Genomic DNA, 42,436 nt, shown 5'->3' with positions numbered 1-42,436 from the left:
AGTAATATGGTAACATATCTAATTATAAGCTTTGTGCGTACTTTATTTATGTCGCTAATTCTTCCTATTTTACTAATTGCTTTTGCAGTAACAAAACGCAGTACTATAAAGCCCAAAATACAAATTAAGCTGTTTATTAATTGATTTTGATGTGTATCTATAAATTCATTCATAATCCTAAGCTATCTCTAAAATGTAAATCTTTATTTCCGTTTTGTTGCCAATAGGCTGTTTGTATTCTTTTATTTAAAGTTGCAGTAGTTGTTAGTGTTTTTTTATCTGACCCAAAACCACTTTTATGTGTTTCTGTAAAACTTTCTATAGTGTGCGGAAAAGCTGTAGAGAACGTTATTGTTAAGTTGCGCTGCAAATCAGGATAATCTAAACTATAAATGCTTACATTATCTTTAGTGGTTTTAGTAACCTTTGCTGCATATGCTTTTAATTTTTTATGAGAAAACCTAATGTATGTAAAAGACGGAATAATTTGTAAATTTCCCGTTGGTAAACTATCTGGGTTAATTCTAATTTTTGCCCAAAGATCGTTCTCTAAAATATTTTTTTCAAGGGTGAAATTTTCATCTCCTTCGCTTTCAAAATAAGAAAAAGAAGAAACCTCAAATTTTTCTTTATTGTTTAGCTGAGAAAATACTTGTCCGCACCATTCTTGTACAGAATTTGTTATTTTTAATGAAGCAGAATTATCACCAACAGGATAAAAAGTGCTAGACATTACAGAATAGGGGTAAATACCAGTTAAAAATTTCTTGGTACTATTTAATTTTAAAACAGGAATGTTTGTATTACTAGGTAGATCTGCTTTTACCTGTTTTTTAGCGCTAAAAGGCTCTGTAACAAAAACCAAAACAGCAGAACCTTGTCTTAACTCGCCATACCTAGCTTGTTCTAAATTGTATGATGTTATTTCTGCCGTACCATTGTACCAATATTTTTTAAATTGGTTAGATACTGGCTTTGGCTTTTCTTTTTTTATAACTTTTTTAGGAGTAGTAACAGCTATATCTTGGTTGTGTACTTTTTCTTTACAGGCATTAGACATTAATAGCGTAATTGCTATTATACCTAGTTCAACTAATTTTTTCATAACAAATACATTTTAAGTAAAATTACTTAAAATGTTATGCATTAGCTATAGTTAGCAAAGTTTTATAAACTAAATGCGTAGGTAGGCCAACAACGTTAGGGTAGGAGCCAATAATTTCTTCAATAGCAATTAAGCCAATCCACTCTTGTATACCATAAGCTCCAGCTTTATCTAGTGGTTTGTAGTTTTCTACATAATACGTAATTTCCTCCAAGCTAAGCTCTTTAAATTTTACTTTTGTAATATGACTTTCTGTAATTTGCTTATTTTTAGATGTAAAACATACAGATGTAGCTACTTGGTGCCAAGAGTTAGATAGTTTTGTAAGCATAGCAATAGCATCTGCAGTGCTTTTGGGTTTGCCTAGCTGCTCATTATTGTGCCAAACAATAGTATCAGATGTTATTAAAATATCTTTCTCTTGGAGTGATTTTTTAAAAGGTTCTGCTTTTAAAGCAGCTAAATAATCTGTAATTTCTTCAGCATGTAAATGATTAGGAAAAACCTCTTCAATAGGTCTAACATCAACCTTAAAGTTAATATCTAATTCTTTAAAAAACTGATGCCTTCTTGGGGAACCAGAAGCTAAAATAATGTTATAATCTTTTAATTTTTCAGAAAGCATTTAGTCGTTTTTAGCGCTGTAATTATCATTCCATTTACCTTGTGCTTTTAAAACCTGCTCAATAACATCTCTAGCGCAGCCTTTACCGCCATTTTTTTGAGAAATATACTTGCTTACAGCTTTTATTTCAGGTATAGCATCTTGCGGACAAGTAGGCATGCCAACTAATTGCATAGGTGGCACGTCTGGCATATCATCACCCATATATAAAACATTTTTTGGGTCTATATTGTTGGTAGATAAATACTCTTTTATAGGTTCTATTTTTAAGTGAGCGCCTAAATAAATATCCTTTACGCCTAAACCTTTAAATCTAGTGCGTACACCTTCACTAGTGCCACCAGATATTATACAAACATTAAAACCTTTTTGTATAGCAGTTTTAAGGGCGTAACCATCTTTAACATTCATTTTACGTAGTAATTCTCCGTTTTCGGTAATCAGTACATTTCCGTCTGTAAAAACACCGTCTACATCAAAAACAAAAGTGGTAATATTATGTAAGTATTCTTTATAACTTTTTTCCATAAGTGTTGGTAATAGATTTGCTAATAACGCTATATATTTCTTTATGCGTATTGTTTGTTAATTGGGTTAAGTGACGTTGCATTGTACCTATGTCATTACGTTTTGCTGGTCCTGTTTGTGCATCGTAAGGAGATAGTTTGTGTAGTTTTGTAACGGTTTCTTGTATTAAGGGTGATAAAATTGAAAAAGGAACCTTGTTTTCTTCACAAATTTCTTGTCCAACTTGGTACATATGATTGCTAAAATTATTGACAAAAACGGCAGCTAAATGTATAGATTTTCTTTGTTCTGATGATATTTTATGCACACTGTTAGAAACACTTTCTGCTAGTTGAAGAAGTAATGTTTCATCAGCATTATTTTCTGCTTCAATACAAATAGGAATTTCTTTAAAATTTACAGTAGCACCTTTGCTAAACGTCTGTAGTGGATAAAAAGATCCTTTTCGGTTTTTATCATTTAAAGCAGCAATAGCAACACTGCCAGAGGTATGCACTACTAATTTATTTTCTAAGACTAATTGTGAAGATATATTGGAAATACTATCATCTGTGGTAGCAATAATATATATATCTGCATTAGGTAAATTGCTAATGTCAGTAGTTGTATTTATACTATTTTTTAAGGGGAGTAATGCTGTTTCTGTACGGTTGTATACCATTGCAATAGATACATTTTTTAGCTCACTAAATGCATTGTATAAGTGTGTACCAATATTTCCTAACCCTATAATAACTACCCTAATCATACTACAAAAGTACAGTTAATCTGCTTAAAACTATTATTCTTTACAACCAATTGTTACTGCGTGTGTGTGCCCTGCATTTGTACTTGCAGCTATGGTTATAGCATTATTAGTTTTTAAGGTTGCAAAATTTTCTGTTGTAATGGTAAGCATATGCTCGTGTCCTGTAGCGCCAATTAATGGGTATACTTTTGTGGTGCCGCTAATTATGTCTTGCGTAGGAATTTCTAAGGTGTGATTGTGATTGCCTGTAATAGTAATTTCAGCTCCATTTTCTATGCAATTTCCTTTTGGTCCCTCTTCTGTATCTGCGTCAGAATCATCATCACTAGAACAACTAAAATTTATAAGAACGGGAAGAATAATAAGAGCAAAACAAAGAAATTTTTTTAAGGGTGTAACGCTAATCATAATAATAGTTTTTTTGTCTTTTATTAATACTTTGTTGCTTAATTTTGTGACTAATGCATTCATAATTATTTGCTAATGTATTAAATAGAATTTGTAATATGAAAAAACTAGAGCTTACAACTAAAGAGAATGTATATGTATTGGTCTCTGCATTCTATGATAAAATACGAAAGGATGAAACTTTAGGTCCAATTTTTAACGGTATAATTACAGATTGGGACCATCATTTACAACACCTTACTAATTTTTGGAGCAATCAGTTATTTATAGAGCGGGGTACATACAAAGGTAACCCTATTGCTGTGCATAATAAAGTAGATAATTTTACAGGTAATACCATAAACGAAATGCATTTTGGTATTTGGCTTAATCATTGGTTTGCAACTTTAGATGAACTTTTTGAAGGCGATAATGTAAATATTGCTAAAAACAGGGCTCGTAATATGGGGTCTAACATTCATATTCATATTTTTAATGCTAGACCAAAGACTAGCTAATAAATAGTTAAATATTAGGGTTTCATTAACACATTTATTGTTGTTTTAGGTACAAAAAAACACAAAAAGGGCGTATTTTTGCAAACCAAATTCACATAGTATTATCCAAGATGGTAAATTTAATTAAGAAGTTCTTTTTCTCTACACGTTTAATGTCATTTCTCTTTATTGCTTTTGCAACAGCATTAGCTCTTGGGACATTTATAGAAAGCTGGTATAGCACAGATACAGCAAGAATTTGGATCTACAATACCACTTGGTTTGAGGCTATAATGGCCTTTTTTGTAATTAACTTTTTAGGAAACATTTCTAGATATAAATTATTGCGCAAAGAAAAATGGGCAGTATTGCTGTTACACCTTTCTTGGATATTTATAATAATTGGTGCATTTGTAACAAGATACATTAGTTTTGAGGGGATGATGCCTATACGTGAAGGCGAAACTGAAAATGTATTTTATTCTGATAAAACATACATTTCTACCATAGTTTATGGTGAAAAAGACGGAGTAAAAATGCAGAAAAAGCAAGAGTATCCTATTCTTGTAACAGCAGAGGGTTTAAAGTCTAGTTTGCCAATACACACAAATTTTGATAAAACAGAATACAGTATTAAATATGCTGGTTTTATTGATGGAGCTAAAGAAGGATTAATTATTGGTGAAGAAGGAAAAAACTTTTTAAAAATAGTAGAATCTAGTAGTGGTGGTCGTCATGATCATTATCTAGAAGAAGGAGTTGTACAAAGCATACATAATATTTTATTTGCTTTAAATAAACCAACCAAAGGTGCTATTAATATTACGGCAACAGACTCTAGTTACACTATACAATCTCCGTTTGAAGGTACTTTTATGCGAATGGCAGATAGGTTACAAGGTGGCGTTAAAAAAGATACGGTACAAAAACTGCAATTACGCTCTTTATATCAAATGGCAGATATGCAATTTGTAATGCCAGACTCTTTGGTTAAAGGTAAAAACGGAATTATACCTATACCAAAAGAGGAACGTACAAAAAATATGGCAGATGCCTTAATTTTAGATGTTACTGTAAATGGTAAAACTGTACGTAAAAAATTACTAGGGTCTAAAGGTATGTTGCAGTTTGCAGATCCTTTTAAAATTGGCGATTTAGAGTTTAGGATGGCTTATGGTTCTAAAATGTACGAATTGCCTTTTGCTATTAAGTTGAATGATTTTATAGCAGAAAAATATCCTGGTACAGAAAAAGGGTATGCGTCTTTTATGAGTAAGGTTACTATTGAAGATGAAAAGCCATTTGACTATGATATTTTTATGAATCATATATTAGATCACAAGGGATATCGTTTTTTTCAAGCAGGTTTTGATCCTGATGAAAAAGGGACAAAACTATCTGTTAATCACGACCAATGGGGAACTTGGATTACTTATATTGGTTATTTTATGTTATATGCAGGTTTAATGGGTATTATGTTTTTTGGAAAAACAAGATTTAAAGATTTAGCGGTTTCTTTGGACAAAATTAAAGCTAAAAAAGCAAAACTTACGTCTGTTTTAGTTTTAGGTGCTTTGTTGAGTTTAACTTCTCAAAGTGTAAATGCACAACAGCATAGTCCTGGCGATGGTCATAACCACGCAGCAGTACCTAGTCAAGAAGTTGTAGATTCTATTATTTTAGCAACTGCAGTATCTAAAGAACATGCAGAGGAGTTTGGTAAGCTAGTGATTCAAGATGAAGGTGGACGTATGAAGCCTTTAAACACATTTACATCAGAATTACTACGTAAATTAAGTTTAAAAGATAAATACTTAGGCTTAACATCAGATCAAGTGTTTTTATCTATGATGACTAACCAACAATTGTGGGCTAATGCACATATTATTGCTATTGATAAAAAAGGGTATAATGATAGTATACGTAAAGTTATAGGTGTGCCAGCTGGGCAACGATATGCAACTTTAATGGACTTTTTTGATGAAAAGCAAAGTTACAAGTTAGATCCGTTTTTGGTAGAAGCTACTGCAACTAATAATCCTAATAAATTTCAGCAAGATTATAAAGATGTTAACATTAGATTAGGGCTTTTAAACAGAGCTTTAAGTGGAGAAATTTTAAAGGTTTTTCCGCTATTAAATGTAGATAATAATAAATGGATATCTGCTTTAGAATATAGAAGTAACAATGGTCAGTTTCCTGTCCAAGAAGAATTGTACGATAATTTTATAAAAAATGCTATACCATATTATTTATTAGAATTGCAAAAAGCAAGAGAATCTGAAGATTATACAAAAGCTAATACAATGTTAGCTGGTTTAAAACAAAATCAAATAAACCACGGAAAAGAAGTATTACCGTCAGACAGAAAAATAAATATAGAAGTAATTTACAATAAGCTTAATATTTTTAATGTGCTATATAAGTCATACGCTGTTGTGGGCTTATTTTTATTTATTATTTTAATTTTTCAAATATTTAAAGATCGTAGTGTTTGGCGTGTAGCTGTTTACTTTTTTAAAGGGACAATTTGGTTGTTGTTTTTATGGCATACAGCAGGCTTAATATTACGTTGGTATATATCTGGACACGCACCGTGGAGTGATGCTTACGAGAGCATTATTTACGTAGCTTGGGCTACTTTAGGTATGGGCTTATTATTTGCACGTAAAAGTAATTTAACAATTGCAGCGGCTACTTTTGTTACTGCTATGTTATTGTGGATAGCACACCAAAACTGGGTAGATCCATCAATATCTAACCTAGTGCCAGTTTTAGATAGTTATTGGTTAATGATACACGTTGCGGTAATTGTGGGTAGTTATGGACCATTAACCGTTGGGATGATCCTAGGGGTTACATCATTAATACTAATTATACTAACAACCAAGAAAAACAAAGAGCGTATGGATCTTAACTTGAAAGAGTTAACCATAATTAATGAGCTTGTTTTAACAACAGGACTTGTTATGCTTACTATAGGTAACTTTTTAGGAGGTATGTGGGCTAACGAAAGTTGGGGACGTTATTGGGGTTGGGATCCAAAAGAAACTTGGGCATTAGTATCTATTATGATTTATGCTTTTGTTGTGCATATGAGAATTGTACCTGGTTTACGTAGTAAGTGGTTGTTTAACTTTGCAAGTATTGTTGCTTTTGCAAGTATTATGATGACGTATTTTGGAGTAAACTTTTACTTAGCAGGTTTGCATAGTTATGCTAGTGGAGCGCAAGTTATTACCCCTATGTTTATATGGTATACAGCAGCAGGTGTTGTGGTACTTGGTTTAATAAGTTACTGGAGATATAAAGTAAACTATTCTAAATAGTTTACTTTCCGCCATTGGCTTTTAGGTCTGCTATACATTGTGGATCTAACGTTGGTATTTGTCCTCCTGTAATAGAGTTTAAAAGTCCTTCCCCTGTTTCTGCAGTCCAGTACATTAAGCAATTATCTACATCACAATGCTTACCGTGTGCTATGTCTTGGTGGTCTGTTTGCATTTCAGATCCAACATTAACTAAACCAAGTAAGTGTCCAAATTCGTGATTTAAAACGGTAGTAGATAATACTGTTCTGCTTGGAGCTAGAGGTTTGTTACTAAAAGTTTTTACAGTGTTTTCAAAAATAGCAAAAGATGTGTTTTGGTAGGCAATTCCTAAAACAGAGCCATTTTCTGTATTTCCGGCATATTTTGCATCTAAATAAATACCAAAAACAGCAATTTTATCATTTGTATTATACTGAGTACGCAAGTTGTTTTCCATAGCAATAATATCATCAACCGTGTAAGCAGTTTTTGCGGGTACAGTAATTTCTTCAAGTCGAATTTCCCAACCTTTAGATTTATTTAATCGTTCTGTAACAAAAGATTTAAAATTTTCTACAGTTTCATCTGTAGGTTTATAATCTTTTACGTAGAATATTTCAAAAACAGTAGTTTTATATTTGTCATTAGCCAGTAAATCGTTTGCTGAGTCACCTACATTTTTTCTATTTCTGTCTTTCATTTCTTCAGTAATAACTTCGTTGTTATTATCAGTAGATGATGCGTCAGATTCGCTATCTGTAGAGCAAGCGCTAAATAAGCTAATTATTAAAAGGAAATAAACAGTTGTTTTAAGGTTCATTATGTTGTTATTTATTCAAATTATAATAGTGTTGTTAAATTTATATACGTCTAATAATGCCAAATAGTTTTGTTAGGTTGTTTAGGTTCTAAATTTGTAACTTTGGTAGAGCAACTAAATAACACTAAAACTAAAAAAATGAAGCAATCTAAAGCAGGGTTAAACACAATATGCACACATACAGGAGAGGTAGAAGATAAACAGTTTAAAGGCGCTGTATCTCCTTTATATATGAGTTCTTCCTATGCTTTTGAAGGCGTAGATGTTAAGCGTTACCCAAGGTATTTTAATACACCAAACCAAGAGGCTCTTTGCAGAAAGGTAGCAGCATTAGAACATACAGAAGCCGGATTAATTTTTGGAAGTGGAATGGCAGCTGTAAGTACATCTTTATTGGCTTTTTTGCACGCTGGAGACCACGTTGTACTACAAAAAACATTATATGGTGGCACGTATAACTTAATACAAGAAGAGTTTACTAAGTTTGGAATAGAATACTCTTTAACAGAGGGTTTAAAGGCTGAAGATTTTGAAGCTAAAATAAAAGAAAATACAAAGGTTGTTTATATTGAAACACCATCTAATCCTTTGCTTACGATTACAGATTTAAAGGCGGTTGCAAATTTGGCTAAAAAGCACAATTTAGTATCTATGATAGATAATACTTTTGCAAGTCCTGTAAACCAAAACCCAATAGATTTTGGAATAGATATAGTTATACACAGTGCTACAAAATATATGGGAGGACATTCTGATATTTGTGCAGGTGCTGTAGCATCTTCAGCAGAATATATAGATAAGATTTTTCAATTAGCAAAGAATTTTGGAGGTAGCTTAAGTGATTATACAGTTTGGTTGTTAGAACGTAGTATGAAAACGATGGGAATTAGAGTAAAAGCTCAGAATGAAAATGCACAAAAAATGGCAGAATATTTACATCAAAATAAAGATGTAGAAGTTGTGTATTATCCTGGTTTAGAGTCGCATCCAGACCACGAACTAGCAAAGTCACAAATGAAAGGTTTTGGAGGTATGTTATCTTTTGAGCTTAAGGACGACATAAATGCTATGAACTTTCAAAATGCATTAGAGCTTATAAAACCATCTATGAGTTTGGCAGGGGTAGAGAGTACTGTTTTGTCGCCAACGCAAACATCTCATTCTTTATTAAGTGCAGAAGAAAGAGAAAAACAAGGTATTAAGGATGGTTTAATTCGTTTTTCTGTTGGTATAGAAGAAGTAGAAGATTTAATAGCTGATATAGAACAAGCATTAGCTAAGGTAAAATAGATTAGAATAAAATGAAGTTAGATATATTAGTTTTTGGGGCGCACCCAGATGATGCAGAGCTGGGAGCAGGAGCTACAATAGCAAAGGAAATTGCAAATGGTAAAAAAGTTGGTATTGTAGATTTAACACGAGGTGAATTAGGTACTAGAGGAACAGCACAAACTAGAGATGAGGAGGCTACAGAAGCGGCTAAAATTTTAGGTGTTTCTGTTAGAGAAAATTTAGCTTTTAAAGATGGTTTTTTTGTAAATGATAAAGCGCACCAATTAGAAGTAATTAAAATGGTACGTAAATACCAGCCAGAAATTGTATTATGCAATGCTATTGATGATAGGCATATAGACCACGGTAAAGGGAGTAAACTTGTTAGTGATGCTTGTTTTTTAAGCGGGTTGTTAAAAATAGAAACAACAATAAATGGAGAAGCTCAGGAAAAATGGAGGCCTAAAAACGTTTATCATTATATACAGTGGAAAAATATAGAGCCAGATTTTGTGGTAGATGTTACAGGCTTTATAGATACCAAAGTAAAGTCTGTTTTAGCATACAAAACTCAGTTTTACGATACAAATAGTAATGCGCCACAAACACCTATTACGAGTCAGAATTTTTTACAAAGTGTAACTTATAGAGCTCAAGATTTAGGGCGTTTAATAGGGGTGGACCACGCAGAAGGTTTTACTGTAGAGCGCTTTGTAGCTGTAAATAGTTTGGATGACTTAATTTAAGGGATTAAATCTCTTCTTTTGGTAATTCAAAATAAAATGTACTACCAATACCTAAGGTGCTTTCTATCCAGATTGTGCCTTTGTTATTGGTGATCATTTCTTTACACAAAGGAAGTCCTAGTCCTGTACCTTTTTCATTATTGGTACCATAAGACACTGCTATTGCACTTTCGTTGGTAAATAGCTCTTCAATTAATTCTGGTTTAATTCCTATACCAGAATCTTTTACGCTAACAATCCAGGTGTTTTCAGTTTCTTTAGCGTTTAAAACTATGTTGCCATCTGTTTTAGTAAACTTTATAGCGTTACTAAGTAGATTGCGTATAACAACACTCGTTTGGTTTTTATCAGCCCAAACAATAGCGTTTGCAGGTATGTTATTTGTGATACTAATGTTTTTATTTTCAGCAAGCTCAGCTAATAAGTTAATATTGTTTTGAGTAAGGTTGTTTATTTTGGCTTTTGAAGGAGAAGTAGAGCCTCCGTTCATTTGTGTTCTACTCCAAGATAACAGATTTGTTAGCGTAAAAAATAAAGCATCAACATCACTCTTTAGTTTTGGTATAAAACGTATAAAATCTTCTGCTTCTACATCTTTAGAAACAAACATATCTAAAAGGCTTTGTAAAGCAGCAATAGGATTTCTAAGATCGTGACCAATAATAGAAAATAGTTTATCTTTTGTTTTATTTATGTTTTCTAATTCGTTCTCTCTCTTTTTTAATATTTCGGTTTGCTCTATAAGCTGGTTGTATAATTTTTTTCTAGTATTAGCTTGTATTTTTATAAGTAGTAAAATAAAACTTAATACAACTAAAGCTGCAATTGCTATATAAAGGTAATTTTGATGTTTGTCTATTTCTTTTTTAGCATCTGCCTCTGTATCTCTTTTTTGCCTTTCGTATTCTGTTCTTGTTTTAAATGCACCTAAGCTGTTGCTGTTTTCTCTTCTTAATATAGAATCAGAAGTTTTTTTAAACAATTCCAGACTTTCTAATGCTAAATCTGTTTTGTTATTTTGTTTGTGTATTTGGTAAAGTGTTTCGTAAGATTCCTCTAGTTCTTCTAGTAGTTTAAATCTTGTTCCTATTTCAATAGCTTTGTTAACGGCAGTTTCAGCTTTGTTCATCTGCTTTAGACTTAAGTAAGCTTTAGCTTTTGCGTTCTCTAAAGACATTACAGTTCTATCGTCTGTTAATTCTTTTAAAATATTTTCACTAATACCTAGCCATTTTAAAGCTAATTTTGGCTGTTTTTGTTCAATTAATATTCTTCCTTTATTTATATAGCAATAAGATAGCCATTCTTTTTCCCCTTTTTTTTCAAAAGTGGCAATACTATTATCTATATATTTAGTGGCTAAGTCTAATTCATTCACTCTAATGTAAATGTCAGACATATTGGCGTATGTTTCTGCAATGTATATAGGGTTGCCTATTTCTTTGTTTAGCTTGTCTACTTCTTTATATAAGGCAATACTTTGTTTGTAGTCTTTTTGGGAAGCATATAAACTAGCGGTGTTATCTTTTATGAAAGATAAAAGTACTTTTTCATCGTTTTCTAGAGCTAAATCTGCACCTTTTAAATAAGCTTTTAAAGCTTCTCCATTTTTTCCAATATATGCATATTCAGAACCAAGTTGATTAGATAAACTAATTTGACCATCTATATAATCAATTTTCTCTGCTATGTTTAAAGCTTCTGTAATTTGTTTTATGGCTAAATCAAAGTCTCCTTGGTAAGAGTTGTAGTATGCAAAATGAGATAAAGCATCTGTTTTACCTTTGCTGTAGTTTATAGTTTCACTTAGTTTGTATACTCTGTCTGATATAGCTTTTAAGCTATCTACGTTTTCATACCTGTAATAACTAGCTAAAGATGTAAGTAAATCTATGTAGTTTTGTTTGTCTTCTTTAGTTTTTAATTTTTCAGATGCATTTTCTACTAATGCTCTAATACTGTCTATTTTAGATTGTGAATTGGCAGATAGCACAGAAAAGCATACAAGTGTAAGTGTAATTATTTTTTTAAGTAAATTACTTTGTAAACTATTGTTCATGTGACAGTGAAAAATGTGTAAAAATGCCTAGCAATATATTGATAACGAACTAGTTTAACAAGTTTTTAAGTTAAAAAATATGGTATAACTAGTAATTGTAATCCTGTATTATGAATTTAAAAATTTTAGTATTAATTATAGTGTGTATTGATAATTGTCTTCTCCCTTTGGAACAGTAAAATAAAATATAGTTCCTTTTCCTAATTTACTTTTTGCCCATAAATTACCTCCATTATTTTCTACCATTTCTTTACTTAAAGAGATGCCTAAGCCTGTTCCTTTTTCATTATCAGTACCAAAGGTAGTATGACTTTGGTTTGGAGTAAATACTTTACTTAAGTCTTCTTCACTCATCCCTATGCCAGTATCTTTTATGGTAACTTCAATAAATTGATATTTTTCTTGTGCGTCTATTGTTATTTTTCCTCCTTTAGGAGTAAACTTAAGTGCATTGCTAATTATGTTTCTAATAACAATATCTATTTGGTTTGGATCAGAAAATATCATAGTATTTTCTGGAATTTCATTTACTAACGTAATAGATTTCTTTTTAGCAGTTTCGCCTAATAAATTTATGTTGTTCTCTGCTAAAGTATTTAATTCTGCTAATGTAGTATTGGTAGTTGCACCATTCATCTGTGTTTGTCCCCATGATAGTAAGTTGTTTAATGTAAAAGATATATGATCTACATCTTTTATAAGTTTAGGAACAAAGTCTCTAAACTCTGTTATGGCTAAATCGCCAGACTTCATCATTTTTAAAACATCTAATAATGCACCTATTGGGCCTCTTAAATCATGTGCAATAATAGAGAATAATTTATCTTTTGTTTCATTAATCTCTTGCAGTTCTTCTTCTCTGTTTTCTAAAACAACTTGCTTTAATTGCAACTCTGTATTAAGCTTTTTATGAGCTTTTCTACTTTTAGACATCATATAGGTTATAATACCCCATATTATTAAAATAGAGATGCCTATGTAAATAGCACTCCTAATTCTTGCATTCTCTAGTTTATCTACAACTTCTTTAGTTTCTTTTAGTTTATCTCTCTCAATTTTTGTTTGAAGCATTAATAAACTACGCTTGTTCTCTTTTCTGGATAAAGAATCTGTTACTTTTTTATATAGTTCATGAAAAAACAATGATTTTTCAAAGTCTTTTTTGTTTTTATTTATTTTATATAAGATGTCAGAAGCGCTTTCTATATTTTTAATAGAGTTAAGTTCTTTTGCGTCATTGTAAGCTGTAAGTGCGTATAATTCTGCTGTATCTGTATTTTTGTTGCCAAAATGTGCATATGCTAAACCACTCAGTAAATTTAGCCTGTCTCTGTTGTTTTTTATTTGGTCATATAAATGAAAGCTTTGGTCATACCAACGTATAGCCCATGTGTATTTTTTTTGTTTTAAGTAAATGTCTCCCTTTACTCTATAGGCCTTTGCTATCCATCTAATATTATTGTATTCTTCAAAAATGCTAATACTCTTATTAATGTTAAACATAGCATTATTAATGTTGCCTATTTCACTTTGTAAATAAGCATAATTACATAGCGTTTTTGCAGAGTAAAAATCATCCTTAATAATAAGGTTTAGTTTTATAGATTTTTCTAAGAATAATAATGCTTGTTTGTAATCTTTTTGAGCAGAGTAGAGGTTGGCAATATTTTCGTTCATTACAGAAAGCATTCTGTTGTTATTGCTTTTTTCGGCTAATTCTACTCCCTCTAAATATATTGCCAAAGAATTGGCGTAGTTACCAAAATAATAATAAGATTTTGCAAAATTATTCATTATAGACAATTGTAAATTACTGTCTGTTGTCTTTTTGCTTTCTTCTAGAGCTTTTATATATAATGTATTTGCTTTTTCACTATTACCGGCATCAGAATAGTAATTGGCTGTTTGTAAAAGAGCATTGCTTATACCGTAACTGTATTCTAATTCTTCGCTAAGTTTTAAAGACTCATTAGCTAAAATTAGTAAACTGTCAGAATTATAAAAACGAAGTCTTTCTGCTTTGTTTATTAAGGCATTTACATAAATTGTGTCTTTTTTAACCAAGTCACTACTAATAGTAGGAGTATTGACACCATTTGCTTTTGTAATACAGCAGAATAATAGTGTACAAAGTAAAGACAGTAGATAATACGGCCTTCTTATATTTAAACAATACACTTTATATTGTGATTCTATAACCATTAATTTTATTGCTATTCTGTATTTGTAACTAAAACGTGAATTTAATAGTAAGCATATGCATTGGCTAATTAATGTTGTGAAATAACATATTTTGTGTGTTTGAACTGCTTTTTTGTACTTGTTAACGACTGCCGAAAAATAATAAACAGGGGCTAAACTACGATAAATATTGATAATTAGTACGTTACAATCTATTTTTTAAATATATTAAAATATGATGCAAAATATTTTGATAGATAAAATAAAAAAAATTATCTTTGCATCCGCTTACAAATGGTGGATGTAGCTCAGCTGGTTAGAGTATCGGTTTGTGGTACCGAGGGTCGCCGGTTCGAACCCGGTCTTCCACCCAAAAGCAAAGCCTTATCAATTTTGATAAGGCTTTTTTGATTTTAATAGATGAATAATAAACAAGTAAACCCTTTACTAATTATTTAGTAAAGGGTTTACTTGTTTTAAAAAGCTAGGTTTTTAATCTATTCTGTAGGTTTATCTACAACTAGTTTGTTTGCTCTGTTAGCAATTTCCCATGCTGTGTAAAAAACTAATCTAGTTCTGTTCTCTAATAGATCGTAGTTAATCTTATCTGGAGTATCAGATGGTTGATGATAATCATCATGAGTACCGTTAAAATAGAAAATAATAGGAATGTTGTTTTTAGCAAAGTTGTAGTGATCACTTCTGTAGTAAAAACGGTTAGGATCATTTTCATCATTATAAGTATAATCTAAAACAACATTGGTGTATTTTTTATTTACTTCTTCAGATAAATTGTGTAATTCTGTACTTAATTTATCAGATCCAATAAGGTAAATATAGTTTCTGTCTCCTTCACGCTTAGGGTCAATTCTACCAACCATATCAATATTTAAATCAGCAACAGTATTTTCTAAAGGAAAAATTGGATCTACATCTGTATAGTGCTGAGAACCTAATAGACCTTTTTCTTCACCAGTAACGTGTAAAAATACAACAGAACGTTTTGGTCCGTTACCATCTAATTCTGCCTTTCTAAAAGCTTCAGCAATTTCTAGTAATGCAACAGTACCAGAACCATCATCATCAGCACCATTATTAACTTGTCCGTCTGCAGATACACCAATGTGGTCTAAGTGAGAAGATATAACAAGGTATTCATCTGGTTTCTCAGAACCTTTAATGTAAGCAACTACATTTTCAGACTTTACATCTTTATTGCCGCTTTTTAAATCTACATTTAAAGTAGTGTTAACAACTTTAGGTGTGTTATCTGTAGCAATGTTTTTAACAATGGCGTTTGCTAATTTAGAATTAACTAAAATTGTTGCAAACTTATTAGGTGTTGCAGGTTTAGGTGAAATTCTTTCTCTACCGCTTTTTTTCATTTGAGCAAAATATTGCTGGTATCTTGGGTAGTTGTTTTCGTCGTAAAAAATAATACCTACTGCACCTTTTTCTTTTGCAGTTTCAACTCTTTTTGCTAATGCTTCAGAAGGGTTGTTCCAAGAAGATTTTTCTTTAGAACCAGACAATACATAAGTACCATCATCATTTTTAGGTTCTCCTACTTTAGCTACAATAATTTTATCTGTAACGTCTAGGTTTTTATAGTCAGAGTAGTTTTCTTCTTCTATACCAAAACCTACATATACAACATTAGTGTAGTCTCCAGAAGCAGCAGTAGTAGCAACATAATCCTCTCCTAATTTGTATTCCGTTCCGTTTATGCTAAGAGAACCTGTAGGTAGTTTAGATATCTCTAAAGGAACATCTTGAAAGTAGTTACCATCTGCTTTAGCTGGTTTAATACCTAAACCTATATATTCTTTTTTAATGTATTCTATAGCCTTTTTTTGTCCAGGTTTTCCTGTCTCACGGCCTTCAAATTCATCAGAAGCATAAGTGTATAAGTGTGTTTTTAATTCAGCTTCGGTAATAGTGTTACCATAAGTTTCTGGATTAGCTTCCACAGCCTTTTCCGTTTTCTTTTCGCCTGTAGTTTTCTGAGTCGAATTACAGCTTACAGCCAAAGCTAAGGCTATAAATGCTAGTTTTTTCATATTTGGATTTTTAATTGTTCTTGTATTTTGAAAAGTACTAAAAAATGGGCAATTATAAGTTATGCTTTAGGTTGTTTGTTAACATTTTAATAACAATGCTCTTTTGTTGTGTTTTTGCAAGTGTAAGCTGTTTTTACGTATGTTATTGTTAGTTTTATAATTAAATTTATAGCAATAATGTGTTTTTGTTTATTCTGTTACAGTCTTTTTTTAAAGGCTTTACAGTGGTTTTAATGGTTATTTAAGTCTTTGTTAGATAACTTCTTGTTTTTTTATTAATATTTCAGCTTTTGTATTAACCTTTAGTTAATAAAATTACTTCTGTTGCAATATTTTAATGTATTTTGTGTTATTTAACATATTAAATAGTAAGTATTTATACCTTTAATAAAAGTTAGGTTATTGCCACTGCTTTTAGGTGCATGACTAATTATTTGATTAAAATTTTACTAAGCAATAATACATATTGTAGTTGTTTTAAAATGGAAGAGATTATGTTGGGGTTTACAGCAGGTGTAAAATAATTGATATTATTAATGTTAGAATAAAAAATAAAAACAACCCATAACAAAACCTCTAACCAACCTTTCTTTATGAAGAATTCTTTTTCTGAACGCTTAAACTACAAGGCAGAACGCTTTTTAAGCAAAGGAGGCTCATCAATCTTTAAGAGTCTTTTAATTATATTTATCGTTGTATTTGTATTTCTGGTAGGACTGCGATTATTACTTATAAATCTTTTTCCTAGTCTAGATTATACAGGAAACATTTTTAGAGATATTTGGGTTACTTTTTTAGAAATGACAGATCCTGGTAATATGAATCAGGATAATGATGCACCAACTTTTTTAAAGGTTTTAACGGTTTTATCTGGCTTAACTGGTGTTATTTTGCTGTCTATGCTTATTGGTTTTATTACAACTGCCTTAGATACAATGTTGTATGATTTTAGAAAAGGTAGGGGTAAGGTTATAGAAAGTAATCACACTATTATTTTAGGATGGAATGAGCGTGTAGTAGATGTTATAAGAGAATTGATTTTAGCTAATGAGAGCGAGTCTAAAGCGTCTGTTGTTATTTTATCTAACACAGATAAAGAAGAAATGGATAACTTAATTACTAAGCGTTTGCCAGATATGATGACGACAGAGGTAATTACAACTCAAGGAGATTATGCCAATATTAACGAACTAAAACGTATTAATTTACACTCGGCTAGGTCTATTATAATACTTGCTGGTTGTTCTGAAAGTGCAACTTTAAGTAAAAAGAAAGCTAGTGATGTACAATCTGTTAAATCTATCTTGGCAATTACAGCCTGTCAAAATGGTAAAAACGAGTTGCCAATTATTGCAGAGATTTTTACCAAAGAAAAAAGGGATATTATAAGCTTTTTTGAAGATGATAATATTATTGCTATTGATAGCTGGAATATTATGGGTAAACTTTTAATACAGACATCGTTAACAAGTGGTTTGGATTCTGTCTACAAAGAGATTTTATCTTTTGATGGCTGTGAAATATACTTTTATGAAGATGATTGGAATAAGGTGCCTTTTGGAGAATTAAGTTATTATTTAAAAGACGGTATTCCGTTGGGTATTTACTCAGAGGAAGAAGGTTTGGTGCTTAGGCCTCCAGTAGATAAAGTACTAAACAATGGAGATTCTGTTGTAATTTTAGCAGAGGATGATTCTACAATATCTTTTGAGGGGAAGCAATACTTTTTTCCTAATAGAGATAAAAAAATTATTGATGTTCGTTTAGAGCAGAAGAAAAAACGAATTTTAATCTTAGGTTGGCATAAAGTGGCTGAAGTTTTTATAGAGGAGGCTACGGATTACTTATTGGAAGGTTCAGATTTTGATATTTTGTTTGATGAACCTACGGATGAATTAACGCAGATAGTTACAGAAATTAAAGGTTTATATCCAGATTTTAATATCAATTTGCATAATTCTAATCCTTTAGATCTACATAAGCTTGAAGAAGTTAATCCAGAGGGTTATGATACGGTTGTAATATTGTCTCAGAGTATGGAAGAGCAATCTGCAGATAAAATAGATTCTGATACCCTAATTATTTTACTGTTACTACGTAAACTAGTACAAAGCGCAGACGGACTACATATAATTACTCAGGTTTTAAATTCTGAAAATCAAGAAATAATTACACAAACAAATGTAGATGATTTTATAATTAGTAATAAGCTAATTACAATGATATTGGCGCAATTGAGTGAAGAGGCTTTAATGAAGACTTTTTACGACGATATTTTCTCTGAAGATGGAAGTGAAATTTATGTAAAACCAGCAACACTTTATTTTGATACTTTTCCGCAGAAAATAACTTTTGCAGATGCTATTTTTTGTGCACAACAGAGAGATGAAATTTGTCTAGGAATTAGAAAAGGTAATTTAAGCAAAAGCTTAGAAAATAATTTTGGTATTACTTTAAACTTATCTAAAGACACAGAAATAGAATTATTAGAAGATGATTTTTTAATTGTATTATCTGAAGACGAGCTGTAAAATAGTGACTTTAAAACATTAAAAAGGAGTTTATTTTACAAAATAAACTCCTTTTTTTATATGATACATTATCTTAAATAATACTCGTAAACCAGTGTGATATATGAGATAGACCATTAGAAACTTCATTAATTAAAGGAATGTCATAGCTTAAACCTTTGCCAACAGAATATATTACAAATAACACATAAAGTAGTAATAGTAACTTTGCGTGTATTCCTTTTATGCCTTTTTTAGAAAGTATAAATATAAAAAATACAATTACGGTTAGTATTAAAAGTAGCACTCGCAATTGCCCTATGTTTTCAATAGTGTCTGCACTCATTTCTATAGGTCCGTATATTAATGTAAACAAGAATAAAGGAAAACCCAAAGCAAAGCAAACATCAAATATGTTACTACCTAAAGCATTAGCAACAGCGTCATCATAATTACCTTTCATTGCATCTTTGTAAGATATAATAGTGTCTGGTACACTTGTAGCAGCAGATGCTAAAACAACAGAAACAAAGTAAATAGGCATACCAGTTGCAGCACCAAATTCCTGGCAAGCTTCTACCAGCCAAAAACAAGCTAATCCTATAAATAAAACGGAAACAATTAGTAATCCAATAGCTTTTACTTGGTTTATTTTAGAATCTCCAAGAACAACAGTAGCTAAATCACCTTTAAATAAGGCAACGGCTCTGTTGCCGCCATCAGCCTCTTCTTCGTAGTCGTTTTCTACTTCACCTGGTCCTTGACTAAGTAGCATATAGCCAACGTAAACAAAGTAAAGTGCCATTAAAATTAAACCGTGGATCCAATTTAAAGATGTACCGCTAATTACAAATATTAAAGCTAACTCTGCTAAAATTAATGCTATACCATCTCTGTATATTACTTTTTTAGAAACTTCTATTTTGGAAGTTATCTTTTTTCCTATTACAACTAAAATTACAACCGCAGGTATAATCATTGCATTAAAAACAGCGCTACCAGCTGTTGTGCCAATACCACCAGAAAACCCGTCTTTATCTTTTAACACAAACAAAAAAAACAGTGTAGTAAATAATTCTGGTAAGCTACTGCCTATAGCGTTTATAGTAGCACCTTTTATACCTTCTTTCATGTTTCTGCCTAGGTAATTAGATGCCATTTCAAAGCCATCACAGGCTCTCCAAATTATAATACAGGTTATTAATATGAGTCCTAGTGAAGTTAAAATTGCCATAAATAGTTTGTTGGTTTTGGGTAAATTTAAATAAATAAAATAGAAAATGTTTAAAAATATTATTGGGTGGCATCAAATGCAATTAATATGTAACATTTGTTACGTTCTATTTGTTAGAAAATATAGATATTTACGACTCTTATTTGTAGTATGACAAAATATTTAGATGCTTTTATTAGTGCTTTTTCAGGTTCTTTAAGTTGGACCTGGAAGTCTATAATTTTAGATGTGCCTTGGTACACCAACTATTTTTGGGGATTATTACTTATTTCCTTAGTTGTTTGGAGTTTAGAAATTGTATTTCCTTGGCGTAAAAATCAGTCTATATTTAGAAAAGATTTTTGGTTAGATTTTTTCTATATGTTTTTTAATTTCTTTGTTTTTTCTATAGTTATTAGTGGTTTTTACAAAGTGTTAGAGTTATTGTTTAACTCTAGTGGTATTACAATTAAAAGCTTAGCTATTGTAGATTTGTCTAAGTTGCATATGGCTTGGCAATTATTAATTTTCTTTATAGTTCTAGACTTTGTGCAGTGGTTTACACATGTATTGTTGCATAAATTTCCTGTATTGTGGAACTTTCATAAAGTGCACCATAGTGTTAAAGAAATGGGTTTTGCTGCTCATTTACGTTACCATTGGATGGAAAACGTATTGTATAAGCCATTAAAAACCTTTAGTGTTTTAATTTTAGGTGGTTTTGAGCCAGAACAAGCATATATAGTTCACTTTTTTGCAATTACTATAGGGCATTTTAATCATTCTAACATAAAAATTACGTGGGGACCATTAAAATATATATTTAATAATCCGGTAATGCACTTATATCATCATGCATACACAATACCAGAAGGTTCTTATGGTGTTAATTTTGGAATTAGTTTAAGTCTTTGGGATTATATTTTTAAAACAAACTACATACCAGAAGATAGTGGTACAATACGTTTAGGTTTTAAGGGTGATGATCATTTTCCTAAAGGATTTGTAAAGCAGAATTTATACGGTTTTACAAAAGATAAAAATGTAGAGTAGTGTTTATTGATTTTTATGGTTTAATTAAATTGTAATTATCTATAAAAAACCTTTTTTACATAAACTGTGGTATGTAAAAAAGGTTTTGTGTTTGTCTTAGTTACTCTTTAAATTACTTAACCCAAAGGCTGTCTGTAAAATAATGTTTACAATCTAAAAAGTTTGTAGCAAGAGTGTAACCTGTTTTTGTGGCTAAATCTTCAATCTCATTAAGGTCGTATTTTTTAGATAACTCTGTCCAAATAAGCTCATTCTGATTAAAATTAATCACTTTATCTAACTTTTTAAGGTAAACCTGTTGCTTTTTAAGGCTTACAATGTAACTTTTTACTTCTCCGTTAGTTGGGTTGTAATGGCAATAAAAATCAAAATCATCAATTTTAAAATCGGCTTCTAACTCTCTGTTAATACGTAGTAATAGGTTAAGGTTAAAACGTTTTGTAATTCCGTCTTTATCAAAATACGCATTGTGTATGGTAATAGGGTTCTTTTTTAGATCTATGCCAATTAGTAACTTATCCTTAGGCTTCATATTCTTATTAAAAAGCTGTAGTAGCTCTGTAGCTTCATCATAAGCATAATTACCAATGTTACTTCCTAAAAATAGCAGTAAACTTGGTGTAGTGTCTTGTTTAAGCTCTTTAAGCATTTTAAAATAGTCGCCAATTTTAGGTTTAATAGATACATTTGGTAAGCGTTCTTTTAGTTTTTTGGTAAGCATATCTATTGCTTCTTTGCTGATATCTATTGGTATGTAGTGAAAAGCAATGTTGTTTTTCTCTAAATATTCTAATAGTTTAAAAGTTTTAAACCCGTCGCCAGCACCAAACTCTATAATGTTAAACGGTACGTTAAACTCTAGCGCATCAACAATTTGTTTTGCTTGAAGCGATAAAATCTCAAATTCACTATCTGTTAAATAGTATGATTGCATGTGCATAATTTCCTGAAAAATTCTGCTACCTGCATCATCGTAAAAGTATTTAGAAGAAAGGTGTTTTTTTGGCGTACTTAGGCCGTCTAATATATCTTTATCAAAAGTATAATCCATAATTTATTGTGCAAGTCTTATTCCAGAAAATAACCAACGCATATCTGGCTGAAAAAAGTTTCTGTATGTTTTTCTACTGTGGTTCTCTTGTGTTGCTATAGAGGCTCCTCTAAGCACGTGTTGGTTAATCATAAACTTACCATTATACTCACCTAAAGCACCTGGGGCTTTAGAAAAGTTAGGGTAAGGCAAATAGGCACTATTGGTCCATTCCCAAAGCTGACCGTAGTTTAGGTGTTCTGCAGCAACTTCCCACTCAAATTCCGTAGGTAAGCGCATTTGTTTCCATTCTGCATAGGCATAAGCTTCGTACATACTAATGTGTGTAACCGGTTTATTTAGTTCTACGGGTTTAAAACCATCAAGAGTATAGTAGTGCCAAACGTTTTTAACCTTGTGCCAATACAGCGGTGCTGTAATATTATTTTTTGTGATAAAGTCCCAGCCTTCTGCGTGCCAAAGGTTAAAGTTGGTGTAGCAACCGGCTTCTATAAATGCAATATACTCTGCATTAGTAGTTAAGTTGTTGCTAATTTTAAAATTATGAATATAAGTTTTGTGAACACCTAATTCATTGTCAAAACTAAAACCAGAAGTGTTGTGTCCTATTTGGTATACGCCTTCTTTTATGCTAATAAACTCTTGTTTTTGTGTAATATCATTTAGTATAATATTGTTTTTAAGAGTAGGGAAGGTGGGCTGATTACCAAAAATGTATTTAATATCATAATAAAACAACTCTTGGTGTTGCTGCTCGTGGTTTATACCTAGTTCTATAATTTCTATAGCTTCTTTTGGTGGGTTAGCATCTAAAAAGGCGCTCATTTTGTTATCTACATAGTCTCTATAAGTATAAACTTCGTCTACAGTTGGCCTAGTCATTAATCCTCTATTAGGACGTAAAACACGTTCGCCAGCATTGTTATAGTAGCTATTAAAAAGATATGCAAAATCGTCATTATAAACGGTATATTCTGGGCTAAATTCTTTTAAAACAAACTGCTCAAAAAACCAAGTGGTATGTGCTAAATGCCATTTAGGTGGCGACACAAATTCTTTTGGTTGAACAGAGTAATCTTCAGTTTTTAGGCCTTTACATATGTCTGTAAATTTGTTACGAGTATTTAGGTATGCGTCTTTTATATTAGTCATTTACTATGGTTGTATCTATAATAATATCACTTTGTAATGTTCTGTGAACAGGGCATTTAGAGGCTATCTCTTTAAGTCTTTGTTTTTGTACTTCATCTAGGTTGCCTATAAACTTTAATTTTTTAGAAAGATGGTCATATTTAGTTGGTTTATCAACATCTAGCATTAAATCTGCACTGTGTTTTTTTGCATACGTAATATAAACAAAAACTTCTTGTAAATCCCATTTTTTGCGCTGCGCATACATTTTTAAAGTCATTACGGTGCAAGCAGCTAAACCTGCACTTAGAAAATCGTAAGGAGACGGACCAAAATCATCACCTATATCTTCTGGTTCATCTGCAATTAAAGTATGTTTTTTGGTTTGTATTGTTGTGGTAAAATTGTCTTCTAGTAAGTTAAGGTGTCCAACCAATTGTTCACCATCTGTAGAGAGCATCTTGTTTTCTTTAGGCTCAAAATAACGCTGTACCCAAGTACCAATTACATTACCAGCATAAACACTATCTTTTGGGTTGGTAAGTAGGTGGTCTGCTTGGTCTAAACTTACAAAGCTTTTAGGGTGGTGTGCGGTTAAATAAAGCTCCTGAGCGTTGTCTACACCAACTATGGTGTCTATAGGTGAGTGCAGTATTAAAATAGGTTTACGCAGCTCTTTCGTGATTTTAGGTAAATCGGTTTTACTAAAATCTTCAGCAAATTCTTTATTTATTTTAAATGGCCTGCCCCCAATATTAACTTCAACAGCACCTTTTTCTGGTATGCTATCAACATCGTGAGTAAATAAATGTGTTACGTGGCTAGCTGTAGAAGGTGTGCCAATGGTAGCAACTGCCTTAATATTATCTAGTTTTGATGCTGCTACAATAACGGCTGCCCCACCAAGTGAGTGTCCAACCAGTAGGGAGGGAGCATCATAATGTTCTTTTAAGTAATTATTTACGGCAATAAGGTCTTCTACGTTGGCAGAAAAATGACTGTTTGCAAATTCTCCTTCACTACGTCCAAGCCCAGTGAAATCAAATCTAAGAACACCAAAACCGTGACTAGTTAAAGATCTGCTAATGTTTTTTACTGCTGTTAATGTGCTGCTACAAGTAAAACAATGAGCAAAAATGGCAAAGTAGTTTGGTTTTTGGTTTGCAGGCAGCTCTAAATATCCTTGTAGCTGTAATCCATTTTTATTTTTTATGTGTAATCTAGTGCTCTTCATAAGTTAGTTTTGATGTGTTAACGTGCTTAAAAAAACTTGTTTAGTGACAGTTGTAGTTTATGTGTAATGTATGTTTTGTAAAAGAGTTTATTAGTTTTTTTGATAGTAATTTTTAAACTTTTTTTGTGATGGATAAAAGGTTAAAAATGTGTAAACTTTTGTGGTAATTTCATTTTCAAATTCAGGTTGTAAATCGTTTACAGTGGTTTTAATTTAGTGATGGAAAACACATAAAATTCCGATCGGTATTTTTTATAAAGCACACATTTTTGAATATTTTGTATTGTTTTTAAAAATTTGTTATCCAGTTATTTAAGTGTTTTGATTTGAATATAAAGTTTAATAATTAATACTTGAGGTGAATTTGTGTTTTATCCTATTGAAGAAATAAAACTTTGTTGGACTCTCTGCACCCCAATGAACAATTTATAAACAGCTTTTGTGCACAAATGGCATCTGCCATCTAATACAATTATATAAAGTTGTTTTTCTATCATTCTAAACTAAAAGAAAAACTATTCTACAACTTCTACACCTTTCCAAAAAGCAACATAACCTTCTATTGGTTTTGCCATTTTTGACACCTCTGGGTAATGCCAAGCAGCATCTTTATTTTCCTTACCATCTACAGAAAGGCTATAGTAATGGGCTTTTCCTTTCCAAGGACATGTAGTATGTGTAGTTGATGCTGTAAAAAACTCTTGCTTAATGCTCTCTTTAGGAAAATAATGATTGTTTTCTATTACTATAGTATCATTACTCTCTGCGATAACAGTGTTGTTCCAAATTGCTTTCATAAATGTGGTTTTTAATTTATTTGTTATTATTGGTTATTTTGTCGGAAAAAAGGGTTTAAAATTACAGTGCAACTATGGTGTTGCTTAGCAGTTAATTAGCTGTTTTGTTAGCGGTATTCGGGGTTTTCAAAGCTCCACTTTTTGCCATTATCCCAGCCTTCACGAGAATTACCATAACTTGGGTAACCACCTTGTTCTTTCAACATTTTTGCTAAATGCATAAGGTTGTAGGTCATAAAAGTGGTATTTCTGTTGGTAAAGTCAGACTGCAAGCCAACAGGGGTGTCTAGTTTTTCTCCTTTCCACTCGGTGTCTCCGTAGCTAGGTCCTGGGCCAACCTCACCAATCCAACCAGCATCTGCTTGTGGTGGTATAGAATATCCAATGTGCTGTAAAGAGTACAAAATACCCATTGCGCAGTGCTTAACACCATCTTCGTTGCCTGTTATGATTGTGCCACCAACTTTTCCGTAGAACAAATACTGTCCCTTTTCATTTGTCATACCACTCATAGCATATAATCTTTCAATAAGTTTTTGAGCAATAGAAGACTTTTCTCCTAACCAAATGGGAGTCCCCATTATAAGGATATCTGCGTCTATAATTTTTTTAAATAGTTCTGGCCATTCATCTTTTTCCCAGCCATGTTCTGTCATATCTGGATAAACACCACTAGCAACATCGTGATCTACAAGTCGTAATTGATCTACAGTTACATTCTCTTTGCGCATAATTTGCTTAGAAACCTCCATAAGTTTAGAAGTATGACTTTCTGATGGTGATTTTTTTAGCGTACAGTTAATGTACATTGCCTTTAAATTACTAAAATCTGTTTTTTGCATAGGATCTGTTTTTTAGTTTTGACCAGATATTAAGAGCTACAGGATAGCATAGAACAACCTACTTTGTTTTTTGCCCAATCTGGTCTTTTGGCAAACCACTTTTGATGTTCTGGTTGTTCTTTGTACGGATTTTTTAATAGCTGATATAACTCATCTAACACACTATAATTTCCGTTATCAGCTGCGTCAATTGCTAATTGAGCCATATAGTTGCGTAATACGTACTTAGGGTTGGTTAAATTCATCTTTACTTTACGTTCAGAATCTATAGTTTTTTCTAACTTTAACCTGCTCGCATATGCTGTAAACCAATTAATCCAATGTGCTTTGATGTCATCTGTAAGTGCAGTAGGAGTATATAAAGCTTCTTTAAGCTGTTTTAGAGCATCTTTAGGAGCCTCTTTGTTAAATGCAGTTAAGTTTCTGTAAAAGATGGTCATATCGGTCTCTAAACGCTGCAAATTAGCTTCTAGCTCTTCAATTAGTTTAAAGTCGGAGTCAAATTCAGAATACAAACCAATTTTAGAGCGCATCATTTTTAAAGAAGCTTTATCATAACCAAGTTTGTAATTGTCTAAAATGGCTTCTAGGGGAGCGGCCTCATTAACCAACGGAAACAAAGCATTTGCCAATTGAAAAAGATTCCATAACCCAACATTAGGTTGATTGTTGTAACGGTAACGCCTATTTTCGGCGTCAGTAGTATTTGGTGTCCAGTCCGGATTATAATCGTCTAACCAGCCATAAGGGCCATAATCTATAGTTAATCCTAAGATAGACATATTATCTGTGTTCATAACACCGTGCACAAAACCTACACGTTGCCAATGCACAATCATATCTAACGTACGTTCTGCAACTTCTTTAAAAAATGCAATGTATGTTTCTTTAGATGGGTTGCCTAAATGCGAAAAATGATTTTTAATAGTGTAGTCTACTAAGGTAGTTAGTGTAGAAATATCTTCTCTAGCTGCCAATAATTGAAAATTTCCAAAGCGTAAAAAACTTGGCGCAACTCTGGTAACAATAGCTCCTTTTTCATAAGCAGCATTACCATTGTACAACATATCTCTTAATACACTATCTCCTGTAAGTGCTAAAGATAAAGCTCTTGTAGTTGGCACACCTAAATGGTACATAGCTTCGCTACATAAATACTCTCTTACAGATGATCGCAATACAGCTAGACCATCTGCTGTTCTAGAATACGGAGTTTCTCCTGCACCTTTAAGTTGTAAAGCCCATATTTTGTTATTGTGTTCTACCTCAGCAAGGTTAATAGCTCTACCATCTCCTAATTGTCCGGCCCAATTGCCAAATTGATGTCCGCCATAACACATAGCATACGGTTTAGTGTCTGCCATAACGCTATTACCTGTAAACACGTTTAAAAACTCTTTACTAGCACTATCTTTTTTAGTTAGCCCAAGAGTTTTCAACATATCATCAGACAAGTGTATTAACTGTGGATTAGCTGTTTGTTTAGGAGTAACATAAGAGAAACACGCATTAGAAACCTGTCTTCTAGAGTTTTCTAAAATAGGATCTGCGGGTAATTGTGATGTAAACCTATTTTTTAAGTTAAATTTCATTACTTAAGCTTGTTCAATTATAGTATTCCACTTATCACTTCTTTTGGCAATAGCTTTTACATAGCCACAAACAGCTACAGCTTTGTACCCTTGTGCAGTAAGTAGCTCAAAAGTTTGTTCTACTAATACTTTACCAACGCCTTTTCCTCTTAAACTAGGAGGTACTTCAGAATAGACCAAGTACATTTTGCCATCTTTAAGTTTGTAATCTACAAATGCCGTGGCACCTTCTACATCCATAGTAAATTTTTGATTTTCTTTATTGTGTATAACTTTCATTCTTTTTTAAAATTTAAAATACCTGCAAGTCATAAAGAATTACAGGTATTGTATGTTGTATTAAACTGTTACGCTTTTTAATTTATCTGCGTGCATTTGTCGCAGTTTAGCTAATTTAGGATCTATAACTACCGTACAATAGCCCATTGTTTTATTGTTTTTATAAAAACTTTGGTGGTCTTCTTCGGCATCATAAAAAACACCTATGGGACTAAGTTCTGTTACAATAGGGTCTGCGTAATACGGAGCCATTTCTGCTAAAACAACCTCAGCAACCTCTTTTTGCATTTGGCTATGGTAATAAATTACAGATCTGTACTGTGTGCCAGCATCTGCACCTTGTCTGTTTAATGTAGTAGGGTTGTGGGTGGTCATAAATATAACCAGTAAATCTTGGTATGATATTTCTGCGGCATTGTAGGTAACCTGTACCACCTCTGCGTGCCCAGTTAAGCCAGAGCATATTTCTCTGTATGTTGGTCTACCAGGCGCAATACCACCTGTATATCCAGAAACTACCTTTTCTACACCTTTAACTTCATTAAAAACTGCTTCTGTACACCAAAAGCATCCTCCACCAACAGTTAACGTTTCTAATTTTCTATTCTTCATTCTTGTATTTCCTTTCTATTTTGTAATTGTAAAGCTTCTGAGTTTATGCAGTAGCGTAAACCACTAGGTTCTGGTCCGTCTGGAAAAATATGACCTAAGTGAGCATTGCATGTATTGCATAAAACTTCTACTCGTATCATTCCAAAACTACTATCTTTTACATATTTAATAGCATTTTCTTTAATGGGTTGTGTAAAACTAGGCCAACCAGAGTTAGACTTAAACTTAATGTCTGAGTTAAACAATGGCGTATTGCAACAAACACAATTATAGTTACCGTTTACAAAAGAACTACATAAAGCACCTGTGTGTGCTGGTTCGGTTCCTTTTTTACGTGTAATTCTGTATTGTTCAGGTGTTAACAACTGTTTCCACTCATTTTCCGACTTTTCAACTTTAAAATCTGGCTCTAAATTGCCTTTTACAGCAAAATGAATTACATTTTTCCAAGTTAGCATAAACCAATTTCCTTTCTACTTTACAATTGTTATGATACTGTTATATTACTTGTGTGTTTTGTCGTATTAAAAGCAAATTCCTATCAAATTAAAATAAAGAAGAAATTATGTTACAACACGTAAAACAGCAATAGTTTTAAAGATAAGAAGAACTGAATAGACTTAAGGCGTATTTAAGCTATCTTTAAGAGTTTTGTACTGTATATTAATTTTTTTAACTCCGTATTCAATCGCTTTTTCTACATCTACTCCCATATAAATGTCTATGCGGTTACGCCATTTAGAGTGCATTTTATCTTTAACTAAAAATATACCACTAAAACCTTCTAATTTAACTTTGGTATCTCTTTTTAATCCCAATTGCAGTAAATCTTTAGAAACGGCTATGTATTTATCACCAGGAGAAAGACTGTCTCCCCAAGCAGCAATAGTAGGTTGCAAAGATGTTTGGTAAGCTAAAGAATTATATGCTGTGGCTTTAACACTTAGAGTTTTCCAAACATACGGATACTCTTTCTTTTTTAAGCTTGTGTTAGAACAAGAAAAGAGTGTTATACAGCATAAAATAAAGACAAGGTTCTTAATCATTAATTTAAATATACTATAAATTTTGCAAAAATAGTATAGGTGCTTTAGGTTCATAAAAAAGTAAACCCACAACAAAAGCTGTGGGTTTACTAGGTGCAATAAAAATACCGTTTTTAAAAAGTTACGGAAACTTTAGCTTTTAAAAAGAAAGGAGTACCAGGTGTAAAGTGAATTTCATCTACAGGGCTATCCTCATTAAACAATCTTGTTTCTGTGGCAAACTGACTCTCATTCCACTCTGTATCAAACAAGTTCTCTATAATAATTCCGTAGCTCCAGTTTTTAGTATTGTAGCTTAGGTTAAAATCTGATAAAAAGTAACCATCTGCAACAATAGAGTTGTCCTCATTAGCAGGTCTGTCTTTTACATATCTGTAATTTAATCCACCAGAAAACTTACCAACGTTTTTAAAGGTTAAACCACCTGCAGCAGTTAAAGAAGGTGCTAGTGGTATGTAATCTTCACCATCTACTTCTTCTGTGCTTCTGGCGTAAGCGTAATTAGCATCACTATAAAAATATAAATTAGGAGTTATATTGTATCTAAAACCTAAGTCTACACCATAACGTTGTGTTTTTCCACTAGGTTCTACCACACCAGCATCACCAACATATACAAACTCTTGTTCTAGGAATAAGCTCCATAAAGCAGCGTTAACAACTAGTTTTGATGATGGTTTAAGAATTACACCCAAATCATTACCATAAGCAGCAGGTAATATTTCTTTACCATTGTTAGCTGTAACCACACGCGTGTCATTAGAATGAAAACCAATACCAGATTTTAAAAATAACTGTACGCTAGGAGAAGCAGCATAAATAAAATTTAACTTAGGACTAACAAAAACCTTGTTTTCACTTAAACTAGTATAAGCTGTTTGTAGCTTGTCTATATAATCGTTTTTAAAATAATCTAAACGTAGGCCAGGATTAATTGTCCACTTGTTTTTCTTGTAGGTAGCGTTTAAAAAGCTATACATATTTACTTCATCAATATCACCTAAAGCATAAGTTTCTAAAGTGGTTTGTCTGTTTGCTGTGTGTGATAGTTCTACATCATTAACATCATCATACCTAAAGCCAGCACCAGCTTCTAACTTTAATTGCGAATTGTCTTTATCAAAATGAAAATGATGAGCATAAACAGATTCGGCTCCAAAAATACTACGAGACTCTTTTTGTTTTATTTGATCTCCGTTAACAGGATCATCTAAAAAGAACGTAAAGTTAGAGAACAGTTCAAAGTCATACTTAGAGACAAATGCCTTAGAAGTAAGAGATTCGTGCTCGTTAAATTGTTTGGTATGATTAAACCATAGGTTAGATCTACTAGTTTTACCACCTTCTGTATCATCTATAGCACCAAACCTATCAATTAGTCCTTGGTCTACTGCACGCTGAGGTATTTGACCAGAAGCATCCCATTTACTTTGAAAATGACTAGCCGTAATAGTAAACTCTTGATCTTTGTAATTATTAAAGTTATAGCGCCCCATTAAGTTTATTCTATTAAAATTCTGAGGAGAATCAAAAACACCATCTGTAAGTACAAGCTCAGAGGCTAAGTACATATTATTTTGTTCTTCATCTAATAACTTAAGCATACTTACAGCACGTAAACTGTTAAATTGTCCAGCTTCTACAGAAAGTAGATTTTTGTTTAACTTCTTTTTAGTTTTTAGGTTTACATACCCAGCAGTGTTAAAGTTACCAACGTTTGCATAGTAAGGACCTTTGCCAAAATCTATATTATCTACCGTTTCTGGTATAATAAAGTGCATATCTGCATATCCTTGTCCGTGTGCATGAGACACCATATTTACAGGTAAACCATCTACGCTTATGGCAACATCTGTACCATGATCAATATCAAAACCACGTAAAAATATTTGTTCTGCTTTACCACCACCAGCGTGCTGACCAATAATTAACCCAGGAACTTTACGTAAAATTTCTTGTGAAGACTTTACTGGGTTGGTTTTAACATCTACATCTAAAAACGTACTAAGGGAGTTTACTTTAGATACTAAAACCACTTGATCTAAAGAGACAGCACTTTCTGTTAAGCTCACTTTTATAGTTGTATTTAAATGCTCTTCTGTAATTGTAATTTGTTTTGTAGCGTACCCAAGGTTGTAAAAGAAAACAACATCGTTTAAAGAGACATCATTTAATTTAAAAAAACCAGAGGTGTTAGAGTAGGTGTAATTACCAGTTGTTTGGTTGTACACACTAACACCCTCTATAGGTGTATTGTTGTTAGACATTACAGTACCTTTTAGTTCGTGTGCTTGTATACTGCCAATGGTTGCCAAGAGCAGTAATATTGTTATAATATATTTCATTTATTGTAGTTTGTTGTAAGCGGTATCCTGTATAGAACTATAACACAGTTTTACACTTAGATACCAGAATTGTAAACGCATAGTATATCCATAGGTTTGTTAAAACCTATAGTAGCTGGCGTTTCTTATATATATAATTGTTCTTCTGCTTTATATAAGCAGTATTAAGCTAGTGCGCTTTTAGGAGGTTTTTCTACAATTGCTATATAGCCTTTTGCAGTTTTATTTGTACTAGTGTATATATAGTTAATGGTAAGTGTTGTGTTATTTTTAATGTTGTATGCATATGTGTCTGCAATATGCTTGTCTATTTTAATTTCCTGTACAAGACTATCATTAGAGTCGTTTTCTGGTGCGCCAAACAGGTCATTAAAAAAGGTTATAATTTGATGCTCATGATGTATGGCGTGAGAATGACTATGTGCTTTTGTTGAGGTATGGCTGTGCGAGTGTGTTGCAACTGTATTTTGTGCTTCTATTGCGTGAGAAATAGCGTGTAAACCATCTTTAATTTGGTGTTGCAACGGATGTAGCACGTACAACAAGCTAATGCTTATTGCTATAATTTGTACTAAAAGTTGCTTAATATTTGCCATTTTTTGCTTTAAAACACTATGTTATTGTTCTGTATTTAAGTGTTATTTTTGCAGCTACCAAAGCTATAAAAACTTATGCACTCTTGCCATACTAACGAGATAATTTGAGGTAGGGTTTTAAAAAAAGTAAAAAAAATATAAGTTTTTATTTTTGGTATATGTAAAAGTGTTTAAAATTTAGCTAGTTATGGCAAAAAAAGGAAGAGAAAAAAATACATTAAATAAGGCAAAGCACACAAAGCTAATGGCCAGAAAAATTAATAAAAAGAAAAAAGAAGAGGCACTGCGTAAAGAACGCCTTAAAGCTATTATTAAAAAAGCACAACAAGAGAAAGAAAGTTAGGAAGTACTGAGTAAAACGCATTAAGTTTTATGTTGTGGCATTGTTTATTTAAAAACAATGTAATATTACAATAGCCTAAAGCTTATTGCTAAAGGCTAGTTTTATACACTATAAATAAATTATATTTTTGCAACTGCAGCTTCTGCACATCTTTCGCCATCCATAGCTGCAGAAATTATACCACCTGCATAACCACCACCTTCTCCGCAAGGGAACAAGCCCTTTATCTCTGGGTGTTCTAATTTTTCTGTTCTTGGAATATTAACAGGAGATGAGGTTCTAGATTCTACACCAATAATATTAGCTTCAGAGGTGTAATAGCCGTTCATTTTATCTCCAAATGCTTTAAATCCGCCTCTTAAACGACTACCAATTAATTTTGGAAATAGAGAGTGCATAGGAGCAGATTTTAATCCTGGTTGGTATGATGTTTCATTTAGTGTTGTAGATAATTTTCCTTCTACAAAGTCTGTTAATCGCTGTGCAGGTGCAACCTGGCTTCTTCCACCAGCGGTAAAAGCAAGTTTTTCTAAATCTTTTTGATATTCTAGCCCTTTTAAAACACCAAATTTATTGTATTTGGGAATATCTTCATCAACATTAATTTCTACAACAATACCAGAGTTTGCATATAAATTATTTCGTTTAGATGGCGACATACCATTTACCACAACCTCTCCCGGAGCAGTTGCTGCAGGTACTATAAATCCGCCAGGGCACATACAAAAAGAGTATACACCTCTGCCTTTTACCTGTTCTACAAGGCTATATGCAGCAGCAGGCAATAACTCATCTCTTTGTCCGCTGCAATGGTATTGTATGCTGTCTATTATGTGTTGTGGGTGTTCTACACGTACACCCATTGCAAAAGATTTTGCTTGTAGTGCAATTTCTTTTTTATGTAGTAAATAGTAAATATCTCTGGCCGAGTGTCCTGTTGCTAGAATTACACTATTTACAGCCATTTCTTTGCCATTTTCTAAAATAATGGCTTTTAAAGTATTGTTTTTTATGTCAAAATCTACCACTTTAGTATCAAAATGGACTTCGCCACCATATTTTATAATGTTTTCTCTAATATTTTGTACAAGTTTAGGTAGTTTGTTGGTACCAATATGTGGGTGTGCATCTACCAAAATTTGGTCTGTTGCTCCGTGATACACTAGATTTTCAAAAATTCTACGTACATCACCACGCTTAAGACTACGAGTGTATAGTTTACCGTCTGAGTATGTGCCAGCACCACCTTCACCAAAGCAATAATTAGAGTCTTGGTTTACAATGTGCTCTTGGTTAATTGCTTTTAAATCTCTTCGTCTGTCTTGTACATTTTTACCACGCTCTAAAACAATAGGTTTGTAACCTAGCTCTATACAACGCAGTGCGGCATACATACCTGCAGGACCAAAACCAATAATATGAACTTCTTTGGCGTTAGAAACATCTTTATAGTCAAACGTATAATTACTGCTTTCTGGAGCAGGTTCTTTTATGTAAACAGATACTTTATAATTAAAGTAAATGGTAGGCTTACGTGCATCTATAGACTTACGATCTACTTTTACGGCTGTAATTTCTGATGTTGGAATGCCTAAATATTTTGCAGCTTTTTTGGTTAGAATCCCTTTTATAGGTTCTTCTTTTAATGTTGTTCTAAGCTGAATGTTTCTTACCATACCGCAAAAGTACCATTTTAAAAGAATTTCTCTTTTTTTGTTTTTGAATTATTTTAGGTTGATGATGTAATTCCGTTTTCAATGTATAATAATTGCTATTTTTGTAAACTTAGTATTGTTAAAATAGTTGTTTTTAGATTCGTAGTTTTTTTGAGAAAATCAATTTATATGTTTAAAATCATATATTTTAAATTATATGTTATATAGCATATAATTGTGTTTATATGTTAAATAGCATATATTTGATAAAAAATAAAAAATGATAGCAGTTATAACAGGTGATATTATTAATTCTAGAACAGAGGATGTAGCTGTTTGGTTGCCAGTACTTAAGTCAGAATTACAAAAAATAGGTACAGACCCTAACGATTGGGAAATATACAGAGGAGACAGTTTTCAATTAAAAACAACACCAAAGTTGGCGTTAAAAGTAGCTTTTAAACTAAAAACGGCACTAAAGCAGTTTAAAACATTAGATGTTAGAATGGCAATAGGAATAGGAGAAGAGAGCTATATTGCAGATAAGGTTACAGAAGCAAACGGTAGTGCTTATGTAAATTCTGGCGAGTGTTTTGAAGAGTTAAAAAAGCAAACTTTAGCAATAAAAACCCCTTGGAAAGATTTTAATGTAGTTTTAAATTTAGTGTTAGATGTGTTAGAGCTGACTGTTAATAATTGGACGCCAAATTACGCGCTTTTAATAAAAGAAAGCTTAGAAGATACAACTGTAACACAAAAAGAGTTGGCAGAAAAACTAGATAAAAAACAAAGTAATATAAGTACTAGTTTAAAAAAAGCTGGCTTTGATGAGATTTTAAAAATATTAGATTACTATAACACACAAATAGAAAAACTATGTTAGTATTTACCTTAAAGTTGCTTTTAGCTCATATTTTAGGCGATTTTGTGTTGCAACCCAATAGTTGGATAAAAGACAAGCAAGAAAAGAAACAAAAATCGGTATACCTTTATTTGCACATACTTGTACATTTAATTGCTTTGCTTGTAATTTTTGAGTTTAACTTAACCTATTTTTTAGGAATAGGAACAATTATAATTACTCATTATTTAATAGACTTAGCAAAACTTATATTACAGAATAATGCCAATGCAAGAGTGTTATTTTTTTTAGATCAAGCATTGCACTTGGTAATATTAGTATTGGTAGCTACTACTTATACAGATTATAGTTTAGACCTAGCTTATTTAACTACACCTAGTGTAATACTATTTTTAATAGCTATTTTTTTACTTACAAATGTGTCTTCTATTTTAATGAAAGTTATAATTTCTAAATGGAAATTAGAGGACGACACAAAAAAATCACTAAAAAATGCAGGTGCTTACATAGGTGTGTTAGAGCGCTTGTTTATTTTTATGTTTATTGTTTTGGGGCAATGGAGTGGAATAGGGTTTTTACTAACAGCTAAATCTGTTTTTAGGTTTGGAGATTTATCTAAAGCAAACGATCGTAAGTTAACAGAATACATATTAATAGGAACTTTAATAAGCTTTGGGTTGGCTATTTTAATAGCTTTAGGATATAATTATATAGTAGAACAATTACCTAAATAGTATTGTTATGAAGTTAGAGAACGAAAAAACATCGCCTTCTAAAATGCAAAAAATGTTACATTTAAATTATGATAGGGATGATGATATTTGGCTAACTAATACTCAGACTTTACGTAAATTAATAGGTGTTTTAGGCATTATATTACCTGTGTTATTATTTGGTTTTTTATGGCTTACAACAGAGCATCCAAGCACATTAGAATCTATTAGTCATTATTATTATACACGTGCAAACCCTATTTTTATTATAGTTGTAAGTATTATGGCTATATTTTTAATGGTATATAAAGGCAGAGAGCCTATAGATTTTTATGTCTCTTTTATAGCAGGGCTTTTTGCAATTTTATTACTACTGTTTCCTACAGATAATATAGCGGTTACGTGTTGTGATGCAGATGCAGCATATAGTGTAACATATATAGAAGATAGTGTTTGGCGTGTGCGTTTTCATTACATAGCAGCAGCTATATTTTTGCTAAGTCTTAACTATATGTCGCTCTTTATTTTTACAAGATCTAACAAACCAAAGGCAGAACGCACTAAAGAAAAAAAGCAGCGCAATACAATTTATAAAATAAGCGGAATATTAATGTTGTCTGCATTAACTGTAATAGTGCTAGGTTTATTAAAAGTAATACCAGAAGATGTGTATTACCAAAACCACATTACTTTTTGGATGGAGACCGTTGCTATAGAGTGTTTTGGAATAGCTTGGTTAGTAAAAGGAGAAACTATTTTTACTGATTAAAAGTATAAAACCCCTGAAAAAATCAACAATTTCAAGGGTCTTATGGTAAAATATGGACAATCTACATAAATAGCCTAGACTATTTAAATTTTAGCATAAGCAAATAGCATAAGTAGGTTTTTGTATGTTTTTGCTTTGCTTGTGTGCTTTTAAGCACAATCTAACTGTCTTAGCCTGTCCAATGCTTCAGACTTAGAATTTACATTAAGTTTTAAGTAAATGTTTTGAATATGAAAGTTTACTGCACTTGCAGTAACAAATAATTTTTCTGCTATTGTTTTGTACGTAGCTCCTTCAAACAATAAATCTATAATTTCGTTTTCTCTTTTAGAAAACTCACTAAAAGATTTACGCTGAAACATAGATATTACTTGCTTAGCAATATCATTACTAAGTGCAGCGCCATCAACTTTAATAGAGTTTAAGGCATCATAAAGCCTCATTTCTGTAAGCGGTTTAGTTAGGTAACCATTTGCTCCGTTTTTAAAAGCTTTTTTAATTAGTGTAAAATCATTTTGTTCACTAACAATTATAATTTTAGCATTAATTGCTTTCTTTTTAAATTTAATAAGTACGTCTATACCACCTAATTCTTCTTCAGGAATATCTGTAATAATAATATCTGGTGATACAGTTGTAGAAGATCTTAAAGCTTCTTTTGCAGAACCATATATACCAATTAGGTTGTAGTCTGAGTATAACTCAAAATAGTGCTTGTACGTTTTTTTAAACAGTGGATCGTTATCTATTACAATAACATTTAAATTTTTAGTTTGCATAAGTTGGGGGTTTTTGCATACTTAAAAGCATGCAGGTTAAGTTTATAAGTGAAATTTGGGGTAGTATTTATTTTTAAAATAGGCCATAGAAATCCATTCTTAACTATTTTTTACAATAATTAAGTACTATTTAATAGATAAATATTATACTTAAAATTAAAAGGGTAGGGGTTACTCTTATTTTTTAATTTTAGCTACAATACTATATAAATAATAGTTTTCTAGACAGTCAAAAAAAATTAAATACTGAGATTAAAATACCGTTTACAGCGTAGATGATCATTTTTTTGTAGGGGTAAAAATGACTGCTGATTGCAGTTTTTGTAGGCTTGTTTTTGGTTACTTTTTAAAGTGTAAAAAAGTGTCATATAATTTGGGTTTTTCGGGGGTTAAAGAAACCTTTTTACAAGCTTCTAAATTTAATTTTTAGAGTAGATAAATATTATATTTTAATTGATTTAAGCTTTTTCCTAACGTTCATTTTAATAGAAAAAGCTTTGTTTATTAAATAGGTTCTATACTATTTATCTGTATCTCTATACTAAAGATATGACTTTTGCGTTATCTGGCAAAATTTAAAAGTAAGTAAAATCGTATTTAAAAATAGTTAAACTGCATTTCAACGTCACTTTTGTGCTTTTGAGCGTTTATCAGGAAAGGGCTAATCGATAAAGTGTTAAAAAATTAACAGCTTATTTAGAATAATTCTAAAGTGTGTTTATTAGATGAAATACACTTTTTTGTAAAAAAAAATAGTCCAAAAGACAAGTATAAGAACGTTATATACTTTGTCTTTTAGGACTACCCGCAACCCCCGATGCGTAATTTTCACTTATAAAATAACCCAATTTTTCCTCTTGGGAGAGGCAACTTATATTGTATTAATCTTCATATATATTTGAAGCTGTAGCAGTTGAAGCAGAATATGTAGGTTTGTCTACCTTTAATATCCATTTTTCATCCTGGTATTTACCGTTTAGGTTAGATGCGTATGCATCTTCAGCATCTTGCATATAACTGTAGTCTGCTAAGTACACATAGTAAAGATCATTTTCTTTGTTATAAAATTGCTTAGCATCTATATTTTCTTTTTTAAGTTTAGCCATAAAAGCATCTAAGTACTTTTTTGTTTTATACACATTTGCAATAACGTAGAAGCCAGACTTAACACCATCCATATCTGATTGGTTTACTACTTTTAAAGGAATCTTCTTAAATTTTTTGTTCTCTGTTGTTGCAGCAACTTTTTTATCTGCATCTAACTTATAAGTAACCTTTTTAGTTGTTGTAGCTGCTACAGCGCTGTTAGGTACTGTGTTTACTTCTTGTGCTGTAGTTTGTAGGTTTTGTTTAATATCGTTTCTTAAAATACGAACTATAGACTCAAACTTTTTTTCTAAATCTCTGCTTCTAGCATTTTCTATAGAATCTTGTCTTAAAATAAGTTCATCTAAAATTAATCTGTTTTCATAAGCTAAAGAGTTTACGTCTGTTTGTACAGTTGTTTGCTCTGTAACAGCTCTAGATTTAGAAGCTCTTTTATTTTTACGGTTATCTTTTTTCTTTTTGCTATTTAATGTAACACTTTGCGACTCAAAGTTTTTTACAATTGAATTAAACTTATCTTGCACTTTGTTTTTTGGAGTATTTGTAGTGCTAGCGTATGTGTTTATGTTGCTATTGTTAGTAGTGTTACTTTTAGGAGTATTGTCTTGCTCTCTTTTTAAGCTATTTTGCTTTGTTATTAATGCTAATATTTCATTTTCTCTTTTTTTGCTAGAAATAGCCATTCTGGTAGCATCTTTACCGCTTTCTAATGCTACAATTCTTTCTTTATCTCTTTTTTGATCTTCCATAAGAGCTAAAATTTGCTCTTCATAATTTCTTATAATATTGTCTACTTTACGGTCTTGTGATTCTTGCTTATCATTAGTAGCAAATGCAGGACCGTTGTTTTTAAATGTATATGCTAAAGACAACTCGTGGTTCCACCCTAAATCTGTTTCGTTGTTCATAATATCTTTTTCTAGCAAATAACCTAAAGACATTTTGTTGTTTAAGTTAAATCCTAACCCCATAGATACTCCGTGTTCGTTGTCTATTGTAGATTGTAACCATCCGTACTTAGGTAAATCTAATAACATAGAACCTATATAAGATATGTTTCCGTTTTCGTTTTTACCCACTTGTACAAGAGGCATAAACCTTGCTTCTGCAAATAAACCTCTAGTAGCATTAAATGGTTGTGTGTATTGTAAAGATGCCTTTACACTTTTATCATTAAAGTTAGTAGAAAAAGCATTTGTTGTTTGGTTATATCTTACTAAATCTTTAGCGTAAATACCAACATCAAATCTACCAACAGATAGTGTAATAGCAGGTTGTATAGCTAATTTACTTTCTTTTTTAGCATCTATTAACTGTAAATCGTTATTGTCTGCTACAATTCTGTTTTTATCTAATCCCTCGTTAAAATAAGTAACATTAGCGCCAAATGTAAGCATACTCTTTTCACCTAGTTGTACAGCAGTTGCATAATTTGCATTAAAGCCAAACTCTTGTACAACACCAGCCCACTGACTGTAAATACCAATACCAAAAGCGGCATTGTCGTTAATTTTACTACTAAAACCTACAAAATAGTTTTGTACGTTATCATCAAAAGTTGCGTACTGGTTTCTATGCAAAATGTTTAAGTAAGATTTATTTTCTCTTACCAATGAAAAGGTAGGATTTATTAAAAATCTATTAAAAAACATTTGATTGTGGTACGAATTGCTTGAACTATTTTCTGAAACAGTAGCTTCTTGTGCAGTTACTGTTTGTAAGCCTAATACAATACATATTAAAGCTAGTAAATAGATTTTGTTAGATGATGAAACTTGACTTTTCATAGTAGTAAAAATTACGGTTATTTTTGGGGTGAAAGTGATAAGTACTTTTTTTACTTAAGTACTGTAAAAGAATTATAAACTAAGGGGGTGGTTTATAATACTTGGTTCTTAATCTTCAAAAACAGATGTTGAGTAGTTTATTGATGATTCATCATTAACAGCCTCTAAAGAGTTAAAATCTCTTTTGTTACTGTTGGTATAAGTAAAGGCTACTTTTTCTACATTACCTTGTCCTCGGTTAGACATTACATAGCCCATTCCGTTTTTAGATCTTAAGTCTAAAGAAAAATCATCCTTGTCGCTGTTAATTTTACTGCCTAAGTTTGCAGCAATACCAACTTTACGTTGTCCAACTTCTACCATATATATATCTAGTCCGCCATATCCTTTATGTCCGTTAGATGCAAAAAATAAAGAGTTTCCGTTTACTACTTTAGGATACAAGTCGTTTTTTTCTGTGTTTACTTTTTTTCCTAAGTTTTTAGCAACTCCAAATTCTCCTTTTGAGTTAATAGAAGCTACATATATATCAAACTTACCAAAAGTACCAGGCATATTAGAAGCAAAAAATAAACGTTTACCATCTTCAGAAACAGTAGGGTGCATTGCAGAGTAGTTTTTAGGTGCTAAAGCAATTTCTTTTACGTTTTTCCATTTGCCGTTAACATTTTCAGCTCTATATATTTTATGAACTATTTCTTTTTTAGAAAAAATTCCGGTAGCTGGCTTCACATAAACACCTTTACTAAAGTAAGCTGTTTTACCATCTGCAGTTACTGCAACTGGTGTTTTGTATGCATTGTGTTTATCTTTAATTTCTTCTAAGTAATTATTTTGCTGAGATACTGTTTCTAGAGAAGAATTACCTCTTGGGTTAAAACTATACTCGCCATATTTGCCAGCATAAGTAGTATTGTTTTTTTGTTTTTTTGTTTTGTAATCACTAGCAACAGCTTTCATCCAATCTTTATTGTCACTAGCATTGTCTGTAGTGCTTACACCAACTTTTTTAAGTGCAAATTGGTAACGTTCTTGGTAGCTATTGTTAAGCATTTTATCTTTGCTAACATCTTTTAATTTCTTGTACCAAAAAATAGCTGTTTTGTATTTTTTTACTAAAAAGTTAGCGTTACCAAGATCTTCGTAAATCTCTTTGTCTGCGTAACCTAAGTTTTTAAGTTGTTTGTAGTTGTCAATTCTTTTTTGAACTTCTACGGTTGTAGTTTTTGAAGAGTTATGAGCAACTGATTTTTGTGCTGATAACGAATAGCAAAAGAAAGTAGATATACATACTATTGCTGCTTTGTGGGTTATTAAATTTTTCATAAGATAAGGGGTTATATTATTCTTACATCAAAGATCTAGAATTAACCCGTTACTTATACTAGTAAATATTCATAGGTTTTTGTAAAAAAGGCTCATTTCATCGATTAAAATCATTTTTTATATGCTGAAATGCACTTTTTAGAGCTTTTCGACCAGTTTTCCACATATAATTTCAAACTCAGCCTTTAACTGGTTTTCATCAATAGGTTTACGAATTATGTGCATTGGGTTTGTTTTATTTGCTCTTTCTATTGTAGATGCATCAGAGTTACCAGTTATAAAAACAAATGGTATTTGATAATCTTTATTTATTACCTCTGCAACTTCAATACCGTCTTTATCTCCGCTTAATCCTATATCTAATAATATAATGTCTGGTGAAAAAAAGCGTAAGGCAGACATAGCCTCGTTACTATTACTTGCTGTTCTAACAATATTATTGTCTATACCTTCTA

Annotated in this window: 37 protein-coding genes and 1 tRNA gene; 11 read left to right on the top strand and 27 right to left on the bottom strand. The window is 31.7% G+C overall.

All coding sequences use genetic code 11. The annotated features are described in order from the left end of the window. Nucleotides 1–169: 169 nt before the first annotated feature. Genes ABJD66_RS02445 through ABJD66_RS02425 form a run of 5 tightly spaced genes read right to left on the bottom strand, consistent with a single transcriptional unit; the run spans nucleotide 170 to nucleotide 3,477 of the window. Entirely contained in the window at nucleotides 170–1,105 is a 936-nt protein-coding gene (locus tag ABJD66_RS02445; protein ID WP_348127803.1) for a septum formation inhibitor Maf, read from the bottom strand. A 34-nt stretch (nucleotides 1,106–1,139) separates the two neighbouring features. Then, on the bottom strand, nucleotides 1,140–1,730 hold the full coding sequence (locus tag ABJD66_RS02440; RefSeq protein ID WP_348127800.1) for a Maf-like protein: 591 nt from the start codon (nucleotides 1,728–1,730) through the stop codon (nucleotides 1,140–1,142). Next, nucleotides 1,731–2,258, bottom strand: coding sequence for an HAD-IIIA family hydrolase (locus ABJD66_RS02435; RefSeq protein ID WP_100895748.1), 528 nt, complete (start codon nucleotides 2,256–2,258; stop codon nucleotides 1,731–1,733). Continuing rightward, the gene (locus ABJD66_RS02430) at nucleotides 2,242–3,006 is read right to left on the bottom strand and encodes a DUF2520 domain-containing protein (protein WP_348127796.1); all 765 of its coding nucleotides are present in this window, start codon (nucleotides 3,004–3,006) and stop codon (nucleotides 2,242–2,244) included. Before ABJD66_RS02430 ends, ABJD66_RS02435 begins: the two co-directional genes overlap by 17 nt. 33 nt (nucleotides 3,007–3,039) lie before the next feature. After that, nucleotides 3,040–3,477, bottom strand: a complete 438-nt coding sequence (locus ABJD66_RS02425) for a hypothetical protein (RefSeq protein ID WP_348127793.1) — start codon at nucleotides 3,475–3,477, stop codon at nucleotides 3,040–3,042. A 35-nt stretch (nucleotides 3,478–3,512) separates the two neighbouring features. Here ABJD66_RS02425 and ABJD66_RS02420 point away from each other — a divergent pair, with 35 nt between their 5' ends. Further along, nucleotides 3,513–3,911, top strand: a complete 399-nt coding sequence (locus ABJD66_RS02420) for a group III truncated hemoglobin (protein ID WP_303541628.1) — start codon at nucleotides 3,513–3,515, stop codon at nucleotides 3,909–3,911. Between the two features lie 110 nt (nucleotides 3,912–4,021). After that, on the top strand, nucleotides 4,022–7,219 hold the full coding sequence (gene ccsA / locus ABJD66_RS02415) for a cytochrome c biogenesis protein CcsA (protein ID WP_348127790.1): 3,198 nt from the start codon (nucleotides 4,022–4,024) through the stop codon (nucleotides 7,217–7,219). A gap of 1 nt (nucleotide 7,220) precedes the next feature. On the opposite strand, the gene ABJD66_RS02410 is transcribed toward ccsA, so the two are convergent. Beyond that, nucleotides 7,221–8,021, bottom strand: a complete 801-nt coding sequence (locus tag ABJD66_RS02410) for a membrane metalloprotease (RefSeq protein ID WP_348127788.1) — start codon at nucleotides 8,019–8,021, stop codon at nucleotides 7,221–7,223. A 138-nt stretch (nucleotides 8,022–8,159) separates the two neighbouring features. Between ABJD66_RS02410 and ABJD66_RS02405 the strand changes: the two genes are divergently transcribed. Both ABJD66_RS02405 and bshB1 read left to right on the top strand, forming a co-directional pair. Further along, nucleotides 8,160–9,311 carry a PLP-dependent aspartate aminotransferase family protein gene (locus ABJD66_RS02405; protein ID WP_348127785.1) on the top strand — a complete coding sequence of 384 codons (1,152 nt, stop codon included), beginning with the start codon at nucleotides 8,160–8,162 and terminating at the stop codon, nucleotides 9,309–9,311. A gap of 11 nt (nucleotides 9,312–9,322) precedes the next feature. Continuing rightward, nucleotides 9,323–10,039 (top strand): bacillithiol biosynthesis deacetylase BshB1, encoded by a 717-nt coding sequence (bshB1, locus tag ABJD66_RS02400; RefSeq protein WP_100895753.1) that lies wholly within the window; start codon nucleotides 9,323–9,325, stop codon nucleotides 10,037–10,039. 4 nt (nucleotides 10,040–10,043) lie between these two features. Here the strand turns inward: bshB1 and ABJD66_RS02395 are convergent, their stop codons facing one another. After that, entirely contained in the window at nucleotides 10,044–12,098 is a 2,055-nt protein-coding gene (locus ABJD66_RS02395; protein WP_348127781.1) for a HAMP domain-containing sensor histidine kinase, read from the bottom strand. A gap of 135 nt (nucleotides 12,099–12,233) precedes the next feature. Next, complete coding sequence (locus ABJD66_RS02390; protein ID WP_348127779.1) at nucleotides 12,234–14,300, bottom strand: ATP-binding protein; 2,067 nt, start codon at nucleotides 14,298–14,300, stop codon at nucleotides 12,234–12,236. Between the two features lie 275 nt (nucleotides 14,301–14,575). Between ABJD66_RS02390 and ABJD66_RS02385 the strand changes: the two genes are divergently transcribed. Then, nucleotides 14,576–14,651, top strand: a tRNA-His gene (locus ABJD66_RS02385). 125 nt (nucleotides 14,652–14,776) lie between these two features. Here the strand turns inward: ABJD66_RS02385 and ABJD66_RS02380 are convergent. Next, complete coding sequence (locus ABJD66_RS02380; RefSeq protein ID WP_348127776.1) at nucleotides 14,777–16,339, bottom strand: M28 family peptidase; 1,563 nt, start codon at nucleotides 16,337–16,339, stop codon at nucleotides 14,777–14,779. A gap of 593 nt (nucleotides 16,340–16,932) precedes the next feature. Between ABJD66_RS02380 and ABJD66_RS02375 the strand changes: the two genes are divergently transcribed. Further along, nucleotides 16,933–18,870 carry a hypothetical protein gene (locus tag ABJD66_RS02375; protein WP_348127773.1) on the top strand — a complete coding sequence of 646 codons (1,938 nt, stop codon included), beginning with the start codon at nucleotides 16,933–16,935 and terminating at the stop codon, nucleotides 18,868–18,870. A gap of 73 nt (nucleotides 18,871–18,943) precedes the next feature. Here the strand turns inward: ABJD66_RS02375 and ABJD66_RS02370 are convergent, their stop codons facing one another. Then, on the bottom strand, nucleotides 18,944–20,083 hold the full coding sequence (locus tag ABJD66_RS02370; protein WP_100895758.1) for a sodium:calcium antiporter: 1,140 nt from the start codon (nucleotides 20,081–20,083) through the stop codon (nucleotides 18,944–18,946). 150 nt (nucleotides 20,084–20,233) lie between these two features. Here ABJD66_RS02370 and ABJD66_RS02365 point away from each other — a divergent pair, with 150 nt between their 5' ends. Then, nucleotides 20,234–21,115, top strand: a complete 882-nt coding sequence (locus tag ABJD66_RS02365; protein WP_348127769.1) for a sterol desaturase family protein — start codon at nucleotides 20,234–20,236, stop codon at nucleotides 21,113–21,115. Between the two features lie 112 nt (nucleotides 21,116–21,227). On the opposite strand, the gene ABJD66_RS02360 is transcribed toward ABJD66_RS02365, so the two are convergent. The 12 genes from ABJD66_RS02360 to ABJD66_RS02305 form a co-directional block, all read right to left on the bottom strand. Further along, a complete protein-coding gene (locus ABJD66_RS02360; protein ID WP_348127766.1) occupies nucleotides 21,228–22,166 on the bottom strand; it encodes an L-histidine N(alpha)-methyltransferase in 939 nt (312 codons plus the stop codon). A 3-nt stretch (nucleotides 22,167–22,169) separates the two neighbouring features. Then, nucleotides 22,170–23,318: an ergothioneine biosynthesis protein EgtB gene (gene egtB / locus ABJD66_RS02355; RefSeq protein WP_348127764.1), complete on the bottom strand. Its 1,149-nt coding sequence runs from the start codon at nucleotides 23,316–23,318 to the stop codon at nucleotides 22,170–22,172. Next, complete coding sequence (locus tag ABJD66_RS02350; RefSeq protein WP_348127761.1) at nucleotides 23,311–24,531, bottom strand: bifunctional alpha/beta hydrolase/OsmC family protein; 1,221 nt, start codon at nucleotides 24,529–24,531, stop codon at nucleotides 23,311–23,313. Before ABJD66_RS02350 ends, egtB begins: the two co-directional genes overlap by 8 nt. 515 nt (nucleotides 24,532–25,046) lie before the next feature. Then, nucleotides 25,047–25,328, bottom strand: a complete 282-nt coding sequence (locus tag ABJD66_RS02345; protein ID WP_100895762.1) for a DUF427 domain-containing protein — start codon at nucleotides 25,326–25,328, stop codon at nucleotides 25,047–25,049. A 107-nt stretch (nucleotides 25,329–25,435) separates the two neighbouring features. Next, nucleotides 25,436–26,170, bottom strand: a complete 735-nt coding sequence (locus tag ABJD66_RS02340; protein ID WP_303541650.1) for a flavodoxin family protein — start codon at nucleotides 26,168–26,170, stop codon at nucleotides 25,436–25,438. A gap of 29 nt (nucleotides 26,171–26,199) precedes the next feature. Continuing rightward, nucleotides 26,200–27,762 (bottom strand): protein adenylyltransferase SelO, encoded by a 1,563-nt coding sequence (locus ABJD66_RS02335; RefSeq protein ID WP_348127757.1) that lies wholly within the window; start codon nucleotides 27,760–27,762, stop codon nucleotides 26,200–26,202. 3 nt (nucleotides 27,763–27,765) lie between these two features. Further along, on the bottom strand, nucleotides 27,766–28,041 hold the full coding sequence (locus ABJD66_RS02330) for a GNAT family N-acetyltransferase (RefSeq protein ID WP_100895765.1): 276 nt from the start codon (nucleotides 28,039–28,041) through the stop codon (nucleotides 27,766–27,768). A 60-nt stretch (nucleotides 28,042–28,101) separates the two neighbouring features. Further along, a complete protein-coding gene (gene msrA / locus ABJD66_RS02325; RefSeq protein ID WP_348127753.1) occupies nucleotides 28,102–28,653 on the bottom strand; it encodes a peptide-methionine (S)-S-oxide reductase MsrA in 552 nt (183 codons plus the stop codon). After that, on the bottom strand, nucleotides 28,650–29,111 hold the full coding sequence (msrB, locus tag ABJD66_RS02320) for a peptide-methionine (R)-S-oxide reductase MsrB (RefSeq protein ID WP_348127750.1): 462 nt from the start codon (nucleotides 29,109–29,111) through the stop codon (nucleotides 28,650–28,652). Before msrB ends, msrA begins: the two co-directional genes overlap by 4 nt. Nucleotides 29,112–29,273: 162 nt before the next feature. Beyond that, a complete protein-coding gene (locus ABJD66_RS02315; protein ID WP_348127747.1) occupies nucleotides 29,274–29,699 on the bottom strand; it encodes a hypothetical protein in 426 nt (141 codons plus the stop codon). 113 nt (nucleotides 29,700–29,812) lie between these two features. Beyond that, nucleotides 29,813–32,044 carry a TonB-dependent receptor plug domain-containing protein gene (locus ABJD66_RS02310; protein WP_348127744.1) on the bottom strand — a complete coding sequence of 744 codons (2,232 nt, stop codon included), beginning with the start codon at nucleotides 32,042–32,044 and terminating at the stop codon, nucleotides 29,813–29,815. A gap of 164 nt (nucleotides 32,045–32,208) precedes the next feature. Beyond that, entirely contained in the window at nucleotides 32,209–32,640 is a 432-nt protein-coding gene (locus ABJD66_RS02305; RefSeq protein WP_348127741.1) for a hypothetical protein, read from the bottom strand. 187 nt (nucleotides 32,641–32,827) lie between these two features. On the opposite strand from ABJD66_RS02305, the gene ABJD66_RS02300 reads away from it, so the two are divergent. Beyond that, complete coding sequence (locus ABJD66_RS02300; RefSeq protein ID WP_198519433.1) at nucleotides 32,828–32,983, top strand: hypothetical protein; 156 nt, start codon at nucleotides 32,828–32,830, stop codon at nucleotides 32,981–32,983. A gap of 119 nt (nucleotides 32,984–33,102) precedes the next feature. Here the strand turns inward: ABJD66_RS02300 and ABJD66_RS02295 are convergent, their stop codons facing one another. Continuing rightward, entirely contained in the window at nucleotides 33,103–34,659 is a 1,557-nt protein-coding gene (locus ABJD66_RS02295) for an FAD-dependent protein (RefSeq protein WP_348127738.1), read from the bottom strand. Nucleotides 34,660–34,918: 259 nt separating this feature from the next. Here ABJD66_RS02295 and ABJD66_RS02290 point away from each other — a divergent pair, with 259 nt between their 5' ends. Genes ABJD66_RS02290 through ABJD66_RS02280 form a run of 3 tightly spaced genes read left to right on the top strand, consistent with a single transcriptional unit; the run spans nucleotide 34,919 to nucleotide 36,982 of the window. Continuing rightward, nucleotides 34,919–35,521 (top strand): SatD family protein, encoded by a 603-nt coding sequence (locus ABJD66_RS02290; protein ID WP_303541665.1) that lies wholly within the window; start codon nucleotides 34,919–34,921, stop codon nucleotides 35,519–35,521. Next, a complete protein-coding gene (locus tag ABJD66_RS02285; protein WP_348127734.1) occupies nucleotides 35,515–36,234 on the top strand; it encodes a DUF3307 domain-containing protein in 720 nt (239 codons plus the stop codon). The genes ABJD66_RS02290 and ABJD66_RS02285 overlap by 7 nt, the downstream gene beginning before the upstream one ends. Before the next feature lie 7 nt (nucleotides 36,235–36,241). Beyond that, complete coding sequence (locus ABJD66_RS02280; protein WP_303541670.1) at nucleotides 36,242–36,982, top strand: hypothetical protein; 741 nt, start codon at nucleotides 36,242–36,244, stop codon at nucleotides 36,980–36,982. 149 nt (nucleotides 36,983–37,131) lie between these two features. On the opposite strand, the gene ABJD66_RS02275 is transcribed toward ABJD66_RS02280, so the two are convergent. From ABJD66_RS02275 to ABJD66_RS02260, 4 genes are all read right to left on the bottom strand, one after another. Continuing rightward, entirely contained in the window at nucleotides 37,132–37,761 is a 630-nt protein-coding gene (locus tag ABJD66_RS02275; RefSeq protein WP_100895775.1) for a response regulator transcription factor, read from the bottom strand. An 881-nt stretch (nucleotides 37,762–38,642) separates the two neighbouring features. Continuing rightward, entirely contained in the window at nucleotides 38,643–40,655 is a 2,013-nt protein-coding gene (locus ABJD66_RS02270) for a type IX secretion system membrane protein PorP/SprF (protein ID WP_303541672.1), read from the bottom strand. 108 nt (nucleotides 40,656–40,763) lie between these two features. Beyond that, nucleotides 40,764–41,981 carry a cell envelope biogenesis protein OmpA gene (locus tag ABJD66_RS02265; RefSeq protein WP_348127732.1) on the bottom strand — a complete coding sequence of 406 codons (1,218 nt, stop codon included), beginning with the start codon at nucleotides 41,979–41,981 and terminating at the stop codon, nucleotides 40,764–40,766. A gap of 138 nt (nucleotides 41,982–42,119) precedes the next feature. Then, nucleotides 42,120–42,436: response regulator (locus ABJD66_RS02260; RefSeq protein WP_348127729.1), on the bottom strand; the 317-nt coding region annotated here is incomplete at its 5' end.

The organism is Cellulophaga sp., assembly GCF_039943695.1.
Classification (GTDB): Bacteria; Bacteroidota; Bacteroidia; order Flavobacteriales; family Flavobacteriaceae; genus Cellulophaga.
Note: the sequence above shows the minus strand (reverse complement) of the source record. Positions and strands in the feature narration are given on the sequence as shown.

Bases quoted from the DNA above. Each gene is read 5' to 3' on its own strand.
- ABJD66_RS02445 (WP_348127803.1), bottom strand. From the start codon at position 1,105: ATGAAAAAATTAGTTGAACTAGGTATAATAGCAATTACGCTATTAATG.
- ABJD66_RS02440 (WP_348127800.1), bottom strand. From the start codon at position 1,730: ATGCTTTCTGAAAAATTAAAAGATTATAACATTATTTTAGCTTCTGGT.
- ABJD66_RS02435 (WP_100895748.1), bottom strand. From the start codon at position 2,258: ATGGAAAAAAGTTATAAAGAATACTTACATAATATTACCACTTTTGTT.
- ABJD66_RS02430 (WP_348127796.1), bottom strand. From the start codon at position 3,006: ATGATTAGGGTAGTTATTATAGGGTTAGGAAATATTGGTACACACTTA.
- ABJD66_RS02425 (WP_348127793.1), bottom strand. From the start codon at position 3,477: ATGAATGCATTAGTCACAAAATTAAGCAACAAAGTATTAATAAAAGAC.
- ABJD66_RS02420 (WP_303541628.1), top strand. From the start codon at position 3,513: ATGAAAAAACTAGAGCTTACAACTAAAGAGAATGTATATGTATTGGTC.
- ccsA (WP_348127790.1), top strand. From the start codon at position 4,022: ATGGTAAATTTAATTAAGAAGTTCTTTTTCTCTACACGTTTAATGTCA.
- ABJD66_RS02410 (WP_348127788.1), bottom strand. From the start codon at position 8,021: ATGAACCTTAAAACAACTGTTTATTTCCTTTTAATAATTAGCTTATTT.
- ABJD66_RS02405 (WP_348127785.1), top strand. From the start codon at position 8,160: ATGAAGCAATCTAAAGCAGGGTTAAACACAATATGCACACATACAGGA.
- bshB1 (WP_100895753.1), top strand. From the start codon at position 9,323: ATGAAGTTAGATATATTAGTTTTTGGGGCGCACCCAGATGATGCAGAG.
- ABJD66_RS02395 (WP_348127781.1), bottom strand. From the start codon at position 12,098: ATGAACAATAGTTTACAAAGTAATTTACTTAAAAAAATAATTACACTT.
- ABJD66_RS02390 (WP_348127779.1), bottom strand. From the start codon at position 14,300: ATGGTTATAGAATCACAATATAAAGTGTATTGTTTAAATATAAGAAGG.
- ABJD66_RS02380 (WP_348127776.1), bottom strand. From the start codon at position 16,339: ATGAAAAAACTAGCATTTATAGCCTTAGCTTTGGCTGTAAGCTGTAAT.
- ABJD66_RS02375 (WP_348127773.1), top strand. From the start codon at position 16,933: ATGAAGAATTCTTTTTCTGAACGCTTAAACTACAAGGCAGAACGCTTT.
- ABJD66_RS02370 (WP_100895758.1), bottom strand. From the start codon at position 20,083: ATGGCAATTTTAACTTCACTAGGACTCATATTAATAACCTGTATTATA.
- ABJD66_RS02365 (WP_348127769.1), top strand. From the start codon at position 20,234: ATGACAAAATATTTAGATGCTTTTATTAGTGCTTTTTCAGGTTCTTTA.
- ABJD66_RS02360 (WP_348127766.1), bottom strand. From the start codon at position 22,166: ATGGATTATACTTTTGATAAAGATATATTAGACGGCCTAAGTACGCCA.
- egtB (WP_348127764.1), bottom strand. From the start codon at position 23,318: ATGACTAATATAAAAGACGCATACCTAAATACTCGTAACAAATTTACA.
- ABJD66_RS02350 (WP_348127761.1), bottom strand. From the start codon at position 24,531: ATGAAGAGCACTAGATTACACATAAAAAATAAAAATGGATTACAGCTA.
- ABJD66_RS02345 (WP_100895762.1), bottom strand. From the start codon at position 25,328: ATGAAAGCAATTTGGAACAACACTGTTATCGCAGAGAGTAATGATACT.
- ABJD66_RS02340 (WP_303541650.1), bottom strand. From the start codon at position 26,170: ATGCAAAAAACAGATTTTAGTAATTTAAAGGCAATGTACATTAACTGT.
- ABJD66_RS02335 (WP_348127757.1), bottom strand. From the start codon at position 27,762: ATGAAATTTAACTTAAAAAATAGGTTTACATCACAATTACCCGCAGAT.
- ABJD66_RS02330 (WP_100895765.1), bottom strand. From the start codon at position 28,041: ATGAAAGTTATACACAATAAAGAAAATCAAAAATTTACTATGGATGTA.
- msrA (WP_348127753.1), bottom strand. From the start codon at position 28,653: ATGAAGAATAGAAAATTAGAAACGTTAACTGTTGGTGGAGGATGCTTT.
- msrB (WP_348127750.1), bottom strand. From the start codon at position 29,111: ATGCTAACTTGGAAAAATGTAATTCATTTTGCTGTAAAAGGCAATTTA.
- ABJD66_RS02315 (WP_348127747.1), bottom strand. From the start codon at position 29,699: ATGATTAAGAACCTTGTCTTTATTTTATGCTGTATAACACTCTTTTCT.
- ABJD66_RS02310 (WP_348127744.1), bottom strand. From the start codon at position 32,044: ATGAAATATATTATAACAATATTACTGCTCTTGGCAACCATTGGCAGT.
- ABJD66_RS02305 (WP_348127741.1), bottom strand. From the start codon at position 32,640: ATGGCAAATATTAAGCAACTTTTAGTACAAATTATAGCAATAAGCATT.
- ABJD66_RS02300 (WP_198519433.1), top strand. From the start codon at position 32,828: ATGGCAAAAAAAGGAAGAGAAAAAAATACATTAAATAAGGCAAAGCAC.
- ABJD66_RS02295 (WP_348127738.1), bottom strand. From the start codon at position 34,659: ATGGTAAGAAACATTCAGCTTAGAACAACATTAAAAGAAGAACCTATA.
- ABJD66_RS02290 (WP_303541665.1), top strand. From the start codon at position 34,919: ATGATAGCAGTTATAACAGGTGATATTATTAATTCTAGAACAGAGGAT.
- ABJD66_RS02285 (WP_348127734.1), top strand. From the start codon at position 35,515: ATGTTAGTATTTACCTTAAAGTTGCTTTTAGCTCATATTTTAGGCGAT.
- ABJD66_RS02280 (WP_303541670.1), top strand. From the start codon at position 36,242: ATGAAGTTAGAGAACGAAAAAACATCGCCTTCTAAAATGCAAAAAATG.
- ABJD66_RS02275 (WP_100895775.1), bottom strand. From the start codon at position 37,761: ATGCAAACTAAAAATTTAAATGTTATTGTAATAGATAACGATCCACTG.
- ABJD66_RS02270 (WP_303541672.1), bottom strand. From the start codon at position 40,655: ATGAAAAGTCAAGTTTCATCATCTAACAAAATCTATTTACTAGCTTTA.
- ABJD66_RS02265 (WP_348127732.1), bottom strand. From the start codon at position 41,981: ATGAAAAATTTAATAACCCACAAAGCAGCAATAGTATGTATATCTACT.